Source organism: Micromonospora sp. SL1-18 (assembly GCF_047921505.1).
Lineage (GTDB): Bacteria > Actinomycetota > Actinomycetes > Mycobacteriales > Micromonosporaceae > Micromonospora.
Window position 1 is genome coordinate 1 of the sequence record NZ_JBLROA010000006.1, and the last position, 57,671, is coordinate 57,671.

Annotated in this window: 38 protein-coding genes and 1 pseudogene (1 of these 39 running past the window's edge); 28 read left to right on the forward strand and 11 right to left on the reverse strand. The window is 70.9% G+C overall.

The features are described 5' to 3' along the window. Window positions 1-327: 327 nt before the first annotated feature. Window positions 328-2,526, reverse strand: coding sequence for a catalase/peroxidase HPI (katG, locus tag ACNAW0_RS04080; protein ID WP_416286342.1), 2,199 nt, complete (start codon window positions 2,524-2,526; stop codon window positions 328-330). A gap of 249 nt (window positions 2,527-2,775) precedes the next feature. On the opposite strand from katG, the gene ACNAW0_RS04085 reads away from it, so the two are divergent. Both ACNAW0_RS04085 and ACNAW0_RS04090 read left to right on the forward strand, forming a co-directional pair. Next, window positions 2,776-3,903, forward strand: a complete 1,128-nt coding sequence (locus tag ACNAW0_RS04085) for an SPFH domain-containing protein (RefSeq protein ID WP_416286343.1) — start codon at window positions 2,776-2,778, stop codon at window positions 3,901-3,903. Beyond that, window positions 3,900-4,991 (forward strand): hypothetical protein, encoded by a 1,092-nt coding sequence (locus ACNAW0_RS04090; protein WP_416286344.1) that lies wholly within the window; start codon window positions 3,900-3,902, stop codon window positions 4,989-4,991. The genes ACNAW0_RS04085 and ACNAW0_RS04090 overlap by 4 nt, the downstream gene beginning before the upstream one ends. Here ACNAW0_RS04090 and ACNAW0_RS04095 read toward each other — a convergent pair. Then, complete coding sequence (locus ACNAW0_RS04095) at window positions 4,962-5,891, reverse strand: LysR substrate-binding domain-containing protein (RefSeq protein WP_416286345.1); 930 nt, start codon at window positions 5,889-5,891, stop codon at window positions 4,962-4,964. The two genes, ACNAW0_RS04090 and ACNAW0_RS04095, sit on opposite strands and share 30 nt — an antisense overlap. Window positions 5,892-6,004: 113 nt before the next feature. On the opposite strand from ACNAW0_RS04095, the gene ACNAW0_RS04100 reads away from it, so the two are divergent. The 3 genes from ACNAW0_RS04100 (at window position 6,005) to ACNAW0_RS04110 (ending at window position 9,712) form a co-directional block, all read left to right on the forward strand. Then, window positions 6,005-7,123 carry a diaminopropionate ammonia-lyase gene (locus tag ACNAW0_RS04100; RefSeq protein ID WP_416286346.1) on the forward strand — a complete coding sequence of 373 codons (1,119 nt, stop codon included), beginning with the start codon at window positions 6,005-6,007 and terminating at the stop codon, window positions 7,121-7,123. Window positions 7,124-7,201: 78 nt separating this feature from the next. Beyond that, window positions 7,202-8,476, forward strand: coding sequence for a Zn-dependent hydrolase (locus tag ACNAW0_RS04105; RefSeq protein WP_416286347.1), 1,275 nt, complete (start codon window positions 7,202-7,204; stop codon window positions 8,474-8,476). Window positions 8,477-8,521: 45 nt separating this feature from the next. Further along, complete coding sequence (locus ACNAW0_RS04110; protein WP_416286348.1) at window positions 8,522-9,712, forward strand: ArgE/DapE family deacylase; 1,191 nt, start codon at window positions 8,522-8,524, stop codon at window positions 9,710-9,712. Between the two features lie 109 nt (window positions 9,713-9,821). Here the strand turns inward: ACNAW0_RS04110 and ACNAW0_RS04115 are convergent. Then, window positions 9,822-11,824 (reverse strand): annotated as a pseudogene (locus ACNAW0_RS04115) (ATP-binding cassette domain-containing protein). Between the two features lie 302 nt (window positions 11,825-12,126). Between ACNAW0_RS04115 and ACNAW0_RS04120 the strand changes: the two are divergent. Both ACNAW0_RS04120 and ACNAW0_RS04125 read left to right on the forward strand, forming a co-directional pair. Beyond that, entirely contained in the window at window positions 12,127-17,631 is a 5,505-nt protein-coding gene (locus ACNAW0_RS04120; protein ID WP_416286349.1) for a carboxyl transferase domain-containing protein, read from the forward strand. Between the two features lie 463 nt (window positions 17,632-18,094). Beyond that, window positions 18,095-18,874 (forward strand): IclR family transcriptional regulator, encoded by a 780-nt coding sequence (locus tag ACNAW0_RS04125; protein WP_416286350.1) that lies wholly within the window; start codon window positions 18,095-18,097, stop codon window positions 18,872-18,874. 19 nt (window positions 18,875-18,893) lie between these two features. On the opposite strand, the gene ACNAW0_RS04130 is transcribed toward ACNAW0_RS04125, so the two are convergent. Both ACNAW0_RS04130 and ACNAW0_RS04135 read right to left on the reverse strand, forming a co-directional pair. Beyond that, a complete protein-coding gene (locus tag ACNAW0_RS04130) occupies window positions 18,894-19,667 on the reverse strand; it encodes a creatininase family protein (RefSeq protein ID WP_416286351.1) in 774 nt (257 codons plus the stop codon). Between the two features lie 27 nt (window positions 19,668-19,694). Then, complete coding sequence (locus ACNAW0_RS04135) at window positions 19,695-20,798, reverse strand: mandelate racemase/muconate lactonizing enzyme family protein (protein WP_416286352.1); 1,104 nt, start codon at window positions 20,796-20,798, stop codon at window positions 19,695-19,697. Window positions 20,799-21,088: 290 nt separating this feature from the next. On the opposite strand from ACNAW0_RS04135, the gene ACNAW0_RS04140 reads away from it, so the two are divergent. Genes ACNAW0_RS04140 through ACNAW0_RS04175 form a run of 8 tightly spaced genes read left to right on the forward strand, consistent with a single transcriptional unit; the run spans window position 21,089 to window position 30,438 of the window. Next, window positions 21,089-22,543 (forward strand): ABC transporter substrate-binding protein, encoded by a 1,455-nt coding sequence (locus ACNAW0_RS04140; RefSeq protein ID WP_416286353.1) that lies wholly within the window; start codon window positions 21,089-21,091, stop codon window positions 22,541-22,543. A 4-nt stretch (window positions 22,544-22,547) separates the two neighbouring features. Further along, on the forward strand, window positions 22,548-23,564 hold the full coding sequence (locus ACNAW0_RS04145) for a carbohydrate ABC transporter permease (RefSeq protein WP_416286354.1): 1,017 nt from the start codon (window positions 22,548-22,550) through the stop codon (window positions 23,562-23,564). Beyond that, a complete protein-coding gene (locus ACNAW0_RS04150; RefSeq protein WP_416286355.1) occupies window positions 23,561-24,475 on the forward strand; it encodes a carbohydrate ABC transporter permease in 915 nt (304 codons plus the stop codon). The genes ACNAW0_RS04145 and ACNAW0_RS04150 overlap by 4 nt, the downstream gene beginning before the upstream one ends. 11 nt (window positions 24,476-24,486) lie before the next feature. Further along, window positions 24,487-25,584, forward strand: coding sequence for a mandelate racemase/muconate lactonizing enzyme family protein (locus tag ACNAW0_RS04155; RefSeq protein ID WP_416286356.1), 1,098 nt, complete (start codon window positions 24,487-24,489; stop codon window positions 25,582-25,584). Window positions 25,585-25,589: 5 nt separating this feature from the next. Continuing rightward, window positions 25,590-26,498: an NAD-dependent epimerase/dehydratase family protein gene (locus ACNAW0_RS04160; RefSeq protein WP_416286357.1), complete on the forward strand. Its 909-nt coding sequence runs from the start codon at window positions 25,590-25,592 to the stop codon at window positions 26,496-26,498. After that, window positions 26,495-28,777 carry a glycosyl hydrolase family 28-related protein gene (locus ACNAW0_RS04165; RefSeq protein ID WP_416286358.1) on the forward strand — a complete coding sequence of 761 codons (2,283 nt, stop codon included), beginning with the start codon at window positions 26,495-26,497 and terminating at the stop codon, window positions 28,775-28,777. Before ACNAW0_RS04160 ends, ACNAW0_RS04165 begins: the two co-directional genes overlap by 4 nt. Then, window positions 28,774-29,160 (forward strand): cupin domain-containing protein, encoded by a 387-nt coding sequence (locus tag ACNAW0_RS04170; RefSeq protein ID WP_416286359.1) that lies wholly within the window; start codon window positions 28,774-28,776, stop codon window positions 29,158-29,160. Before ACNAW0_RS04165 ends, ACNAW0_RS04170 begins: the two co-directional genes overlap by 4 nt. Before the next feature lie 9 nt (window positions 29,161-29,169). Next, entirely contained in the window at window positions 29,170-30,438 is a 1,269-nt protein-coding gene (locus ACNAW0_RS04175) for a mandelate racemase/muconate lactonizing enzyme family protein (RefSeq protein ID WP_416286360.1), read from the forward strand. On the opposite strand, the gene ACNAW0_RS04180 is transcribed toward ACNAW0_RS04175, so the two are convergent. From ACNAW0_RS04180 to ACNAW0_RS04200, 5 genes are read right to left on the reverse strand one after another with little or no spacing between them, the layout of a single operon-like run. Next, a complete protein-coding gene (locus ACNAW0_RS04180) occupies window positions 30,435-31,904 on the reverse strand; it encodes a M81 family metallopeptidase (RefSeq protein WP_416286361.1) in 1,470 nt (489 codons plus the stop codon). The two genes, ACNAW0_RS04175 and ACNAW0_RS04180, sit on opposite strands and share 4 nt — an antisense overlap. Window positions 31,905-31,915: 11 nt before the next feature. Continuing rightward, window positions 31,916-32,779 carry an SMP-30/gluconolactonase/LRE family protein gene (locus ACNAW0_RS04185; protein WP_416286362.1) on the reverse strand — a complete coding sequence of 288 codons (864 nt, stop codon included), beginning with the start codon at window positions 32,777-32,779 and terminating at the stop codon, window positions 31,916-31,918. After that, on the reverse strand, window positions 32,776-33,603 hold the full coding sequence (locus ACNAW0_RS04190; RefSeq protein ID WP_416286363.1) for an SMP-30/gluconolactonase/LRE family protein: 828 nt from the start codon (window positions 33,601-33,603) through the stop codon (window positions 32,776-32,778). The genes ACNAW0_RS04185 and ACNAW0_RS04190 overlap by 4 nt, the downstream gene beginning before the upstream one ends. 1 nt (window position 33,604) lies before the next feature. After that, complete coding sequence (locus tag ACNAW0_RS04195) at window positions 33,605-34,945, reverse strand: aspartate aminotransferase family protein (protein ID WP_416286364.1); 1,341 nt, start codon at window positions 34,943-34,945, stop codon at window positions 33,605-33,607. Then, the gene (locus ACNAW0_RS04200) at window positions 34,942-35,331 is read right to left on the reverse strand and encodes a RidA family protein (protein WP_416286365.1); all 390 of its coding nucleotides are present in this window, start codon (window positions 35,329-35,331) and stop codon (window positions 34,942-34,944) included. Before ACNAW0_RS04200 ends, ACNAW0_RS04195 begins: the two co-directional genes overlap by 4 nt. Window positions 35,332-35,460: 129 nt before the next feature. Between ACNAW0_RS04200 and ACNAW0_RS04205 the strand changes: the two genes are divergently transcribed. The 4 genes from ACNAW0_RS04205 to ACNAW0_RS04220 are packed head-to-tail and all read left to right on the forward strand — an operon-like array spanning window position 35,461 to window position 37,757. Then, entirely contained in the window at window positions 35,461-36,378 is a 918-nt protein-coding gene (locus tag ACNAW0_RS04205) for a dihydrodipicolinate synthase family protein (RefSeq protein ID WP_416286366.1), read from the forward strand. Next, window positions 36,378-37,100 (forward strand): NAD-dependent epimerase/dehydratase family protein, encoded by a 723-nt coding sequence (locus tag ACNAW0_RS04210; protein WP_416286368.1) that lies wholly within the window; start codon window positions 36,378-36,380, stop codon window positions 37,098-37,100. The genes ACNAW0_RS04205 and ACNAW0_RS04210 overlap by 1 nt, the downstream gene beginning before the upstream one ends. 8 nt (window positions 37,101-37,108) lie before the next feature. Further along, a complete protein-coding gene (locus ACNAW0_RS04215) occupies window positions 37,109-37,576 on the forward strand; it encodes a RidA family protein (protein WP_416286369.1) in 468 nt (155 codons plus the stop codon). A 31-nt stretch (window positions 37,577-37,607) separates the two neighbouring features. Continuing rightward, window positions 37,608-37,757, forward strand: coding sequence for a hypothetical protein (locus ACNAW0_RS04220; protein ID WP_416286370.1), 150 nt, complete (start codon window positions 37,608-37,610; stop codon window positions 37,755-37,757). A 58-nt stretch (window positions 37,758-37,815) separates the two neighbouring features. On the opposite strand, the gene ACNAW0_RS04225 is transcribed toward ACNAW0_RS04220, so the two are convergent. Next, entirely contained in the window at window positions 37,816-41,058 is a 3,243-nt protein-coding gene (locus ACNAW0_RS04225) for a S8 family peptidase (RefSeq protein WP_416286372.1), read from the reverse strand. A 360-nt stretch (window positions 41,059-41,418) separates the two neighbouring features. Here ACNAW0_RS04225 and ACNAW0_RS04230 point away from each other — a divergent pair, with 360 nt between their 5' ends. The 9 genes from ACNAW0_RS04230 to ACNAW0_RS04270 form a co-directional block, all read left to right on the forward strand. Next, window positions 41,419-48,954: a LamG-like jellyroll fold domain-containing protein gene (locus ACNAW0_RS04230; RefSeq protein WP_416286374.1), complete on the forward strand. Its 7,536-nt coding sequence runs from the start codon at window positions 41,419-41,421 to the stop codon at window positions 48,952-48,954. A 32-nt stretch (window positions 48,955-48,986) separates the two neighbouring features. Next, window positions 48,987-49,424 (forward strand): hypothetical protein, encoded by a 438-nt coding sequence (locus tag ACNAW0_RS04235; RefSeq protein WP_416286375.1) that lies wholly within the window; start codon window positions 48,987-48,989, stop codon window positions 49,422-49,424. 399 nt (window positions 49,425-49,823) lie between these two features. Beyond that, a complete protein-coding gene (locus ACNAW0_RS04240; RefSeq protein WP_416286376.1) occupies window positions 49,824-50,756 on the forward strand; it encodes a hypothetical protein in 933 nt (310 codons plus the stop codon). Between the two features lie 111 nt (window positions 50,757-50,867). Continuing rightward, window positions 50,868-52,169: a hypothetical protein gene (locus tag ACNAW0_RS04245; protein ID WP_416286377.1), complete on the forward strand. Its 1,302-nt coding sequence runs from the start codon at window positions 50,868-50,870 to the stop codon at window positions 52,167-52,169. Then, window positions 52,166-53,134, forward strand: coding sequence for a glutamate ABC transporter substrate-binding protein (locus ACNAW0_RS04250; protein ID WP_416286379.1), 969 nt, complete (start codon window positions 52,166-52,168; stop codon window positions 53,132-53,134). Before ACNAW0_RS04245 ends, ACNAW0_RS04250 begins: the two co-directional genes overlap by 4 nt. Window positions 53,135-53,136: 2 nt before the next feature. Then, complete coding sequence (locus tag ACNAW0_RS04255) at window positions 53,137-54,339, forward strand: hypothetical protein (protein ID WP_416286380.1); 1,203 nt, start codon at window positions 53,137-53,139, stop codon at window positions 54,337-54,339. Beyond that, window positions 54,336-56,591: a tetratricopeptide repeat protein gene (locus ACNAW0_RS04260; protein ID WP_416286381.1), complete on the forward strand. Its 2,256-nt coding sequence runs from the start codon at window positions 54,336-54,338 to the stop codon at window positions 56,589-56,591. Before ACNAW0_RS04255 ends, ACNAW0_RS04260 begins: the two co-directional genes overlap by 4 nt. After that, complete coding sequence (locus ACNAW0_RS04265; protein ID WP_416286382.1) at window positions 56,588-57,568, forward strand: PP2C family protein-serine/threonine phosphatase; 981 nt, start codon at window positions 56,588-56,590, stop codon at window positions 57,566-57,568. Before ACNAW0_RS04260 ends, ACNAW0_RS04265 begins: the two co-directional genes overlap by 4 nt. Next, window positions 57,565-57,671, forward strand: partial view of a VWA domain-containing protein gene (locus tag ACNAW0_RS04270; RefSeq protein WP_416286383.1) — the 5' portion only. Its footprint extends 1,177 nt past the window's final position; the window shows 107 of its 1,284 coding nt (coding positions 1-107); the start codon lies at window positions 57,565-57,567; its stop codon lies beyond the right edge, outside the window. Before ACNAW0_RS04265 ends, ACNAW0_RS04270 begins: the two co-directional genes overlap by 4 nt.

Below are 57,671 nucleotides of genomic sequence, written 5' to 3' on the forward strand. Positions count from 1 at the left end.
GGACCCAGGTGAGCTGGCCGGCTTGCCCACCGTTGGTGGGCAAGCCGGCCGGTTCGGTCGAGGCCGATCGGCACCAGGTGTTCGCCACGGGCAATCAGCTACCGGCCGAACCGTGCGTGCTGGCCGTGAGCGGCCGGCGGATGGGGGTGGGTTGAGTGCGCTGGATCAGTACGACGCAGGCGAGTACGACCAGCCCCGCCCCGATCGGGGCAGTGGTGACGGTCTCTGCGAGCAGTAGCGCGGACCAGAGCAGGGGTGACACCCTCGGCGAAACCCGAAGGTGCCGCCCGGCCCCGGTCAGGTGCCTGGTGGCCGGGCCCCTCCGCGTCAGGCGAGGTCGTACCGGTCCAGGTTCATGACCTTGACCCATGCCGCGACGAAGTCCTGGACGAACTTCTCCTGCCCGTCCTGGCTGGCGTAGACCTCCGCGATGGCGCGGAGTTGAGAGTTCGAACCGAATACGAGGTCAACGGCGGTGGCGGTCCACTTGACCACGCCCGTGGCGCGATCCCGGCCCTCGAACACGTTCTCGGCCGAGGTGGATGCCTTCCACTCCGTGCCGATGTCGAGCAGGTTCACGAAGAAGTCGTTCGTCAACGTCTCGGGCCGGTCGGTGAAGACGCCGTGGCCTGCCTGGCCCACGTTGGCGGTCAGGGCCCGCATGCCGCCGACCAGGACTGTCATCTCGGGAGCGGTCAGCGCCAACAGGTTGGCCCGGTCGAGCAGCAGGGTCTCCGGCGACAACTTCTGTCCAGCTCGCAGGTAGTTGCGGAACCCGTCGGCCGTCGGCTCGAGCACGGCGAACGACTCCACGTCGGTCTGCTCCTGGGAGGCGTCCGTGCGCCCCGGTGAGAACGGGATCGTGATGTCGTGCCCGGCGTCCCTGGCCGCCTGCTCGATGGCCGCGCACCCGCCGAGGACGATCAGGTCAGCGAGCGAGATCTTCTTCCCACCGGGCTGTGAGTTGTTGAACTCCTGCTGGACCTGCTCCAGCGTCCGCAGCACCGCGGTGAGTTGGGCCGGCTCGTTGACCTCCCAGTTCTTCTGCGGCTCGAGCCGGATCCGCGCCCCGTTGGCCCCGCCACGCATGTCGGTGCCGCGGAAGCTCGCCGCCGATGCCCACGCGGTCGCGACCAGTTGGGAGACGAACAGGCCCGATGCGAGGAGCTTGGCCTTGAGGGCGGCGATGTCCTCGTCGGCGATCAGGTCGTGATCGACCGCCGGGACGGGGTCCTGCCAGAGCTGCGGTTCCGGCACCCACGGGCCGAGGTACCGCGAGACGGGTCCCATGTCGCGGTGCAGCAGCTTGTACCACGCCCTGGCGAACGCGTCCGCGAACTGGTCCGGGTTCTCCATGAAGCGCCGCGAGATCGGCTCGTAGGTCGGGTCGACCCGCAGCGCGATGTCCGTCGTGGCCATCATCGGGGCGTACCTGACGGAGGGGTCGTGGGCGCCGGGCACTGCGTCCGCCGCGGCACCGCCCTTCGGTCGCCACTGCTTCGCGCCGGCGGGGCTCTCGGTGACCTCCCACTCGTGGCCGAAAAGGGTCTCGAAGAAGCTGTTGTCCCACGTGGTCGGGGTGGGTGTCCAGGCGCCTTCGAGCCCGCTGGTGATCGTGTCCGCACCCTTGCCGCTGCCGAAGCTGTTCTTCCAGCCGAGGCACTGCTCCTCGAGCGGGGCGCCCTCGGGCTCGGGGCCGACGTACTCGTCAGCCCGGGCGGCACCGTGGGTCTTGCCGAACGTGTGACCGCCGGCGATGAGCGCGACGGTCTCCTCGTCGTTCATCGCCATGCGGCGGAAGGTCTCGCGGATGTCCCGGGCGGCGGCCAGCGGATCCGGAGTGCCGTTGGGCCCCTCCGGGTTCACGTAGATCAGCCCCATCTGCACCGCCCCGAGCGGAGCGGCGAGCTCCCGGTCGCCGCTGTAGCGCTCGTCTCCGAGCCAGGTGTCCTCGGGCCCCCAGAAGATCTCCTCGGGCTCCCAGACGTCCTCGCGCCCGAAGCCGAAGCCGAACGTCTTGAACCCCATCGACTCCAGGGCGCAGTTGCCGGCGAAGACCAGGAGGTCGGCCCAGGAGATCTTCCGTCCGTACTTCTGCTTGACCGGCCAGAGCAGCCGGCGGGCCTTGTCGAGGTTCGCGTTGTCGGGCCAGCTGCTGAGCGGGGCGAAGCGCTGCGCGCCGTCGCCACCACCGCCGCGGCCGTCTTCGATCCGGTACGTGCCGGCGGCGTGCCAGCTCATCCGGACGAAGAGCGGCCCGTAGTGGCCGTAGTCGGCCGGCCACCAGTCCTGCGACGTCGTCATCACCTCGAAGACGTCCCGCTTCAACGCGTCGACGTCGAGCTTCTTGAACTCCTCCGCGTAGTGGTAGGACTCGCCCATCGGGTTGGCGCGGGGTGAGTGCTGATGCAGAACCTGAAGGTTCAGCTGGTTCGGCCACCAGTCCTGGTTGGCCCTCGGCCGACTCGGCTTCGCAGTCGGGGAGGGGATTGCCGGGTTCTCGCTCTCGCTGCCGTGCTCAGGCACGTCGGTCCTTCTCCTGTCTTCTCTCATTCGGCCACGATGCGCAGTATGCCCCATTTTTTAGTGAATGCAGCAAACATCCGGCCCGTGGCGACCGGCAACGTCCGGATGCCGCCACCCGGCCGGCAGCGCGCCACGGTGGCGGGCAACCTGGCTGCTCCCGGCCGCCGCTGCGCGGCGGCCGCGGCTTGTGGGCGGTTGCTATCGTCGCCGCGACGCCGATGTTCTCGGCGGCGAGGGGAGGGGGACGCGATGGGGCTGATGGACAAGCTTCGGGGCGAGTTCGTCGACATCGTGGAGTGGCTGGACGACAGCCGGGACACGATCGTCTGGCGCTTTCCCCGCTACCACAACGAGATCAAGATGGGCGCCCAGCTTATCGTCCGCGAGTCCCAGACGGCGGTGTTCGTCAACGAGGGGCAGATCGCTGACGCGTTCGCGCCCGGCACGTACACGCTGGAGACCCGGAACCTGCCCATCCTGTCCACCCTCAAGGGCTGGAAGTACGGCTTCAACTCGCCGTTCAAGGCCGAGGTGTACTTCGTCAACACCCGGCAGTTCACCGACATGAAGTGGGGCACCCAGAACCCGGTGATCGTGCGGGACGCCGAGTTCGGCGTGGTCCGGCTGCGGGCGTTCGGCGCCTACGCGGCGCGTGTGGTGGACGCGCAGAAGCTGCTGCGGGAGCTGGTCGGCACGGATCCGCAGTTCCGCACCGAGGAGGTGCAGGAGTACCTGCGCCAGCTCATGGTGGGGCGGCTCGGCGGCGCGCTGGCCTCGGCGGGGGTGCCGCTGCTGGACCTGGCGGCGCACCAGGACGCGATCGGCCGGCGGCTGGCCGCCGTGCTGACCGAGGAACTGGCCGAGGTCGGCATCGCGATCCCCAAGTTCGTCATCGAGAACATCTCCGTGCCGCCGGAGGTGGAGCGGGCGCTGGACAAGCGCACCGGCATGGGCGCGGTCGGGGACCTGGACCGGTTCACCCGGTACCAGGCGGCCACCGCGCTGGAGGAGGCGGCGAAGAACCCGGGCGGCGGCGCGAGCGCCGGCATGGGGCTGGGCATGGGCATGGCCGTGGGCCAGCAGGTGGCCAGGTCCATGTCGGGCGGCGCGGGGACGCAGCCGGCGCCGGCACCCGCGCAGCCTGGGGGCGCCGAGCCGCCCCCGCTGCCGAACCAGACGCAGTGGTACATCGGCGTGGCCGGGCAGCGGCAGGGCCCGTACGGCCTTGATGGGCTGGCCGAGCAGGCGAGCGAGGGCGTGCTGGGCCCGGACACGCTGGTCTGGCGGGCCGGCATGGCGCAGTGGCAGCCGGCCGGGCAGGTGCCGGAGGTCGCGTCGGTGCTGGCCAACGTCCCACCGCCGCTGCCGCCGCAATGAGCGACACCGCCGTCTCCCCGTCGTCGTACCAGTGCGGGGGCTGCGGGGCCCGGGTGGAGTACGCGCCGGGCACGGCGGTGCTGCGCTGCCCGTACTGCGGGCACCGGCAGCAGATCGCCGGCCCCCGCCGGGAGGTGCGCGAGCACGCGTACGCCGAACTGGCCACGCTGCCGCACAAGCCGGCGGCCAGCGTCGGCGCGTACACGTTCGTCTGCCCGGGCTGCGGCGCCCGGACCGAGAGCAACGCGCTCGCCCAGCGCTGCCAGTTCTGCGCCACGCCGCTGGTGGTGGACGCGGCGGCGGTCGAGCTGATCGCGCCGGAGGCGGTGCTGCCGTTCGCGGTGGACCAGGCGGGTGTGCGCAGCGCCCTGGGCCAGTGGTGCCGCAGCCGCTGGTTCGCGCCGAACAGCCTGAAGAAGGTCAGTGAGGCGGAGACGCTCAAGGGCACCTACCTGCCGCACTGGACGTTCGACGCGCGGACCGTCTCGGACTACCGGGGCCAGCGCGGGGAGTACTACTACGTCACCGAGACGTACACGGTGACGGTGAACGGCAGGCAGGAGACGCGCACCCGGCAGGTGCGGCACACCCGGTGGTATCCGGCGAGCGGCACCATCCGGCGGGACTTCGACGATGTGCTGGTGCCCGCCACGACGTGCCTGCCGGAGAAGCAGCTGGACCAGCTGGCCCCGTGGCCGCTGGCCGAGGCGGTCGCGTACCACGGGGACTACCTGGCCGGGTATCACGCGCTGCGGTACGACACCGAGCCCGAGGCGGGGCTGGTCGGGGCGAAGGCCCGGATGGCGCCGGTCATCGAGCGGGACTGCCGGTCGGACATCGGCGGCGACGAGCAGCGGGTCACCTCCGTGCACACCACCTACTCGGACGTCACGTACAAGCTGCTCCTGCTGCCGCTGTGGATCGCCGCGTACCTGCATGCGGGCCGGTCGTACCGGGTCCTGGTCAACGCCCGGACCGGCGAGGTCATCGGCGAACGCCCGTACAGCGCCGCCAAGATCACGGCCGCGGTGCTGGCCGCGCTGGCGCTGGTCGCGGCGCTAGTGATCGCGTACGTGATGAGCCGTTAGGGCGACCGCCCGGAGGAGGGCATCCCGGCCGGCCTGGATGGCAGGGTGCTGGCCGCGGCCGCGGCGTACGACGGTGAAGACGCGACGGGTGCCCTGACCGCTGGGGAGTCGTCGCAGTGTGACGGTTGGCGGGTGTCCGCTCCAGACGAGGTCGGGTAGGAAAGCGGCGGCGTGCCCCTGCTCGACGAGGCGGAGGTGGAGCAGGAGGTCGGTGGTCTCGAACCGTACGTCGGGTTCGAAGCCGGCGCCGCGGCACAGGGCCACGGCCCAGTGCCGCGCGGTTGTGCCTTCGGGTTCCATCACCCAGGGGTGGTTCGCGAGTGGGCGCAGCGCCGCCGTCGGGCTCTCGGCGCCCGGGCGGTCGGCCGGTCCGGGCAGTGCGAGGTGCAGTGGGTCGTCGAGTAGGTCTTCCTGTTCGAGATCGGCGGGCCGCGGGTTGGGGTTGCCGGGGTATTCCTCGGCCAGGACCAGGTCGAAGTCGTGGGCCTGCAGCGCGGGCAGGGCCTTTTCCGGTTCCATTTGCGTGACCTGGACGCGCAGCTGCGGGTGCAGGTTACGCAGGAGGCCGAGCGCCGTCGGGACCAGGGCCAGGGCGGCCGTCTGGAACGAGGCGATGCGCAGGGTGCCGGTCAGCTCGGTCAGGGAGGCGGCGATCTCCGCCTCCGCGCGCTCCAGGCGTTCGAGAACCGCTTCGGTGTGGGCGACGAGGATCTCGGCCTGCTCGGTCAGCCGCACCCGCCGCCCGACCGGTTCCAGCAGCCGTACGCCGACCTCCGTTTCCAACTGTGAGAGCTGCTGGGAGACCGAGGAGGGAGCGTAGGACAGGGCGGCGGCGACGGCCGCCAGCGTGCCGCGGTGCTTGAGCTCGCGCAGCAGGCGCAGTCGGCGCAGGTCGAACATCGGCAGTCCGCTCTCCTCACCTCGCCCAGGGACTTGACAGTCGGTTTTTCCGATGAGTATAGGTCGGAAACATTCGCTGGACCGATCGTAGGTCTGCAACGCACCCTGGTCGTGTGCCCGATAACGACTCCTCCCTCCGTACGCTGCCCTGGTTTGTGCGGCCCGCGGCTCGCGCCTGGAGGTGCCCGCCCGCACCCGTCGAGGTGCGGGCGTTCCACACCTCGCTGCCCGACTACTCGCCCACCCGGCTGACCGAACTCCGGCCGCTGGCCGCGGAGTTGGGGGTCGGCCGGGTCTTCGTCAAAGACGAGTCGTGCCGTCTGGGGCTACCCGCCTTCAAGGCGCTGGGCGCGTCCTGGGCGGTCCACCGCACCCTCTCCGAACGGGCCGTGAGCGGCGCGGAACCGGATCCGGTCACGCTGGTGACCGCCACCGACGGCAACCACGGCCGGGCGGTGGCCCGCATGGCACGTCTGCTCGGGCAGCACGCCCACGTGTTCGCTCCGAAAGGTGTTCATCCGCAGGCCATCGCGGCCATCGTCGCCGAGCAGGCGAGGGTCACCGAGGTCATGGGGCCGTACGACGAGGCCGTACGCCTGGCGGCCGAGGCGGCTGCCGCACCGGACGCGGTCCTGGTCCAGGACACCGCCTGGCCGGGTTACGAGCGGATCCCGGGTTGGATCGTCGAGGGCTACTCCACCCTCTGCGCGGAGATCGACGAGCAGCTGACCGCCGAACGAGTCGACGGACCCGACCTGGTCTCGACACCGGTGGGCGTGGGGTCGCTGGCCCAGGCCGTCGTCACGCACTACCGCAGCCGCCCGTCCGGCCGGGCTCCGGCGCTGTTGTCGGTGGAGCCGGAGGCCGCGGCCTGCGTCCTGGAAAGCCTCACTCGCGGTGAGCCGGTCAGCGTCACCACCGGCGAAACCACCATGGCCGGCCTGAACTGCGGCACCCCGTCCAGCATCGCCTGGCCCTACCTGCACAACGGGCTCGACGCCGCGGTCGCCATCCGCGACGCCGACAGCGCCCGCGCGGCCGTCGACCTCGCCGCTCTCGGCGTCTCCTCGGGTCCCTGCGGGGCAGCGGCGCTCGCCGGGCTCCGCGCGGTGCTCACCGGCGTGGGCGCCGAAGAACGCCGAACGGCACTGGGGCTCGACCCGGGTTCGGTGGTCGTACTGCTGAGCACCGAGGGCGCGGCCGCCAACCCGTACTCCACGCTCGATCACTGATCGGCTTCGGTCCGCGGGCGCGACCGCCACCGGTTGATCCGCACGCCACCGTCACCGACATGTCCTGGGAGACAGAGCATGACAAGCCCCACCCCCGGCACGATCACCGTCAACGGCGACCGCCTGTGGCAGTCCCTGATGGACCTCGCCGAGATCGGCGCGTACGACGACGAGCGCACCGGCCTGCGCGGCGTCAACCGCCTCGCCCTGACCGACGCCGACGCGGCCGGCCGCCGCCAGGTCATCGAATGGATGAAACGGGCCGGACTGACCGTCCGCATCGACCAGATGGGCAACGTCTACGGCCGCCGCGAGGGCACCGATCCCGCGGCGGCCCCGGTGCTGACCGGCTCACACATCGACAGCGTCGCCACCGCCGGCGCCTTCGACGGCTGCCTCGGCGTCCTGGGCGGCATCGAAGTCGTCCGCACCCTCAACGAACGCGGCATCACCACCCGCCGCCCCGTCGAGGTCGCCATCTTCACCGAGGAGGAAGGCGTCCGCTTCGGCACCGACATGCTCGGCAGCGCCGTCGCCGCCGGGCGCCTGACCCTGGACTACGCCCACGCCCTGACCGACCGCGACGGACTCACCCTCGGCGGCGAACTCGCCCGCACCGGCTTCGACGGCCCCGCCGACGTACGCCTCGCCCCGCCACACGCCTACGTCGAATGCCACATCGAACAGGGCCCCGTCCTCGCCCAGAACGACGTCGAGATCGGCGTCGTCACCGGCGTTCAGGGCATCTCCTGGCAGGAGATCACCATCCACGGCCGCGCCGCCCACGCCGGCACCACTCCTACCCACCTGCGCGCCGACGCAGGGCTCGCGGCTGCGCAGATCATCGTCCACCTGCGGTCCCTGGTCGACTCCGGCGCCTACGGCGACCTGCGGGCCACCGTCGGCCACCTCATCGTCCATCCGGACCTGACCAACATCGTCCCGGCCCGCGCCGAGATGACCGTCGACCTGCGCAACCCCGACGACGTGCAGATGGCTCGCGCCGAGGAGGCCCTGGCCGCGTTCCTGCGGGACCTGGAGGGCAGTCAGCCGGGCCTGTCGTTGACCACCCGGCGGATGGCCAGGACCGCCCACGTCCCCTTCGACGAGGGGGTGCGGAAGGTCATCGCGCAGGCCGCCGACGACCACGACCTGGAGCACATCTCCCTGCTCTCCGGAGCCGGACACGACGCCCAGGAGATCGCCGCGCTCTGCCCCACCGCCATGATCTTCGTGCGCGGCGAGTACGACGGCATCAGCCACAACCCCCGCGAGTACTCCACCCCCGAGGCCTGCGCCCACGGCGTCGACGTCCTGGCCACCACCCTCCTGCGCCTCGCCAACCACGACTGACCGCTCACGGCCAACAACGCCCCAGGACCCACCGAGGAAGGCCCCATGCTCCCCGAGACTCCCACGACGCCGACGGCCCCCGATGCCCTGGACCCGGATGATGATCCCGGCGGCCTGCTGGCCCGGCTGATCGCTATCGAGTCCGTCAACCCGGACCTCGTGACCGGCGGTGCCGGCGAGACCGCCATCGCCGACTTCTGTGGCGAATGGCTGGCCGCGCGCGGCTTCGAGCTGCACCGACTGGAGAAGCGCCCCGGCCGGCCCTCGATCGTCGCGATCGCCCGCGGCACCGGCGGCGGCCGGTCCCTCATGCTCAACGGCCACCTCGACACGGTCAGCATCGCCGACTACGACGGCGACCCGCTGGACCCGCAGGTCCGCGACGGCAGGATGTACGGCCGCGGCACCTTCGACATGAAAGGCGGCATCGCGGCCATGATGGTCGCCGCCGCCCGCGTCACCGCCCGCGGCCCGCTGCGCGGCGACGTGATCGTCGCCTGCGTCGCCGACGAGGAGCACGGCAGCTCCGGCACCGAGGAAGTGCTGGAGTCCCTTACCGTCGACGCGGCCATCGTCACCGAGCCGAGCCATCTCGAAGTCACCCTCGCCCACAAGGGCTTCGTCTGGTTCGACGTGGAGATCGAGGGCCGAGCGGCCCACGGTTCGCTGCCCGAGCTCGGCATCGACGCCATCGCCAAGGCCGGGCACTTCCTGGTCGCGTTGGAGGAACTCGGACAGCGTCTCGCGCAGGGCCCGGCACACCCGCTCCTGGGCACCGGTACCGTGCACGCCTCCGTCATTCACGGCGGCGAGGAGCCCTCGACCTACCCGGCGCACTGCCGCATCACCCTGGAACGCCGCACCGTCCCGGGGGAGAGCCCCGGCAGCGTCGAGCTGGAACTGACAGCCGTGCTCGACCGCCTTGCCGCCACCGTCCCCGACTTCCGCTACCGGCTGACCCGCGGCCTGCACCGTGAGCCCTTCGAGGCCAACCCCGAGGCCCTGGTCGTGCGCACCCTCACGCGCCACGCGGAACAGGCGCTCGGGCGCCCGCCCGTGGTACGCGCCGAGCCCTTCTGGACCGACTGCGCTCTCCTGGACCGCGCGGGCATCCCCTGCCTGCTCTTCGGCGTCGACGGCGCGGGGGCCCATGCCGCCACCGAGTACGTCGACCTCGCCTCCCTGGGCCGCCTCACCGACATCCTCACCAGCACCATCGCGGACTTCTGCTCCTGAGCCTAGGGGAGCTGCATCTGACGCGCTATGCGCTGCGGGTATGCGGCCGCGGCCGCGTACCCGCCAACCAGCTTCGCCGCCCAGCCGAGTGGGTCGCGGCGGTGATCCGTCAGGCGGCGGTGGCCTGGTGCGGCAGCGGCGCGGTGGCGGTCTGGGTGGCGTCGTAGCCGGCGGCTTGGAGGGCGAACAGCTCGGCGTACCGACCGCCGGCGGCCGTGAGTTCGTCGTGGGTGCCGGCCTCGACGAGCCGGCCGTGGTGCAGGACGTAGATCCGGTCGGCGTGGCGGACGTTGGCGAGCCGGTGGGTGATGAGGATGGTGGTGCCGCGGCCCTGCCGGTCGCGGATGGCCTGGAAGAGTGCGTCCTCGGCGCGCGGGTCGAGGGCGGAGGACGGCTCGTCCATGATGAGCAGGTCGGCGTCGCGGAGGAAGCCGCGGGCGGCGGTGACGCGCTGCCACTGACCGCCGGATAGGTCCTGGCCGTTGGCGAAGGTGCGGTCGAGCAGCGTCTCGTACCCGTGCGGCAGTTCGGCGATCATGTCGTGGGCGACGGCGCGGGCGGCGGCGGCCTCGATGCGTTCCTGGCATGGCTCGGCGGCGATGTCGCCGATGGCGATGTTCGTGGCGGCGGTGAAGGGCCATTTGTGGTATTCCTGCGTGACGACGGCGATGCGGGCGCGCAGCGCGTCGACGTCCCAGTCGGACAGCGGCCGGCCGTTCCAGCGGATGGTTCCCATGGTGGGGGCCCGCAGCGTGGCGATCATCGCGGCGAGGGTCGACTTGCCGGAGCCGTTCTCGCCGACGAACGCCACGGTCTGCCCCGCCTCGATCGTCAACGTCACCTGGTCGACGGCGGGCGTGTCCCGGTCGGGGTAGCGCAGGCTGACGGCGTCGACGTGCATCTCACGCAGTTGGTCGGGTGCCGCGGCTGGGGAGTGGGTGCTCCTGTCGGGCAGGTAGGCGACGGCGCGGGCGATGAATCCGGTGTAGTCGCGGAAGTGTTGGCCCTCGGTGTAGACGCGGTCGATCTGGAACGTGACGGTGGCCAGGGAGCGTTGGGCGGACTGCACCGCGACGACGCAGGTCGCGGCGGCGGCGAGCGGGATCTGCCCGTCGACCAGCAGTAGCCCGAGCAGCACGTAGACCACGGCGGTGGCCACCCCCGCGATCACCGATCCCACTGTCGTGGTCGTGGTGACCCGTCGGGCCAGGGCGAGTTGGATGCCGGTCTCCACGCCCATGACGCGGTCGTACTGGTCGAGCAGGAACCGGCGCAGCCCGTAGGAGCGCAGCTCGGGCGCGGAGTCGCGTTCGGCCATCAGCCGGTGCAGCAGCCACAGCCGGCGCCGGCGCACCGAGCCGGCCGCGTACGTCTGGTAGCGCAGGTGCCCGGCCCGCAGTGCCGCCCAGGCGTTCGGCACGGTGGCCACGAGCAGCGCCACCAGCAGCAGTGGGTGGATCACCAGCACGGCGACCGCTACGGCGAGCAGCCCGGCCAGCCCGGCGAGAAGGTTCATCGACGACTGCACCAGTGAGGTGGTGGAGTCCGCGCCGCGTGAGGCGCGCTCCATGTCGTCGGCGAACGCGTCGGCGTCGAAGGCCTCCAGTCGCACGTCGGTGGTCACCTCGAACAGCCCGCGCTCCACCTCCCGGTCCACCTTCGGGGTCAGGCCGTTCTGGGCGTATCCCATCGTGGTGGCCATGCCGGCCCGCACGGCCGTCACCGCGGCCAGCGTCGCCAGTGCCGGCAGCGCCGCGATCACCTTGTCCGCGGTCGGCCCGCCGGCGAACAGCTCGACGAGCACCCGCTGCGCGGCCAGCAGCCCGAACGCCGCCATCACCCCCGCACCGACCGTGGTCGCCGCCACCAGGAGCGTACGGGTGCGGTCGGCCCGCCAGCTGACCCTGAGGGCGGCCCAGACCAGTCGCGGCAACTCGGCGAACACGGCGAACAGGCCGGCCTGCGCCCGCGCCCGTACCCCCGTCTCCCACGACATCGCCCGCAGCTCCGGCAGCACCGAATCCATCCGTTGTCGGCTCGGCTCTGGCGGGGTTTCTCCCTCGGTTGTGGTCGCGGTCTTCGCCATGGGCGCGCCTCCCAGGGGTAACGGATTCTCTGGGTGCCGGGTCGGTCGGTGACTGGTGACCGGCATACCGGCCTGGCTCGTAGTATCTGTCTCGGTACTGACAGTTGTTGTCGTGGATGTGGCGGCGGGCGGTGGTGCGAGCTTGCCGACAGTGAGGAATTGGTGACAGGTTCACCCGCGCGTTTGGCGGGTGTCCACAAACTTCGCCCTCGCCAGGTGGTGGGTCCGGCATTTCCATACCGGTCGGTAGCGGCGATGGTTGTGACGGGGACCCCTGCCTCAAGGGGTCCTCGTTGTGTTCTGAGGCAGCCTTTGGGAGGGTTAATCGGTGTTCAGCCGCATCGCCATCGTCAACCGGGGAGAGGCCGCCATGCGGCTGATCCACGCCGTTCGCGAGCTCAACGCCGAGGCCGGGGCCCCACCGATCGAGACCATCGCGCTCTACACCGACGCCGAGCGCGCCGCCACCTTCGTCAGGGAGGCGGACCGCAGCTACTGTCTCGGGCCCGCGTCGGCGCGCCCGTACCTGGACCACCGGATCCTCGAGCGTGCGCTGGTCGAGACGCGCGCGGACGCGGCGTGGGTGGGCTGGGGCTTCGTCGCAGAGGACCCGGCCTTCGCCGAACTCTGCGAGAAGACCGGTGTCACCTTCATCGGTCCGAGCGCCGAGGCGATGCGTACGCTCGGCGACAAGATCGGCGCGAAGCTGATCGCCGAGGAGGTCGGCGTCCCGGTGGCGCCGTGGAGCCGCGGCGCGGTGGAGAGCCTGGACGCGGCCAAGCGTGCGGCGGCCGAGATCGGCTATCCGCTGATGCTCAAGGCGACCGCCGGCGGTGGCGGCCGGGGCATCCGCGTCGTGCGTAGCGACGCGGAGCTCACCGAGGCCTACGAGCGCACGAGCCTGGAGGCCGAGCGCGCGTTCGGCAGCGGCGTCGTGTTCCTGGAGCGCCTGGTCACCGGCGCGCGGCACGTCGAGGTGCAGGTGATCGCCGACGGCCAGGGCGCCGCGTGGGCGCTGGGTGTCCGGGACTGTTCGGTGCAGCGGCGCAACCAGAAGGTCATCGAGGAGTCCGCGTCTCCCGTGCTCGCCCCCGAGCAGACCCGCGAGCTGAAGGCCGCGGCCGAGCGGCTCGCGTTGGCCGTGAACTACTGCGGCGCGGGCACGGTGGAGTTCCTCTACCACCCAGGTGAAAAGCTGTTCGCCTTCCTCGAGGTCAACACCCGGCTGCAGGTCGAGCACCCGATCACCGAGGCCACCACCGACTTCGACCTGGTCAAGGCACAGATCCACGTGGCCGCCGGCGGCCGGCTCGGCGACCGGATCCCGGCGGAGGCCGGGCATGCCGTCGAGGCCAGGCTCAACGCCGAGGACCCCGACCGGGACTTCGCGCCGTCGCCCGGCCGGATCGTCCGGCTGGCGCTGCCCAGCGGCCCCGGCATCCGGGTGGACACCGGGGTCAGCGAGGGGGACGTGATCCCGGCCGACTTCGACTCGATGATTGCCAAGATCATCGCCTACGGCCGTACCCGTGACGAAGCGCTCGGCCGGCTGCGCCGCGCGGTCGCCGAGACCACGGTGATCATCGAGGGCGGCGCCACCAACAAGAGTTTCCTGCTCGACCTGCTCGACCAGCCCGAGGTGATCGACGCCAGCGCGGACACCGGCTGGATCGACCGGGTCCGCGCGCAGGGCCGCCTCATCTCCACCAAGCACTCCGGCGTCGCGCTGGCCGCGGCCGCGATCGAGGCGTACGAGGACGAAGCGCTCGTCGAGCGGCAGCGGCTGCTGTCCACGGCGCACGGCGGCCGCCCGCAGGTCCAGCACGAGAGCGGCCGGCCGATCGACCTCAAGCTTCGCGGCGCGAGCTACCGGGTGACCGTCGCGCAGACCGGGCCGCGCCGGTTCCGCGTCGGCATCGGGGACGCGTCGACCGTGGACGCCGAGCTCGAGCGATTCGACGAGCACACCGGCCGGATCCTGGTCAACGGCCGGCGTTTCCGGCTCGTCACCGACACGCACGGGCCCATCCACCTGGTCGAGGTGGACGGCGTCACGCACCGGGTCAGCCGCGACGAGGGCGGCGTGCTGCGTTCCCCCGCGCCCGCGTTGGTCGTCGCGACGCCGCTGGAAGTGGGAGACGAGGTCGAGGCGGGTGCACCCGTGCTCGTCCTGGAAAGCATGAAGATGGAGACCGTGCTGCGCGCGCCGTTCAAGGCGAAGCTGCGGGAATGCCAGGTCTCCGTCGGCAGCCAGGTGGAGACCGGTGCGCCGCTGCTGCGCCTGGAACCGATCGGCGACCAAGCCGCGGGCGAGGCCGTGGAGGCCGAGGCCGTCGACCTGGAGTTGCCGCCCGAGCCGGCCGGCCTGTCCGCCGAGGCCCGGGTCGCGCGCGGTATCGCCGACCTGCGCAGTCTGCTGCTCGGCTACGATCTCGATCCCCGCGATGAGCGTCGAGCGCTGTCGACCTACCTGGCCGCGCGGGCCGAGCTCAGCCATCGTCCGCTCGAAGAAGAGGTCGAGCTGCTGCAGGTGTTCGCCGACCTGTCCGAGCTCAGTCGTAACCGGCCGGTCGGCGAGGAGACCAAGGCCAACACCCAGGTGCACAGCCCGCGCGAGTATTTCCACGCCTACCTGCAGTGCCTGGACGTCGAGCGTGCAGGGCTGCCGGACACCTTCCGCAACCGGCTCGCGCGGGTGCTCGCCCACTACGGCGTCGACGACTTCGAGCGCACACCCGCGCTGGAAGAGGCGGTGTTCCGGATCTTCCTCGCCCAGCGACGGACTTCGGCCGATGTCTCGGTGATCGTCACGTTCCTCCAGCAGTGGCTGACCGAGCCGCTTCCCGGCGACGAACTGCGCGAGCTGGTCGGCCATGCGCTGGAGCACCTGATCTTCGCCACCCAGCTCCGGTTCCCGGTGGTCGGCGACCTGGCCCGCAGCGTCGTGTTCCGCTGGGCCGCCCAGCCGATGCTGCGCCGCAAGCGTGCCGAGGTGTACGCGGGCGTCCGTGGTCACCTGCATCACCTCGACGAGAACCCAGACGCGGCCGACCGCGCCGAGCGGATCGCGAAGATGGTCGCCTCGCCCGAGCCACTGGTCCGGCTGCTCGGCCAGCGGATCGGCAAGCCGGGCGCCGACCACGGCCCGATGCTCGAAGTGCTCAGCCGCCGCTACTACGGCAACCGCGGCGCGAGCGACGCGCGGTCCGTCGAGGTGGCGGGGCAGTCGTTCTTCACCGCCGAGTACGACCGCGGTGGCGAGCGCTTCCGGGTGATCGCGGCGGCCACGGACTTCGGCGACCTGCCCGCGACCCTGACGAAGATCGCCGGGCTGTCGACCGCGGGCTCCGGCGACGGCTCTGGCTCGGCGGGTCTGACGCCGCGCCGCGACCCCGAGCCGTCGGTCGCCGAGGTGTACCTGGCCTGGGCCGACCAGCCCGACGCGGACGCGATGGCCGCCATCCTGGGGGAGGTCCTCGACCGCGCCGGGCTGCTGGACGTGCTCCAGCGGGTGACGATATCGGTGGCCGGGCGCAACGGCACGCCGATGCATCACCAGTTCACGTTCCGGCCTGGCCTGGGCGAGGACCGGGTCATCCGCGGGCTGCACCCGCTGATCGCCGAGCGCCTGCAACTGCCGAGGCTGCGGAACTTCGACCTGACCCGCCTGCCGTCCGCGGACGAAGAGGTCTACCTGTTCCACTGCGTCGCCCCGAACAACCCGGCCGACGAGCGGCTGACGGCGATGGCCCAGGTCCGCGACCTGACCCCGCTGCGCGACGCCGACGGCCGCATCCTCGCGCTGCCCGCGGTCGAAGGCGCGCTCGACGCGTGTCTCGACGCGATCCGTAAGGTCCAGGCGCAGCGGCCTGCGAAGAAGCGGTTCGACACCAATCGGATCACCATCTACGTCTGGCCGCCGAACGAGCTGACCATGGACGAGCTCAACGCCGTCGCCCAGCGCGTGCTGCCGATCACGGCCGGCGCGGGCCTGGAGGAGGTCCTGTTCCTCGGCCGCCAGCGCGACGGGGCCACCGGGAAACTGACCGACATCGCGGTCCGGATCTGCTATCACGCCGGCATGCGGGTGTCGATGACCGAGCCGACGGACGAGCCGATCCAGCCGCTCGACGACTACCGGCAGAAGGTGCTCTCGGCGCGGCGGCGCGGCACGACGTACCCGTACGAGCTGACCGAGATGCTGGCCGGCCAGCGCGGCACCTTCACCGAGTACGACTTGGACGACACCGGTGAGCTGTCCCCGGTCGAGCGGCCGAAGGGGCAGAACCGGGCGGGCATCGTCGCTGGTGTGGTGAGCACGCCGACCGAGCGGTACCCCGAAGGCGTCACGCGGGTGGTGCTGCTCGGCGACCCGATCAAGGCGCTCGGCGCGCTGGCCGAGCCGGAATGCGCGCGAGTGATCGCCGCGCTCGACCTGGCCGAGCGGATGCGCGTACCGATCGACTGGTTCGCGCTGTCGGCGGGCGCACGGATCTCGATGAGTTCGGGCACCGAGAACATGGACTGGGTGGCCGCCGCGCTCAAGCGGATCGTGGAGTTCACCCAGGACGGCGGTGAGATCAACATCGTGGTCGCCGGGATCACCGTGGGTGCCCAGCCGTACTGGAACGCCGAAGCCACGATGCTCATGCACACCAAGGGAATCCTGGTGATGACCCCGGACTCGGCGATGGTGCTGACCGGCAAGCAGTCGCTGGACTTCTCCGGCGGGGTGTCGGCCGAGGACAACTTCGGCATCGGCGGCTACGACCGCGTGATGGGCCCCAACGGCCAGGCCCAGTACTGGGCGCCGGACCTGCGGGCCGCCCGAAACGTGCTGATGGCGCACTACGACCACACCTACATCGCGCCCGGCGAGAGCCGGCCGCGCCGGGCGGTCACGTCCGATCCGGTCGACCGTGACATCTCCGGCTACCCGCATGCGGTGCCGGACAGCGATTTCACGACCGTCGGTGAGATCTTCTCCCGCGAGCACAACCCCGATCGCAAGAAGCCGTTCGACATCCGCACGGTGATGCGGGCCCTGGCCGACCAGGACCACGCGATCCTGGAACGCTGGGCGGGCATGGCCGACGCCGAGACCGCGGTCGTGCAGGACGTGCACCTCGGCGGCATCCCGGTGTGCCTGCTCGGCATCGAGTCCCGGTCGGTGCCGCGGCGCGGATTCCCGCCCACCGACGGCCCGGACACCTACACCGCCGGCACCCTGTTCCCGCGTTCGTCGAAGAAGGCCGCGCGGGCGATCAACGCGGCCAGCGGGAACCGGCCGCTGGTCGTGCTGGCGAACCTGTCCGGGTTCGACGGCTCGCCGGAGTCGATGCGGCTGTTGCAGCTGGAGTACGGCGCGGAAATCGGCCGGGCGATCGTCAACTTCGACGGGCCGATCGTCTTCTGCGTCATCTCGCGGTATCACGGCGGCGCGTTCGTGGTGTTCTCCAAGGCGCTCAACCCGAACATGACCGTGCTCGCCGTGGAGGGCTCGTTCGCGTCCGTCATCGGCGGGGCACCAGCGGCGGCCGTGGTGTTCGCCGGCGACGTCAACGCGCGCACCAGGAAGGACCCGCGAGTGGCCGAACTGGAGGCGGGCGTTCCCGCGGCGACCGGTGGGGAGCGGGCCGCTCTGGTTACGCAGCTCATGGACGTGCGGGCCACGGTCCGGGCGGAGAAGCTGGCGGAGGTGGCCGCCGAGTTCGACGGCGTGCACAGCATCCAGCGTGCGGTCGAGGTCGGCTCCGTGGATGCCATCATCCGGCCCGAGGAACTGCGTCCGCAGATCATCGCGGCCATCGAGCGTGGCCTGGTGGGCGCGTAACCCGGTCAGCCCGTGAAGCCTGCAGCTAGCGGTCCCGGTGCTGCGGCCCGTTTCGCCGTTCGGAGTGCTGGCATGCCATGCGCCGGCCGTGGCCTTTCGATGGGGTCACGGCCGGCGCGTGCCGCCGGTCCTCCGGGATCTCCGGCAGGTGGTGCGGCTCCGGGCGGGGTGGCGCGGCAGCCGACGGCAGGCGTTTCTCTAAGAGAAACATCGGATCCGTATAGAGAAACAGCTGCCACCCTAGCATCGGGCAGTGCTGGCGGTCGCTGGCATGCTGGAACTGCCGGCAGCGACCGGTTGGCCCTGGCGCTTGGCTGCGTCGGCTCAACCGGTGTGCCCGCGTGGCGTTGGGCGGTACGGGCGGGTGGGGTGTGTCTCAGGAGGAAGTGGCTGTTTTGTGCTGGGAAACATGGCTCGGCTAGGCTAGTCTCCAGACCTGGCGTTCGTCTCCCTGGGAGAAACAATGGTTGCGGCTGAGCCGGACTACATCGTCAAGCCCGTGTTCAAGGCGTTGGCGGTGCTGCGGTGCATCGGTGAGGCGGAACGTCCACTGGCGCTCGGCGATGTCTGTCTCCGCGCCGAACTGCCCAAAAGCACTGCCTTCAAGTATCTGCGTACCTTGCGGGACAGCGGGTTCGTAGCGCACGACCCGGACACCGATACTTATCGGATCGGCCTCATGGTCTGGCAGCTGGGTCAGCTGTCCGGCGAGCAGAACCGGATCCGGGAAGTTGCCCTGCCGGCGATGCGCCGCCTACACGGCCGGTTCGACGAGACCGTCAACCTCGGCCTGCCGGACGGCCGCGACATCGTCTACCTGGAGATGATCGAGAGCACCCGAGCCCTGCGCATGCAGGCGCGGCTGGGTTCGCGCGATCCGCTTTACAGCACGGCGCTGGGCAAGGCCTACCTGGCCGCGTTGGACGGCGATGCCTGGCGCAACCTGGTCCCGACCCGGCTGGCTCCGCGCACGGACCACACCGTCGCGTCACTGGCCGCGCTGCGGACCGAGCTCGACCAGGCCCAGGCGCGTGGCTACGCGACCGAGATCGGGGAGAACGAGGAGGGCTCGTCCTGCGTAGCCGCCGCCATCCATGACGCGCGCGGCGTGCCGGTGGCCGCGATCAGCGTCTCGGCCCCCGACAGGCGGATGGACGACGAACTGCGTGCCGAGATCGGCAAGCACGTCGCGGCCGCGGCGGCGGACTGCTCGCAGCGCCTGGGCTACCGGACGGCGTTGTGACCGCGGGCGCCATCCGGTCTTAGCGCAGCGGGGCCACCGGATTCAACGGGTACCCGATGAGCCGGTGGGCGAAGTCGAGCGCGCGGGCCAGCGTCACGTCGACGATCTTCTCGCCGGCCTCCGGGTTGGCGAGCCGTGGATCGCCCAGGGCACCGTTCGGGCTCCACTCGTCCAGCCGGATCGGCACGTCCACGCCGGTGAACGGCGGGCCGGCCAGTGGCTGGAGCTCCGGCTCCGGGGCCGGTCCGGGCACCTGGTCGACTCGCAAGCCGTCCGGGTTCACGATCATCACGACCGAGGTTTCGGCCTCGCACGCGTGCCCCCAGCCGAGATCGCCGACATGCTTGCTGGCCTCGTCGCGCGCGACGTCCGACCACATCATGTGCGCCATCAGCGCACCGGTGTCCCGCCGAACCTCGCGGGAGGCCAGCCGCACCGCGTCGGTGTTGCCGCCATGTCCGTTGACGACCAGGATGCGCGGGACGCCCCAGTGCACCAGGCTCTCCGCGATGTCCTTCAGCAGCGCGATGAGGGTGGCCGGCCGCAGCGTCAGCGAGCCGGGAAAGGCGAAGTGATGCTCGGACAGCCCATAGGGCATCAGTGGGCACAGCAGCGCCTGGTCGCCCAGTTCGGTGGCCAGCCGGCGCGCCAGCCCGCGGGCTACGGCCGCGTCGGTCTCCAGGCTCAGATGCGGGCCGTGCTGCTCGGTGGAGCCGATGGGCACGATGGCCAGCTTCACCGATGGCAGCGCCGCGCGGACGTCGGGCCAGGTCATCGAGGACAGTTCGAACATCGGGTTCCTTAGCATTGGGGCGGATGGTCAGGTGCGGCGCCGTAGCGGACTGGTCAGTGCGGCCAGGCGCGCCGGGTCGACGGTGACACCGAGGCCGGGCCCGTCGGGTACGAGGGCGTGGCCGTCGCGGTACCGGACCGGGTGGGCGGCGACATCGTCGCGGTAGACCATCGGTCCGACGGTGTCGCCGGGGAAGTCGAGGTTGTCCACCGCGGCGGCCAGGTGCAGCGCGGCCGCCGAACCGACGGACAGCTCCTGGGTGCCCCCGATGAGCGTGCCCACTCCGGCATGTCGGGCCAGTGTGAAGACGTCCAGCGCGGCGGTGAACCCGCCGAGCGCGGCGAGCGAGATGTTGAGGACGTCCACAGCGTCCGCGTCCAGCAGCCGCCGGGCCTCGGCATGGCTCCACACGTGCTCGCTGACCGGCACCGGAAGCTGGCGCCGCACCTCGGCCAGCGTCGCCGGGTTGCCCCGCCGTACCGGGCTCTCCACCGACAGCGCGCCGGATCGCGGGAGCAGCCGGCGCAGCAGGCGCAGGGCGGTGGAGGGCGGGAAGCGGGCGGACAGGTCGAGGCACTTGACGGTGAAGGCATCGCCGAACCGCTCCCGTGCCTCGTCGAAGAACCATTCCTCGACCTCGAGGTTCCCGCACACGTACACCTTGAAGAGGGTGAAGCCCTGGTCGATGCGGCGCCGCGCCTCGGCCAGGTTGGCCTGCGCGATCGACCGGTCGTACATGGGGAACATCGGGTATCCGACGGGCATGGCGTCGCGTCGGCGGCCGCCGAGCAGGTCACACACGGAGGTGCCGAGCGCCCGGCCGAGCAGGTCGTAGAGCGCGATCTCGACGGCCCACCGCACCACGGGGTCGGCCGTACCGAACCGGCCGTCGAGCCGGGCGAGCAGGTCGACCCGGTCGGCCGGGTCGGCGCCCACGAGTACGGCGTCCAGTTCGGCGGACAGCACGCCGAGATCCGGCAGCCAGGCCATCTCCTCGGCGTCGGACAGCTCGCCGTATCCGGTGACGTGGTGGTCGGTGCCCAGTTCCACGATCAGGTGCCGGCTCGTGACGCCGGTGTGGCGGGCAGTGGCGATCGGCGTTACGGACACCCGGACGATGCGCAACGCCACCCCTCTCATCCAATCGTTTCCGGGAAAGGCACGCGTGTTTCCCAGGTGGGAGAATGGCAGCGGGCGGCGCGGCTGTCAACGCCGCGCGGGCGCCCTTGACGTGCGAGATTGCCCGGTACGGTTGGACCCCCGGCCGCCGGAGTCCGGGATGCGCCATCCCTTGACAGGAGACAGCTGGTTCTTGACGAGAACCGCTAGTGATCCTAGTCTCGGTCCACGCCACGGAGCGCGCCCGCATCCGCCGCGACCCGGATCCCTGGTGTTCCGCCCGACTTCGCTTGGGAGTAACCATGGACGACTCGACGTCCCGAACACTTTCCCGCCGCAGCGTCCTCAAGCTCGGTGGGGGCGGCATCGCCTTGCTCGCCGGCGGCGGCCTGCTCGCCGCCTGCACGAGCGCCACCTCACCGAAGACCAACCCGGCGTCGGCCGGCCCGGACAGCGGCTCGCTCACCATCGCCGACATCGCCGACGACACCGACAAGCCCAGCGTCGCCGCCGCCGCGGCGGCGGTCACCGCGTTCAAAGTCAAGCAGCCGAACGTCACCGTCGTCACCAAGCTCCAGCCGTCCGGCGCGGACGAGGTGGCGGCGTTCATCGCCAGCCGCAGCGCCCCGACCGCGTACGTGGTCAGCAGCAACGACGTGAGCCCGATGATCGAGGCCAAGCAGGTGCCCGACATGACCGCGATCATCAAGAAATGGGAGCATTTCGACGAGCTGTCGCCTGCCCTGCTGGACACCTTCGGCCTCAACGGCGTCTACTACGGCCTGCCGCAGTACAGCGGCTCGACTGGGCTGGTGATCTCGAAGCCGTTGTTCCAGAGCGCCGGCCTCGACCCGACCGACTGGCAGAAGGGCGGCAAGACCTTCGCCGACTTCCGCGCCGCGGCCAAGGCCATCGCGGACAAGAACCCCGGTGTAGCCGGCTTCCAAGCCACCCTCAAGGGCCCCCGGCAGGGCGGCCTCTCGCTGTTGACGCTCATGTACGCCAACGGCCAGTTGACCTACAGCCAGGACGGCGCGACCAAGAAGTACACCGCGACCTGCAACACCCCGCAGGCGGTCGCCGCGCTGCAGTTGCTGCAGCAGATGCACTGGCAGGACAAGAGCATGGGCAGCAACCCCATCATCGAGTACCTCGACGGCTTCAAGGCGCTCGCCTCCGGCAAGGCCGCGATGTGCATGTCCGCGTTCGACGGCCCCGGTCAGGTCGCCGCCGCCGGCGCGGAGCGCCCCGACGACTTCATCATGGTGCCGTTCCCCGTCAACGACGCGGCAAAGGGCACGCTGATCGGCAGCGGCTCGGGTTACGTGTTCAGCAACTCCGCCAGCCAGTCCGACCTGCAGGCCGCCTTCGACTACACGGTCTTCGAGAACCTCAGCGTTGAGGGTGTCGAGGCGTACTACAAGGCGTGGTTCGAGGCCGGCAAGGCGGACGGATCGGGGGAGACGCCCCAAGCGGTGCCGTTCGCCACGCTGCTGCTGAAGTCGGGCTCCGCGCTGCGCGCCCAGATCGAGGCGGCGGTCAAGCCCTACGTGCCGGGCTACTCGCTGTCCCTGTACGGCGACTACTTCGCCACCACGGCGAAGATGAACCTGGCACCCGAGCCGGTCGTCAAGGGCAAGGAGATCAAGACGGCGCTGCAGACCCCGGTCGAGGTCATCATGACCAAGTCCAATGCCAACCCCCAGACCGAGCTGGACAAGGCCAACGCGGTCATCCAACAGGCCCTGAGCTCCTGAGGCGATGAACGCGACAAGGCAGCAGTCCGTCGAGGCGCGTACGCCGCCTTCGGCTCGCCCGGCCGGGAAGATCCCGGCCGGGCGGGCTCCAACGCACCACCGCGCGGGCCGGGCGGCGGTCGGGCTCCGCCGCCGGACCTTGCGCAATCTGAGCGGGTACGCCTACATCGCGCCGGCCGCACTGCTGTTCGCGCTGTTCGCCTGGTACCCGATCCTGCTCGGCCTCGAGATGAGCCTGCAGCGGGTGACCCTGGCCGAGCCGTCGAGCTGGACCGGCATGCAGAACTTCCAGCTCATCTTCCACGATCCGGTGTTCTGGACGGCCTGGGGCAACACCCTGAAGTTCTCGGCACTGTCGCTGCTGTTCGGCTTCGTGGTACCGGTCGGGCTGGCCATCTGCGTCAACGAGATGCGCCACGGCCAGTGGTACTTCCGGCTGGCCTTCTACCTGCCCGCGATCCTCCCGCCGATCGTCACCGCGTTCATGTGGAACTGGTTCCTGGACCCCGGCCCCGGCGGGTTCGTCAACTCGTTGCTGGGGCACCTCGGCATCGGGCCGCAGCCGTGGCTCAACTCGCAGACCCAGGCGCTGTACGCGATCCTGGCCATCACCATCTGGGCCGGCTCCGGCGCGACCATGCTCATCTACCTGGCCGCCCTGCAGGACATCCCCGCCGAGCTCTACGAGGCGGCCGAGCTGGACGGCGCCAACCTGTGGCAGCGGGTACGCAGCGTGACGCTGCCCCAGATCCGCACCGTCATGGCCGCCATGTTCGTGCTGTCGTTCATCAACTCGATGCAGCTGTTCGTCGAGCCGTACGCGCTGACCGCGGGCGGACCCAACCATGCCACGGAGACCGTCGTGACCGTCATGTACGAGTACGGCTTCCAGGAGCAGCAGTACGGCAAGGCGGCGGCAGTCGGGGTGACCCTGTTCGTCGTCATCGTGCTGCTCACCATCGGCCTGGTCTGGCTGCCTCGCCGGATCGCCGCACGCACCGCGAAGGGGCTGCCCGGATGAGCGCGGCACCCCGCCGCCGCGGCGAGCCGGCCGCCCGTACCCTCGTCTCCGCGCTGGCCGCCCGCCGCCCGTGGGCCCGGGTCGTCTACTGGGCCACCTGGGCCCTGCTGGTGCTCGCCACGCTGTCCACGGTGGTCCCGCTGTGGTGGCTCATCACCGGGGCGTTGAAGACCCCGCACGACCTCAACCAGACGCCGCCGAGCTGGGTCCCGCAGCCGTGGACCCTCGACGGCGTGGTGCTGACCTGGAAGCGGCTGGACCTGCTCCAGTACTTCCGCAACTCGGCCCTGCTGGCGGCCGGCACGCTGGCGCTGCGGCTGATCGCGTCGGTGCTCGCCGCGTACGGACTGTCGAAACTACGCCCGGCCGGGCACCGCCTGTTGCTGGGCGCCTTCCTGACCACGCTGATGATCCCGGCGATCATCTACTTCATCCCGCAGTACGTGACCGTGATCAACCTCCCGCTGGGCGGCATGAGCCTCAAGGGCTCGTGGTGGGGGGTGTGGCTGCCCGGCGCGGTGAGCGGTTTCGCCATCTTCGTCCTCAAGATCTTCTTCGACAAGATACCGCCGGAGCTGACCGAGGCGGCCGTGGTCGACGGCGCCAGCTCGTGGCGGATCCTGACCCAGATCATCCTGCCGCTGTCCAAGGGCCCGATCGCGGTCGTGTCCATCTTCACCATCATCGCGTCGTGGCAGGACTTCCTGTGGCCGAAACTGATCCTCGGCGACGACGCCGCGATGCGCCCGCTGTCGGTGGCGCTCTACCTGGTCAACTCGCCCGGCTCGCGAGCGCCGTTGAACGTGCAGATCGGCTCACTGGCGATCGCGTCGATACCAATGATCATCCTGTTCCTCGTCTTCCAACGGCAGATCATGCGCGGGGTCACCTTCACCGGGTCGAAAGGCTAAAGGAGAAACCCTTGAACATCAGCGGCATCACCCTCCACCCGGTCAAGGCACGCCGGCACAGCGGGGAGACCAGCCAGCACGTCATCGTCAAACTCCACACCGACGCCAGCATCACCGGCCTCGGCGAGATCTCCGACCTGCAGGAACTGAGCTACCTGCCCGATCTGACGGTCCTGAGCGACGAGCTCAACAGGCTCCTGACCGGCCGAGACGTCGTCAACCGCACCGAGATCCTGGGACTGATCGACAAGCGGTACGGCACCGTCGAACCGGCCTTCCGCTGGGGCGTCGAGATCGCCCTCTACGACGCCCTCGGCAAACTGCTGGACCAGCCGATGTACAACCTGCTCGGCGGGCGGGTGCGCGACCGGTTGCGCATCTGCTACCCGTTGTTCCCGATGTACGAGCGCTCCGTCGCCGAAGCCAGCCTCGTCGAGGTCGACAAGCGGCTGGGTCAGGGCTTCGACATGTTCCGCGTGTACATCTGCGGCAACCTCGAGGTCGAGGAGTGGTTCTTCCGGGAGCTGCGCGAGCGCCACGGCGACGTTCCGCAGATCAAGTCGCTGGACTTCTCCGCACGCTTTGACCGCAAGACCGCGCTGCGGGTCGCCGACCGGCTGGTCGACCTGTCCGGTACCGAGATGGTGGAGAGCCCGGTCCGGCGGGCCGACCCGCGGGCGCTGGCCGAGGTGCGGCGCGCACTGCGGGTACCAGTCAGCGAACACGTCTGGAGCTACGCCGAGGCGTTGCGGCTGCTGGACGTCGAGGCGCTGGACATCCTCAACATCTCGCTGGCCGCACTCGGCGGGGTCACCGCCGCAGTCGAACTGTTCGCGCTGGCGAAGCACACCGCCACGCCGACACTTCTCGGCACGACGCAGGAGATGTCCATCGGTACGGCGGCGGTGATGCACGTCGCGATGGCCACGCCGAACATCGACCACCCCGGCGACGCGGTCGGACCCCTGCTGTACCTCGACGACGTCACGACCGAGCCGGTGCCCTACGCCGACGGGCACGCCTGGGCGCCCGACGGGCCGGGCCTGGGCGTGACGCTCGACGAGGACCGGCTCGTCGCCCTGTCCCACCCGCTGTACGCCAGGGACTGACCGCGATGCGTCTACTGATCACCGGCGGGCTGGGCAACGTGGGCCGCGCCGCCGCCGTACACCTGACCGCGGCCGGCCACGACGTGGTGACCTTCGACCGGGTCACCTCGCACGACCTGCCCTGGGAACACGTCACCGGCGACCTGCGCGACGCCCTCGGCGTGCGCCAGGCGATGCGGGGCGTCGACGCGGTCGTGCACGCCGGCACCTACCCGGGCGACGGCGAGCCCGGCGAGGAGGACGCGGTGCTGAGCATCGCCGCAGGCGGCACCTGGAACGTGATGACCGCCGCGGTGGAGGCAGGCGTGTCGCGAGTGGTGTACGTGTCCAGCGTCAACGCGCTGGGCGCCATCAAGAACGAGCACAAGCCCGACTTCCTGCCGCTGACCGACCGGCACCCACGCAACCCGGTCTCCATCTACCAGCTCGGCAAGCACCTGTCCGAGGAGGTCTGCCGCTCCTACACCCGCCGCTGCGGCATCCCCACCATCTGCCTGCGCCCCACGCTGGTCGCCGTCGCGCCGGACACCTACCAGCTGTGGCGCGGCGACGATCCACACCTGCACGAACGGCTGGCCGCCAACTTCGGCGCCTACATCGACCGGCGCGACCTGCTGTCCGCCATCGACCTCGCCCTTGCCGTCGAAGGCATCGACCACGACGGCTCCCTGCTCGCCGCACGGGACATCTCGACCGACCGGCTGACCACCGCCGAGATCATCGAGCAGTACGCGCCGGCGGTGCCGTGGCCGGGCACCAGCCTCGCCGAGTGGACCCGCGACGATCCGTACCGCAGCCCGTTCGACTGCTCACACGCCGCGCAGCGGCTCGGCTGGACGCCGAAGCACAGCTGGCGCGACACGCCCTCGGCTGACGACGCCGCACCCCTCACCCCCCACGGAGACCTCAGATGAACCGTCGTCAGGGTGTCCTCGCCTACGTCTGCGCGGCCCTGCTCGCCGCCGCATCCCTGGTGGCAACCGGCCGCCCCGCCGATGCCGCCCCGTCGACCGTCGTGGCCTATCCCAAGCTCGCCACCGACGTAGACGACCCCAACTACCAGGTCAGCGTCAACGGCACGCCGATCTACGTGCACGGCCTGCACTGGCACTACACGGACGGCGAGACCAGCGACTTCCCGATGAACGACAACGGCTGGGCCTACGCTCATTTCGCCTTCTCCGGTACCGCCCACGTGGTGGTCACCTACAAGGAGCGGGTCCAGTCCTTCGACATCAGTCCGGCCAGCTACGGGATCGCCGCACAGGCGAGCGGCAACCAGATCAGCTTCGACCTCACCGAGCCGCTCAAGATCGAGCTGCACAACGTGAACTCGGTCGACAGCAACGTGATCGGCAGCAACGACCAGGCCGGCACTCACTTCGGCAAGAACGACGACCCGGACAACCTGCTGATCTGGGCCGATCCGCTGGAGACGGACCCCGCTTCGCCGCACGGCCGTGGCGTGGTCAGCGCGCTGGCCAGCGGCGCCGACAACACCGGGCACGCCGACGCCTCCGCCGCCATCAACGCCGCCATCGCCCGGGTGCCGGCCGGCGGCACCCTCTACCTCGACCCGGGCAGCTATCTCATCACGCACTCGGTCAACCTGAAGAGCAACATGCGCTTCTACCTGGCACCCGGCTCCGAGCTGGTGCAGGCCAAGCAGTACTACGTCAACGGCGAGCCACAACTGACCTCGGCCAACAACATGGTCAACGTCATCAACGCCGACCACGTGACCATCGACGGCCGGGGACGGCTCAACGGTCAGGGCCAACACAACCGCTGGCACGACTTCGGTTGGTGGACGATGATCCTGATGCACAACGCCAATGACGTCGCCGTCAACGACATCGTCTCATTCAACGCCGCCGGTGGCAACGTGTGGCAGGAGAACGGCAGCAACGTCCGGTTCACCAACTTCAAGGAAGACACCAACAGCGGCGCCGCCGAGTCGGATCTGGTCAACTTCTGGAACTGCTGGCACTGCGGGGTGGACAACTCGTTCGGCAAGACCACCGACGACTCCAGCAACTTCGGCTCCGGCCCGACCACGTCCGGCGCGATCAGCGGCTTCGACGGCGCACCCGACCCGGCCAACGACGCCCGCTACCCCAGCGGCGACTACTGGTTCACCAACAGCGTCATCATCAACAACGGCACGGGCGCCGGATACGCCGCGGGCACCTCGGCCGGGGCGGACATCAACGGCGCCCGGTGGGAGAACAACGTCATCATCTCCGCGCCCCAGGTGTGGCGGGCACTGGCGGTGTTCGGCGGGGTGTACCGCAACTTCCAGGTCAACAACCTCATTGTCGAGCAGGTCGTGCCGGACATGAACAACTTCAATCCGTACATCACCGGCTCCACCAGCAACCCGTCGCTGGGCGTACCGATCACGCTCAAGTCGAAGATCCCCTACTGGAACTACCAGGCATGGCAGGCTGCGGGCGGCCGCGTGGGCGGCATCGACGGGGTCAGCTTCAGCAACGTACGCATCGGCACGCCGACCGACTGCGCGCACATCGCACCCAACGAGTTGGTCAGCCACAGCGGCTACCAGGGCGCGGGCCAGACCGTCCGCAACGTCACCTTCAACGACGTGACCTTCGCCGGGCAACTGCTGTCCGGGATAGCGCACCCCGCCGACAACCACAGCCCGTACCGCTACCAGGGCCAGTGCAAGGCCAACCCGGACTTCCCCGACCCGAACGCGTTGAACGCGGCCGATCCCGGCGCCGGATGGAAGACCATCGACTGGGCCGACGGAGGAAACGTCGACCGCAACGGCAACCTGCCCTCGCTGTTGGACCAGCCGAAGGTGGCCGGGCAGTATCCGGTGAACCCGGCGTACGACCCGGCACACGTACCGGACTGGACCGACTGGTCGACGGTCCACTTCTCGAACACCGCGGTACAACTGGTCAACCTGGCCGCGCACGGCACCACGGTGACCTTCACCCGCTCCTCCAGCCATGGGGGACCGGTGGACATTGACACGTCCCTGACCGTCGCGTACGTCGCGGGCGGCCGCACCGCCCAGCTCACCATCCCGGCCGGGGCCAGCTCCGCCAGTGTGCGTGTGCCGCCGCGCGGGGCGACGCCGGTGTTGGTCGAGCTCCGACCAGGCGACGGGTACCAGATGGACCATGCGTTCCTCGCCGCCGTCACGCCCTGGGGGCTTACATGACCGATCAGCGACTCACCGCCTGGAGCATCGACCGCCGGCTCGAGGGACACCCCGCCCGCACCAACATCAACGTCGCCTTTGTCGACGGTGCCTACGCCATGCGCGTCGCCCAGCTCCGCGAGACCTTTCCGCCGCACCGGCACGACAGCGACGAATCCTGGTTCGTCTATCAGGGGCGGATGCGGGTCGACTCGGAGATCGGATCGGTGGAGGTCGGCGCGGGTGAGGGCGTGGTCATCCCCGCCGGTGTGCGACACAGCCCGACCTGCCTGGAGCCGGGCACCATCGTGCTCATCGTCAACCGCAGGGGCCAGCGCACGCTGCCCGACGACCACGCCGAATTCGTCGCCGCGGGCGCGACCGACATCGACGATCCGGCCTGAGGTGGAACGATGACGTCGACGCGCGGGCTGACCGTCACGGGGGTCGAGCGGATCCTGCTGGACGTGCCGTTCAGCCCGCGTGCCCGGCCATGGAACGAACTGCTCATCGGGCAGTGGCGGCTCATCGAGCTGATCCGGGTCACCACCAACGACCCGGACGTGGTCGGTTGGGGCGAGACCATCCTGGACTACTGCTACGCGCCCGTGCCGGACGAGGCGATCGCCTACGTACGTGGCCGCAACCCGGCCGAGTGCCTGTCCCGCGACGACTTCGGCCCGGGCCTGCAGATGGCGCTCTACGACGCGGTCGGCAAGGCGCTCGGCGTACCGGTGCGGTCCCTGCTGCCGCTGGCCCAGGTGCGCGACGAGTGCCCGATCTCGTGGTGGAACACCAAGATGCCGCCCGCGGTGCTGGCGCATGAGGCGCGCGACGCGGTGGCCGCCGGGTACCGCACGCACAAGTTCAAGGCCCGGCCCTGGTTCGACGTCTACGAGCAGGTCGCCGCGGTGTCCGCGGTGACCCCGCCGGACTTCCTGCTGGACCTGGACTGGAACGAGATGCTCCGCGATGCCGCCACCGCCGCCCCGGTGCTGATCGCACTGGAGCGCACCGGACGGGTCGGTATCTTCGAGACCCCGCTGCCGCACCACGACCTCGCCGGATACCGCGCGCTACGCGGCAAGCTGACCCGTCCGGTCGCCGACCACTTCCTGGACACGCCGTTCGCGGCGAACGTCGCGCTGGAGGCGTTCGACGGCTACGTGGTGACCTGGCAGGGCATCGGCGGACTGCTGGCCTCGGGTACCCAGGCAGCCGGCGTACACCGGCCGTTCTTCCTGCAGATGTGCGGCACCGGCCTGACCACCGCGCTGGCGCTGCAGTTGGGTGCGGTGCTCAGCCACGCCGTGTGGCCACACGTCACCGCGATGAACACGTGGTCGGAGGACCTGCTGCGCGCGCCGATCGAGATCCGCAACGGGTACGCGCGGGTGCCGGACGGCCCCGGCCTGGGCGTGTCGGTGGACGAGGAAGCGGTGCACCGGCTCTCGACGCCCGACGCGACGCCCATCGCGTATCCCCGGCGGATCCTGACCATCTCGTGGCCGGGCGGCCGACGCCGAAGTTATGCCAGCGCGGAACAGATGTGGACGGACTGCCGCGCCGGCAACGTGCCCGCCCAGCAGCCCGGCGCGGACCTCGAGGTGCGCGAGGACGACGGGAGCACGGACTTCGCGGACCTGTACCGGCGCTGCGCCCGCGCACCAATCTCGCCCTAGAGAGCGGGATCCAGCGGCCAGAGCGGGTGGCGTCGGTGCCGGTACGGCAGGCTGAACAGGTCGGCGGTGGCCTGGCCCGGGGTGTCCACCCGCAGCACCCGGGCCACGGCCGGGCCGTAGCCTGCCAGCGGCGACTGTACCCCTTTGGCGGTGATCGCCCGGAAGGCGGCGGGAACGAGGTCCAGGCAGCGCAGCTGTTGCCGGCTGGATTGCATGATGGCGTGGCTGACCAGGATGAGTGTGGTGCCGCCGGCCAGGTCCAGCACGGCGGTAGGGCCGACGTTGAAATGGCGGTACCCGGCGTGTGTCGGCGTCGGATCCTCGAAGACGCCGTCGTGCAGCCGCCGTACGGTGCCGACCACGGTCACCACTGGGCCGGTAGCCGCCTCGCCGAGTGTCACCTCGACCTCGGCGCCCGGCCCGGCATCCGTGTAGGCCAGCGCGCACCGCGACACCATCTCGGGCGCGACGATCAGGCTCAGCAGCCCGGTGAAGTCACGCTCCAGTGCGGCGGCGAGGATCGCGGCGCTGCGGCCGGTCGTACCAGCGCCGATGTTGTCGCCGACGTCGAGCAGCAGTACGGGCGTCGGCCCGTCGGTGACGGCGTCGAGGGCCGCGGCGATCGGCAGGGCGTCGCCCCGCATGTGCTCGCGTCGGCGCCAGACCTCGTCGGCCAGCTCGTCCGCGTACGACCCGGCCAGCGCGTCGTCGCCGTCGGTGGCGACGACGACGGACATGCCCACGTGCGGCACGTCGGCGTAGGGAAAGCCCTGCAGCACCGAGGCGCTCAGCACGCCGGGGCGTCGCCGGATCTGCTCCGCGGCGTCGAGGATCGACCGCATCGGCTCGTCACTCGTGTTCTGCCGGAGGATGTTCAGCAGAATCGGCACCGGCCGCCACGCCTGGCGCGGCCGGACCTCGCCCCGGGCCGCGCGGGCCACCAGGCCGGCCAGTTCCCGGGCGCGGTCGCGGGCGTCCACGTGGGGGTTGGTCCGGTAGCTGACGATGACGTCGACGGCGCCAGCGAGCCGGGAGCTGACGTTGCCGTGCAGGTCGCACGCGACCCCGATGGGTACGTCCTGGCCCACCACCGCCCGCACCCGCGAGGCGATTTCTCCGTCGGCGTCCGGATACCCGTCGGCGACCGCTGCGCCATGCAGGGCGAGCAGCACCCCGTCCCAGCTGTCCGCAGCCAGCGCCGCGACCATCTCGTCGACGATGCTGTCGAACGCCTCCGCGGTGACCGGTCCCGCCGGCTGGGGGCCGCAGTACACCAGCGGCACCACCGCGACGTCCGGGCCGGCCCCCGCGAGCAGCCCCGCCATCGTGCTGTCCGAGTCGCCGTGCACCGCCCGGATCTGCTCGCCGCGCAGGATCCCGATCAGCTCGCAGGCCGAACGGTCGGTCGGGGTGGGGGAGAACGAGTTGGACTCGTGGAACAGGCCCAGCGCCGCCAGTCGAAGCATGTCGTCTCCCCTCAACCCGCGAACATCGGCTCGGGACGCCCCGGGGTGTCCACCGCCACCGCGAGCAGCGCGCCCGCGGCCGGGTCGGCCGCAAGTTCCGCCGCGCCCAGGCCGATGCTCGCCGTGGTGATGAACAGCGTGCGCAGGTCCGACCCGCCGAGTGCGACGCTCGTGACCAACGGGGTCGGCACCGGGATCGTGCCCACCATCCGGCCCGTCGGGTCGTAGCGGACGACCTGGCCGCCGCCCCACTGGGCACTGTAAACGCAGCCCTCCGCGTCGACGCACAGCCCGTCGGGATCGGCCGGCGGGGTCACCGAGGCGAACACCCGTTCGTTGCCGATCCGGCCCGACTCCACGTCGAAGTCGAAGGCGAAGATGGTGTGCCGGCGGGAGTCGGTGAAGTACATGACCCGCGCGTCCGGGCTCCAGCCCAGCCCGTTCGGGCAGATCACCCCGCGCCGCATGGGCTGGCAGCCGTGGTCGGCGTCCAGGCGCCACAGGGTACCGGTGGCGGTCGGTGGCCCGTCGTTGAGCGTACCGGCCCAGAAACGCCCTGCCGGATCGACCTTGCCGTCATTGAAGTAGTGCTGGGGGAGATCCGGCTCCGGATCGCATATTCCGGACAGCTCACCGGTGTCCGGTCGCAGGGCCGCAAAGCCGTTCCGGGTGGCGGCGACAAGCCCGCCAGCCGCCCGCACCCCGATGCTGCCGACGACGTCTGACAGCGGTCGGCTGGCGGTCGCACCGCTCGTCGGGTCGAACCGCCACAGCCGCTGCTCGGGAATGTCCAACCAGTACAGCAATCCGTCGCGCACCGACCACAGCGGGCCTTCGCCGACCACGCACCGGTGCGCCACCACGATCTCCGTCATGCCGCGTTGCCCACCATTGCGTGGCTACGGCCGGCGGTCGCGACCCGTGTCGCCTCGATGCAGCCGGTATCGGCGACGGTCACATACAGCGTGCGCCCTTCCGGGCCGCCGAAGACGACGTTGGTGCAGTCCCGACCGTGCAGCCGCACGTCCCTGCCCAGGCGGCCGTCCGGGCGCACCCTGGCCACCACGCCGGCACCGGTGCGGGTCACATACAGCACGCCGTCCGCGTCGGCACGCATGCCGTCGAGCAGGTGGTCGTCGAATCGCACCAGCAGTCGTTTGCCAGACGGCCGATGCCCGGCGTCCAGGTCATACACCCAGATGCGCCGCTGTACTGTCTCGTTGACGTACAGCCGCCGCTCGTCCGGGGACACCTCGATTCCGTTGGTCGTACCCATGTCGGACTCGACCAGCGTGCTGGTGCCGTCCGGATCGATCCGCCACAGCTGGCCGGTGCCGTTCGCCCAGTCCGGATCGCTGGCGAACAGTGTGCCGTCGGACAGCACCGCGAGGTCGTTGGGCTGGTGCATCGCCGGATCGTGGGCGTGCACCCGCCGCTCACCGGTTGCCGGATCGATGGCGAAGATCGTGTGGGTACGCCAGTCGGCAACGTAGAGCCGCCCGTCGGGTCCGCACACCGCGCCGCAGCCGGCGCTGCCCTCGGGCAGCTCGTGCCAGCACGCCACGGAGCCGTCCGGGTCGAGCCGTCCGATGGTGCCTTCGCGGCCGAAGTTCATCGCGTACACCCGGCCGGCCCGGTCGACGACCGGCCCTTCGATGGCGTCGGTGAAGCCGCACGCGACCACCGTGGTATCCGGCACGTCAGCTCTCCGTGACCGGTACCGGCAGGCGACCGGCACGGCCGAGCTCGGCGAGCGCGTCGTCCAGGGCGGCCACGGTCTGCGCGACGTCGGCCGCGGAGTGCTCGGTCGACAGGTACCACCGGCCGCCCGGGAGCAGGAACAGTCCCCGTCGCAGCGCTTCCACGATCAGCTCGTTGTAGAAGGCCCAGTCCGCGGCGAGCACGTCGCGGGCGGTGCGCACCTTGGTGATCCCCGGGCTGAGCTGCAGGACCGGGCCGACATGGTGCACGTGGGCGGTCACCCCGTGCCGCGCGAGGACCGTGCGTAGCCCGTCGGCCAGCTGCGCACTCACGGCCTCCAGGTGCGGGTACACGTCGGGCCCGGCGAGCAGATCCAGCGTGGCCGCCGCGGCCGCCAACGCGATGGGGTTGCCGTTGTAGGTGCCGGCGTGCACCACCCCGGATGTCACCTGTTCGATGATGTCGGCGCGTCCGGTGACCGCACTGAGGCTGAACCCGCCAGCCAACGCCTTGGCCAGCACGGTGAGGTCGGGCGTGACGGCGTACCGTTCGGCCGCGCCACCGGCCGCGATCCGCAGTCCGGTGATGACCTCGTCGAAGACCAGGACTGCGCCGCTACGGTCGCAGGCGGCCCGCAGCTCCTCCAGGAATCCTGGGGCCGGCGGCAGTACGCCGGTGTTGCACAACACCGGCTCGACCAGCACCGCGGCGATGTCGCTGCCCGGCTGGGACAACAGCTCGGCCACGGCGGCGGAGTCGTTGAACGGCAACACCGACACGTCCGCCAGCACGCCGGGGTGCTGTCCGGCGCTGCTGAGCACCGGCCGCCCGTCCTCGGCGAGGTTGCGGTAGCTGACGAGCATCGGATCGGTCCAGCCGTGGTAGTGCCCCTCGAACTTGACGAAGCGGCGCCGGCCGGTGTGCGCCCGGGCCAACCGCAACGCGACCTGCACGGCCTCCGAACCGGTGTTGCTCCAGAGCACCCGTTCAGCGCCGGGGATCCGGCTACACAGCCGCTCGGCCACCTCGTACTCCAGCACGTGTCCGGAGCCGAAGGTCTGCCCGCGGTGCAACTGCTCGCCGACCGCGGCCACCACCGCCGGGTGGGAGTGGCCCACGATGACTGGTCCCCACCCGAGCACGTAGTCCAGGTAGTCGTTGCCGTCGACATCCCACAGCCGGCTGCCGGCACCGCGATGGAAGAACAACGGGTGCGGCGGCATCGACGCGCGCAGCCCGGTACTCACCCCGCCGGCGAGGCTGGCCTGGGCCCGGTGCCAGGCGGTGTGCGAGCCCGGCCAGGCTGTGATCTTTCCGGCCACGCTGTCGCCCGCGGTCATGCGACGGTCCGGCGCAGCGCGACGAAGTCGATCTCGACCAGGATCCCGGTCAGGTCGGCGCCGACGGTCGTCCGTGCGGGCCATGGCGCGGGCATCAGCTCTGCGTATGCCTGGTTGAACTCGTCGTAGTCGCGCTCAAGATCCTGAAGGTACACGGTGGCCTTGACGACGTCGGCCAGGTCGAGCCCGTCGGCAGCCAGCAGAGCGCGGAGGTTGGCGAGCGTGAGCCTGGTCTGGTCGGTGACCGTGCCTCCGGCGATCCGGCCGCTCTTCGCGTCGATCGGGCCGCAGCCCGAAGTGAGCAGGAAGGGCCCCGCGATTCTGGCCTGCGAATACGCCGCGCCCGGAGCGGGCGCGTCTGGGGTGTGAATGACCGTCGACTTCAACGGGAACTCCTTCTGCGCTATGCTGCGTGTCTCTAGGAGAGAGACCGCCGTTTCTCCAGACGATATAGCAGGCGTTGGTGATGTCAACCCGCGACGCCCACCGCCATCGGCCGCGAGGAGTGAGACCCCATGCTCGACCGACCACTGCACGGGATCCTGCCGGTGATGGCGACCGCCTTCACCGCCGACGACTCGCTCGATGAAGCCGCCTGCCGCCGGGTCGTCGCGTACAACGTCGACGCCGGTGCCGCAGCGATCGTCACGCTCGGCGTCGCCAGCGAGTTCTGGTCGCTGACCGAGACCGAACGGGACGAACTGGCCCGGCTCACCGTCGACCAGGTCGCCGGCGCGGTGCCGGTCATCGTGGGTGCCTCCGGTACCAGCGCCGCCACGGCCGCAGTAGCCGCCCGAAGCGCTACCGCCGCCGGCGCCGACGCGCTGATGGTGATGCCGCCGTACCTGCACCGTGCCCGGCCGGACCTGCTCGACGACTACTTCCGTGCGGTCACTCGCGTCACCGATCTGCCCATCGTGCTGCAGAACTCCTCGCCCCCGTTCGGCCACGACCTGGACGTGTCCGCGATCGAGACGCTGGTACGCCGGTACCCGACGATCCGATACGTGAAGGAGGAGACTCGGACCAGCACCCACCTGACCAGTGCACTGCTGGATCGGCTCGGCGACTCGATCGACGGAGTGATCGGCGGGGAGGGCGGTCGGTACATGGTTCAGCAGCATGCACGCGGCGCCTGCGCCATCATGCCCACCTCGATCGCCACCGAACGCTACGTACAGGTCTGGCGTGCCCTGGAGCGGGGAGAGCACGCCGAGGCCAGGCGGGTGCACGCGAGCCTGCTGCCGCTGATCAACTTCTTCGGGCTGCATGGCATCGAGGCGTACAAGGAGGTACTGGCAATGCGCGGAGTGGTGGACTGGACGCGGACCCGGGGCACCCCGTTCCTCGCCCTCGACGATCTCGACCTGGCCGAACTCCGCCGGCTGGTGACCGACGCCGGCCTGGCCCCGATCACGGTCGCGGCAGCCTGATGCGGCTCCTCGTGATCGGTGGCGCCGGAGCCGTCGGCACGATGACGCTGCCGCACCTGGCCGCCCAGCATGCCGTCACCGTCCTGGACCCCAGGACTCCCGCGCCCGGGCCGTGGTTGCACCGTCCGGGCAGCGCCCTGGACATGGCCGCGGTCGTTGACGCCGCGCGCGAGACGGACGCGTTGGTGTACATGGCGATGGGGCCGATCGACGGCTGGGGGAGCCCGCAGAACGTACGCAGCCACTTCGACATCACCGTGACCGGCGCGCACATGGCGCTCTGGGCGGCCGCATCGGTTGGCGTACGCCGGGCCGTGCTGACCAGCTCGATGTCGGTGTACCGCGACCCCGACCGCGCGCCCTACCCGGACGAGTCGGTGCCGCCGAATGCGTCGGACTTCTACGCCGTCACCAAGCGCTGCGCTGAGCTCGTCGCCTCCGCCGCCGCTGCCCAGTGGAGTATGGACATCGTCGCGCTGCGGCTCTGCCTCCCCACGCCCGACGCCGAGTACCCGCTACAGGACTGCAGCGCGGCCGACCGGACCATCGCCACCTCGGCCCGCGACACCGCACGGGCGATCCTGGCCGCCCTGCACTACCCGGGCACGGGCTTCGACGTGTTCACCATCAGCGGCGACTACCGCCAGCGCATTGCGCCCATCGACAAGGCTCGACGACTGCTCGGCTGGGAACCACTCGACCACTCGCCCGAACCCGAATGAGGAACGCCATGACATCGCCGCTCTCCGAACTCACGAACGCGGGACCGTCACCGCTCGGTGCACCGCGGCCCGGCATCCTTCCCATCCGCGACGACAACGGAGTTTTGACCGTGTCCGGGCAGATCGCGGCGGCGGACGGAGTGCTGCTCCACAGTGGGCAGGTCGGTGGTCCGGTGACCCTGATCCAGGCCCGCGACTGCGCATGGCAATGTGCGCTCAACGTGCTGACCGTCGTCGAGCGGGAGCTGGGCAGCCTGGACCGTGTCGTCCAGGTCGACCGGGTCACCGTCTACGTCGCCAGCACACCAGACTTCACCGACCAGCACCTCGTCGCCGATGCCGCCACGGAGGCGTTCATCCGGGTGCTTGGTGAACGAGGCCGACACGCCCGCGCCGCATTGGGCGTTGCCGCCCTACCGGCCGGCTCGCCGACCGAGATCGACGCGATCATCCGGGTCAGGCCCCCACGACGCTGATCTGACAGGTTTGGGAGAAGCATTGCAACTCATGCGCATCGGCCCAGTCGGAAAGGAGAAGCACGCCATTCGGCTGGACGACACGACGTACATCGAGGTCTCTGACATCGCATCCGACTTCGACGAGCGGTTCTTCGCGCGCCTCGGCACACAACGCCAAATGGTCGCGGCGGCGCTCTGACATGACGGGAATGGGGCCCCGGCGACCGCGGTCGCCGAGGCCCCTTTTCGTACGGTGATCAGCGCAGCTCGTACGCCCGGATGACGGTCTGGTCGAAGGTGTTGCCCTTCGCGTCCGCGCCCGATGCCTTGAGCGACACGAAGCCGCCCGCCTTCGGGTGCGTCACCTGCACCTGCCACGAGCCACCGTGGCTCGACACCGGCACCTTCTGCCAGGTCTTCCCGTCGTCGTACGACGCCTGCACGGTCAGCTCGACCACCCGTCCCGAGCCCTCGCTCTGGGTGATCGTCACCGGGTAGACGCCCACGCCGCCGGCCTTGCCGACGTTGTGATCGTCCAGCGGCGGCGCGAAGCTGACCGCGGTCAGCGGCAGCGCCCGGAGCGTGTCCGTGTGCGCCGAACGGAACGTCCAGCTCACCGACAGCTTGGTGGTCAGGCGCGAGTCGCGCTCCAGGCTGCCGTCGAAGCGGAACGTCGCCCCGGCCGGGTCCACGTCCTCGGCGTACACGCCCGGACCCCAGTCGGACTCGGCAACCAGCTTGCCGTCACGGTAGAGCGCACCGGACCCGGAGGTGATCTGCCCGAAGCCGGCCCGGCCCTGGCCGTCGCCGAGCAGGCCGGGGGAGATGTACATGAAGTCGCCCTCACGCAGCGCCGGCACGTCGCCGGGGAAGAACGGCGCCACGCTCGGCCCGAACACACCCTTGTTCCACTGCTCCTCGTAGGTACGCCCGGCCCGGTAGGTGGTGGGCAGCGCGCCGTGGTCGGACAGCATCTCCGGCCAGTCGTCGCCCTCGGCCGGCAGCTCCACGATCAACTCGTTCTGCCATGGCGCGTCACCCGCGTAGAACTCGGTACGGGTGAACGGGAGCGGAGTCTCCCAGCCGACCGCCCAGCCGCCGCCACCGTTCGGCGGTGCGAGGAAGGCCAGCTTCACGCCCATGCTGCCCTCCACCACCGCCGCGTGCGAGGCCCGCACCGTGGCGAAGTCCTTCGACCGCAGGTGCTTGACCAACCCGCCGAGCAGGCCGTTCTTGTCGTGCCAGCCGACGTTGTAGACGTACGAGCCGGCCACAGAGCCCTGCTCGTCCACCTCGGCCAGCGTGCCGCTGAGCTGCGAGCTCAGGCCCTTCCCCGGCTTGGGCCCCACCAGCTTCGTGAACATCGAGGCGAAGTCGCCGCCCCCGATCCCGACGCCCATGCTGAAGCCGTCGCCCTCGGCGTAGCTCGCGTCGTACGACGCCAGCAGCGGCACCACGCTCGGATCGGGCACCGTGACGTCGAAGCCCTTCGCACCGCGGGCGTCCATCGACACCGTCGTCGGCCCAGTGACGGACAGCTTCGGATACACCAGCTGCGAGACGCTGTAGTCGTCCCCGTTCTCCTCGTCGACCCAGCTGAACGCGAAGTACTCGCCCGGAGGCAGGCGCAGGTTGTTGCTCGCGCCGAAGACCAGGAACTCCCGGTAATCGCTCTTACGCAGGAACACCGTGAACGCGTTCTCCGCCGGGTCGCCGTCGCGCTCGGTCGCGGTGACCTTCACCGGGTACTTGAGCTCCTCCCGTACCACGCCGAAGGGCGTCTGCACCGAGACGCCCGCCGCGGTCGCGGTGACCTGGCCGCCGAGGCCGCCGATCACGTCGCCGCCCTGCCGGGTATCGGCGGTGACCGTCACCGAGGCCTGCCCGCCGGCCGGCACGGTCACCGTGTCGGCGCTGAGCGAGAAGATCCCGTCCGGCGCGGCCGTGGTCAGCGCCAGCCGCAGGGTCACCTCGGCGCTGCCGCTGTTGTGGTACGTGACGACATCGCTGCGCACCTCGTCGTCGTCGTGGGGCCACTCCTGCAACCCGAACGTCACTGACGTCGGCGTGGTCGTGACCTGTTGCGTGATCGCTCGGGCCACGTCCACCCGACCCGCGCCCTGCGCGAACACGCCAACGTCACTGGACGGCTTGGCCGAGGCCATGAGCGTCGCCTTGAGCTGCGCCGGGGTCCACTTCGGGTGCGCCTGGCTCAGCAGCGCGGCCGCGCCCGCGACGTGTGGGGTCGCCATCGACGTGCCGCTCAGCGGCATGTAGAGCTGACCCGGTTCGCCGAGGAACCCGTCCTTGCCGCGGGCCGCGACGATGTCGACGCCGGGCGCGGCGATCTCGGGCTTGACCGCCCAGCCGTCGGCGCTGGGGCCCCGGCTGGAGAACTCGGCCAGCTCGTCGGACTTGGTGAACGCCGCGACGGCCAGCGCCGCCTCGGCGGTCGCCGGGGAGCTGACGGTGTCGTCCGCGCCGTCGTTGCCGGCCGCGATGACGAACAGCGTGCCGTGCTGCGCGGTCAGGCTGTTGACGGCCTGCTCGAGCGGGTCGACCTCGGGGCTGTTCGGTCCGCCGAGGCTCATGTTGACGACGCTCGCCCCGGACTCGGCGGCCCACTGCATGCCGGCCACGATCCATGACTCCAGGCAGCCGAACTGGACGCAGACCTTGCCGTCGAGCAGGGACGCGCCGGGGGCGGCGCCCCGGTACTTCCCGCCGGAGCCGGCCCCGCTGCCCGCGATGGTGGAGGCGACGTGGGTGCCGTGACCGACGCGGTCGCGGTCGTCCTCCTCGCCCTCGGTGAAGTTCTGCCGCACCGAGATCTTCCCGGCCAGGTCAGGATGAGTGGCATCGATGCCCGTGTCGAGCACCGCGACGCGCACCCCGGTGCCGTCGAAGCCGGCCGACCAGGCCGCGGGCGCGCCGATCAGCGGGACGCTCTGGTCCAGCGCCGGCTTGCGTACGGCGTCGAGCCAGATCTTGCCCGCGGTCAGGCCCTTGCGGGTCGCCTGCCAGCGGGGGGCGAGCGACTCGGTGGGCGCCTCGGCGGCGAAGCCCCGCACCGCGGGCAGTCGCCGCTGCGGGGACAGGCCGGGCGCGGCGGCGGCGCCGGAGACGATCAGCCGCATCGACGACGGGCGCGCGGCCTGCGCCGCGAGCAGTTCGGTCAGGTCGAACAGCCGCCGGTCGAGCCGGTCCGCCCGCAGCAGCGGCACCGCGTCAGACGGAATGACGTACTGGTGCTCCCCGGCACGGTAGCTGTGGAACGCGACGCCCTTGCGCGGCGTGACGCTGAGGCGGCCGTTGCCGAGCACGGTCACCCGGTCACCGGTGATCAGCGTCACCGTCTGGGCCTCGCCAGTAGCGGCCGTCGGCTTGACTGCCGGCGTTGCGGTTGCCTGCTTGGCGCCCGCGATGCCGGGCGCGCCCGTCAGCAGCGCAACGACGATCCCCCCGGCCAGCAACGCTCTTCTGCTTCTGCTGGATCGCATGTGCCTCCCCGTCCATTCGACCGGTCCGCCATGGACCGTCCGTTGTAGAAACGTCCTGACCGATCGAAAAGTTGCACGGAGAGCTGATCATTTTCATGTGCCTCCAATAGTGGGGTGTGGCCGCCTCGTCGTACTTCCGCCGGGTCGAGCGGAAGGCGCTAGCTTCCCCACCGCCTGGGAGGGCGGGCCGCGCCCGCCGCGCCGACGCCCGGCACCCGCCCTGCCACTGCTTACGGAAAGTTATCGCTGGCTATACGGATCTGTAACAAGGTTTCGGTGCCACGAACTGGCCGCGGCGTCTATGGTGCCCTGATCCAGTCCATAGGGGAGGATCGAATGCGGTCGTGCGTGTTCGGGTGGATGAGGGCCGGCCGCGTGCCGGCGTGGTGGCGGTGGACGGCGTACGTGGTGCTGCTCGCACTCGTCGCCGGCCTGCTGGAGGCGCCCGCCGCGCCCGCGCGAGCGGCGGCGGCCGCCCCGCAGCGGCAGGCGCCGGCGGCGGGCAAGTCGCCGTGCCCGCCCGATCGGGCGGACGAGGCGTCCGCGGCGCTCGCGGCGAAGCTGTGTGGGGCTCGGGTGGAGGTTTTGAGCCGGCGCAGCGAGACGACCCAGGTGTTCGCGAACCCGGATGGCACCTTCACGGAGGAACGGTCGCTGGCGCCGGTGCGGTTCAAAGACGGCGGCGAGTGGCGCCCCGTGGACCTGGACCTGGTGGCGCAGCCGGATGGCTCAGTGGCGCCGAAGGGGCATCCGAGCGGGCTGCGGTTCGCCGGCGCGGCGGCGGATGCGGGCGAGCACGAGGTGGTCTCGCTGGGAGAGGGCGACGCGCGGACGAGCGTGTCGTGGCACGGTGCGTTGCCGCGGCCGGTCCTGTCCGGGCGGACGGTGACCTACCCGGAGGTGATGCCGGGTGTGGATCTGGTGTTCGAGGCGCACTCGACCGGCTATCAGCAGCTGGTCGTGGCGAAGGATCGGGCGGCGCTGGCCCGGGTGCGGCAGCTGTCGCTGCCAATGCGAACGGGGAAGCTGGCCGCTGCGGGCGACGGTATGGGCGGGCTGCTGTTCAAGGACCGGTTGGGCCGCGCGGTGGCCCGGGCGCAGACGCCGGAGATGTGGGACGCGGAGGTGTCGCCGCAGTCGTTGGAGCATGTGCGCCGGGGGCGGGTCGCGTTGCGAACGGTGCCGAAGGGCGCCGGCCGGTCGGTGCTGGAGTTGACGCCGGACGCCGGCTTCCTGGCGCGGGAGGACCTGCGGTTCCCGGTGACGATCGACCCGCCGACGTCGCTGTCGCCGGCGTTCGACGCCTTCGTGCAGAACACCTACACCACTGACCAGTCCGGTTCGACCGACCTGAAGCTGGGCTACCACAACGAGGGCGGCAGCAACACCGCCCGGTCGTACCTGCGGCTGACCACGAGCGGCATCTATGACGCCCAGATCACCAGCGCGAAGCTCAAGCTGTGGAACTACCACTCGTGGTCCTGCACGGCCTCACAATGGGAGGCCTGGCAGACGGACTACGTGGACGCCTCGGTGCGCTGGACCAACCAGCCGACCGCGCGGGTGAAGCTCGGCACGTCCACCGAGACCAAGGGCTACAGCTCCTCCTGCGCCGGAGGCTGGGTCTACGTGGACGTCACCAAGGCGCTGCAGTCGGCCGCTACCTCGCACTGGCCCACCACCAGCCTGATGCTGCGGGCGACGTCGGAGACGCTCGGCTCGTGGAAGCGGTTCTACTCGGCCGAGGGCCTGAACCCGCCGCTGGTCTCCATCACCTACAACACCCCGCCCAGTACGCCGACCGGCCTGGCCGTCGCGCCGTGCTACACGCTTTGCGGGACGGGTGCGCGTACCGCGTCGATCCGGCCGACCCTGTCGGCGAAGCTGGCCGACGCGAACACCACGCAGACCCTGCAGGCGGAGTTCGAGGTGCGGGACAAGGCCACCTCGGCCACCGTGGTCACCTCCGGGTTGCGCTCGGGTAGTCCCGCGTGGACGAACGGGGCCATCGCGTCCTGGCAGGTCTCGGCGGACCTGGCGAACAACACCACGTACCAGTGGCGGGTACGCGCCAAGGACCCGTACAGCTACAGCGCCTGGACGGCGTGGAGCGACGTAACGATCGACACCGACAAGCCGGGGGTGCCGTTCGTCTCGGCGGCGATCTACCTCAACGACGGCCAGCCGCACGGCGGCGCGGAGCAGCCGGACACATTTACCTTCACCCCGGCGTCCGGCACCACCGATCTGGCCGCGTTCGTCTACAAGCTTGACTACGAGTCCTCGGCGACCACCGTGGCGGCGACCGGCACCACGAAGGTGACAATTGCCCCGCGCGACGGGCGGCGGACGCTCACCGTGCAGGCCAAGGACGCGGCGGGTAACCTGTCGAACGCCAACAACTACGTGTTCGATGCCGGTAACGCGGCGCTCGTCCAGCCGCTGCCCGGGGCGAACGTGGTGCGGCGGACCAAGGTGCAGGTGACCACCCCGGTGGCGGGGTACACCAAGGCGTACTTCGAATACCGGCGCGGCCCTGGCGGGGCGGTCCTGCCGGTGCCCTCGGCGAACCTCACCAACGCGGTCGGCGCGCCGATCACCGCGACCGCGGCCAGCCCGGTGACGCTGTCCAGCCTCGGCGGGCACGCGGTCTGGAACGCCACCGACACCCTCGGCCTGGTTGGCGGGGTGGTCGAGCTGCGGGCGCAGATCTACACCAACACGTCCACGTCGTCGGTCTACACCACGCCCTGGGTCCGGATCACCGTGGACTCCTCCGGCGGCGGCGGCGAGTCCGAGCCGATCGGGCCGGGCGAGGTGAACCTGCTCACCGGTGACTTCTCGCTGGACGAGACCGACGTCAACGTGCTGGGCCTGAGCGTGTCGCGCACCTCGGCCTCCCGCGACGCGGGCGCCGGCTGGCAGCGGATGCCGGAGCGGCTCACCCCGAACCAGCAGCAGGTCTCCACCGACCTGACCGGCTTCACCGTGCCGAGCACCAGCTCGGCCGCCCGCTCCACCGCTTACGGCCAGGGCGAGACCACGCCGGTGGCCTCGCTCGAGATCACCCCGGTGACGACGACCAGCAACGACACGTACGTGGCGGTCGGAGGCGACAGCGGCGGGCTGCGGCTCGGCATGGAGGCCGGCAAGACGTACCGGATGACGGGCTGGATCTTCGTGCCGTCGAGCACCGGCCTGGCCCCTGGGCACGCCAGCCGTGGGCTGCGCATCGTCGGCCTCTACAAGGTCGGCGCGAACTACTCCGAGGTCGCCTCGCCGATGGCCGGCTTCACCGAGGGCTGGCAAGAGCTGTCGGTGGACATGACGGTGCCCGCCGGGGCCACCGAGGCGTTCTTCCGGCTCTACAACGGCATGCAGGGCGGATCCGGCAAGAAGGTCTACTGGGACAACCTTTCCGCCACCGAGCTGGTGGCCCCGTTCGGCCCCGCCTGGTCCGGCGGCGTCAGCAGCGGCGGCGACGAAGCCGACGTCGACTACACGACGCTGACCTTCCCGCAGCCGTCCGTGGCCCAGGTCAACACGGTCGACGGCGGCTGGATCACCTTCTCCAAGAACGCAGACGGCGTCTCGTACACCCCGGAGCCGGGGGCCGAGGGGCTGGTCCTGACGAAGTACAGCGCCACCGCCTACCGGCTCACCGATATCGAGGGCACGGTCAGCGAGTTCACCCAGCAGGGCGGGGTGTGGGCGCTCGACTCGTCGTGGACTCCGGACTCGTCGAGCACCACCCGCTACATCTACGACACCAGCGGCGGCCGGGCCCTGCTGAAAAAGGTGATCAACCCGATCGAGCCGGGCGTGGACGACGCGAACCGGTGTACCGGTAGTACCCCCGTACGCGGTTGCGAGGTGCTGGAGTACGTCTACGCCACCGGCACCACCCCCGGGCTCAGCCAGACCGTCTTCGGCGACTACACCGACCGGGTGTCGGCCGTCAAGCTGTGGAGCTGGGACTCGACGGCGTCCGCGGTCACCGCCGTGGAGGTTGCCCGGTACGCGTACGACAACCTGGGTCAGCTCCGCCAGGTCTGGGACCCGCGGACCAGCCCGGCGCTGAAGACGGCGTACGGCTACGACGCCGCCGGCCGGGTGAAGAGTACGACGCCCCCGGGCGAGCTGCCCTGGACGGCCGACTACGGCAACCCGGACGTCGACTCGGCGGCGCTGCGCTGGGACCTGGACGCAGTCTCGGGCACCACCGTCGCCGATTCCTCCGGTTCCGGCCGGACCGGCACCATGGCCTCCGGGGTGAGCTGGACCCAGGGCAACGATCCGAACAACCCGGCCGACCGCGCCGCGAACTTCACCGGCGTCAGCGGGCAGCAGATCTCGGTGGCCGGCACCGCCCTGTCCAACACCGCCTCCTACACGGTCTCTGCGTGGGTGCGGCTGACCGACAAGTCCATCAACCGGACCGTGGTGTCCAAGGACGGCGCGTACACCTCGGCGTTCCTGCTCAACTACGTGCAGACGGAAGACCGGTGGGCGTTCGGCCGGATCAGCTCGGACAGCAGCACGGGCACCCCGATCCGGGCCTACTCCGACACGGCGCCCGTGCTCGGGCAGTGGACCCACCTGGCCGGCGTCTACAACACCGCACTCGGGAAGATGACCTTGTACGTCAACGGGGTGGCCCAGTCCGCCCCCGCCGCGACCGGTGGCTGGGACGGCTCCGGCAACTACGCGATCGGCCGGTCCCTGTGGAACGCGCTGCCGACCAACGCGTGGGCGGGGGGCATCGACGACGTACGGATCTACGGCAAGGCGCTTACCGCCGCCCAGGTTGCCACCCTCGCCGGGGACGAGCACCCCGGACGACTGCTGCGGGTACGCCGCGCTGCGCTGAAGGCCGGCACGAAGAGCACCACCGACGGCGAGGTGGCCAGCAACGTCGTCTACGGCGTGCCGCTGACCAGGGCGGCCGGCGGCCCGTACGACCTCAGCGCCGCCGCGGCCGCGACCTGGGGCCAGATCGACGTGCCCACCGACGCGACCGCCGTGTTCGACCCGGAGGACAACCCCGGGCGTAACAACGCCACACCCTCCGCGCCCGGCCCGTCCGGATACCCCTATGCCACCGTGCACTACCTCAACGCCAACGGCCAGGAGGTGAACACCGCCAACCCCGGCGGGCACATCGACACCGAGGAGTACGACCGCTTCGGCAACGTGATCCGGACGCTCTCGGCCACCGACCGGGCGCTTGCGCTGGGCACGTTGCCGAACGCGGCGGCCTACCTCGACGAGCTGGGCCTCTCCGGCTCGGACACCGCGTCGCGGGCCCAGGCGCTGTCCACCGTGAACCGCTACAGCAGCGACGGGCTGACCCTGCTCGACACGCTCGGCCCCACCATGACGATGGTGACCGAGGACGGGCTGGCCGATCCGGACGGCCCCGGCCCGCTCACCGCGGTGCCCGCCGGGTCGACCGTCATCGGCCGCACGCACACCGTAAGCCGGTACGACGAGGGTAAGCCGGACGGGGCAAGCTACCACCTGCTCACCACGGAGATCGAGGGCGCGCAGGTGGTCGGCTACCCGGACGCCGACCAGCGCACCACCCGCTACGGGTACGACGCGCACCACGGCGGTGTGTCCGGGTGGACGCTGAAGAAGTACACGTCAATGACGGCCGACGCCGGATCCGGCGGCACCCCACTGACCGCGTACGGCGTCTTCGATTCCGCCGGGCGTGCCGCCTCCTCCTGGGGGCTGGGCTCCAGCGGCAGTGACGTCCGGGCCCGCGAGACGATCTACTACACCGCGGGCGCGAACCCGCGCGACGCCGCGTGCGGCAACCGGCCGGAGTGGGCCGGGCAGGCCTGCATCCACCAGCCCGTAGGCGCGGTCACCGGCCACGACCCGGCCCGGATGACCGGCACGTTGCCCCAGCGGAGGGTCACCCGCTACGACCGGTACGGCGAGGCGGCCGAGACCGTCGAGATGGTGGCCGGCAAGAGCCGGACGACCGTCACCACCTTCGACGCGGCGGGCCGCAGCACCGGGGTGAGCATCACCTCGACGGAGGGCACCGCGATCGAGGAGGTGACCACCACCTACGACCCGACGAACGGGACGATCGCCACGACCCGTACGGGCAACGCGACGATCACCCGGGAGTACGACCAGCTCGGCCGGCTGATGAAGTACACCGACGCCGCCGGGGCCAGCACCATCACCGAGTTCGACCGGTTCGACAAGCCGACGAAGGTCACCGACCCGACCGGCTGGATGACCTTCACCTACAACCGGGCCGCCGAGCCGCGGGGGCTGCTCACCAGCGTCACCGACAGCGTCGCGGGCACCTTCATGGGCAAGTACGCCCCAGACGGGCAACTGGTCGAGATGACCTATCCGGGCGGAGTCACCCGGCGTGACCGGCTCGACGCGAACCAGGAGCCGGTGGAACGCACCTACACCCGCGACTCCGACGCTATGGTGCTCTACTCCGAGTCCATCGTGGAGAACAGCGCCGGGAAGGTCGTCAACCACGACTACACCGGCGGTAGCAAGGTCTACTCCTACGACCGGCAGGGCCGGCTGAGCCGGGTCCAGCACGACTCGGCGATAGCCAACGGCTGCGTGACCCGCGCCTACACCTACGACAGCCGGACCAACCGGACCGACAAGCGCAGCTACGACCCGGCCGAGGGTGGCGAGTGCCAGGAGAGCACCGTCGCGGCACAGGAGGGGCACACCTACGACAGCGCCGACCGGATCACCGACGCGGGCTACACCTACGACGCCTTCGGTCGCATCACCGCCCTGCCGGGCGGGCTGACCAACACGTACTACGTCAACGACCTGGTCGCCGGCCAACAAATCGGCGACGCCAAGCAGACGTGGACCCTCGATCCCGCCCACCGCTTCCTCGGGGTGACCGGGCAGACGCTGGTGGACGACGCATGGGCGACGTCGACCTCCCGCCTCAACCACTACGCCGACGACTCCGACGAAGTGAGCTGGGTGGTCGAGGACACCGCGACGGGCGCGGTCACCCGCAACGTCTCCGGCCTGGACGACGACCTGGTGGCGACCACGTCCGGCGACGGCGACGTGATGCTGCACCTGACCAACCTGCACGGCGACGTCGCCGTAACAGTCGACCGGGACCTCACCGAGCCGCAGGTGTACGACTACGACGAGTTCGGGGTGCCGGCCGAAGGCCAGGCCAGCCAGCGCTACGGCTGGCTGGGCGGCAAGCAACGCTCCGGTGACACGCTGGGCGGGCTGATCCTGATGGGGGTACGCCTCTACAGCCCGGTGCTGGGTCACTTCCTACAGGTCGACCCGGTCGACGGCGGCAGCGCCGGCCCGTACGACTACTGCTCCGCGGACCCGGTCAACTGCACCGACCTGGACGGCAAGTCCCTGTGGGGCAGGATCAAGAGCGGGTTCAAGAAGACCGTAAGGTTCGTCCGGAAGAACCCGGCGTTCGTCTGCGCGACGATTTCCATGTTCACCCCGCCGCCGTTCAACGTCGTGTTCGGCGCCGCCGCAATCGGCTTCTCCGCCTACTCCGCGTACAAGAACGCCAGGCGCGGCCGGTACTGGGCCGCCGCCTTCGACGTCGTCGGGGCGATTCCCGGCGGAGGTAGTGTGTTCCGCGGCGTCGGCGCGATGCGCAAGGCGGCGCAGGCCCGCAAGATCGCGAAGGGAATCCGCAAGGCGAAGGGTTTCCGCGGCGCCAAGAAGGCAAAACGGAAGATCATCAAAGCCCGGAACAAGAAGATTCACCAGCAGAAGCACCTGCAACGCAAGGAGAAGTGGTGGGGCAGGTTGGACAAGCGGGTCGCCTGGCGGGCCGCCGGTCTCTACACCGCCTGCGGCTACCACAGGGGCTGCAGCCGGCGGAGCCGGTGGATCAGATAGCTGGCGGGTAGGTGGTGGACCTGGGTGCCTCGGTGACCAGGGCGCTGGCCGGCCTGCTGGCCAGCGCCCTGCCCGGCGACGGACAGACCCGGCAGGAGCGGCAGGCGGAGCTGCTGGCCGAGGCGACGTCGCCCGTCGAGGACTTCATCGACCTGACCCTGCGCCACATGGTGCGCGGGGCGGCCTGGCTGCTGCTCGGCTGCCTGGCCTTCCCGGTCGCCATCGCACTGGGGGTGGCGACGCGGGCGGTCACCGGGCAATGGGCCGGCCCGGTACCGTTCGCCGGCGCGTTCGCCGTCGCCTTTTGCCTGGTGCTGGCGCTGGTGCACTTCCTCAAGGGAAGCGTCACGCACTATCTACCCGAGCGGTGGTGGGGCCGGGCGTGGCGGCCGGTGCTGCTCGACCAGCTACCCGATCTGATCGTCGCCGCGGCCGTCGCGGCCGCGCTCTCGCTGTCAGTCACCCGGTAGCAGAACCCGGACAGCCGGCGGCAGGCGCTCGGCGTCATCGGCACCGGGGCTGACCGGGACCGCTGGGCCGCCAGGCAGCGGCCCAGCGGAACTACCCGCGACCCGGTCCGACTCCCCGGTGTGGACGCCGTCCACACCGGGGAGAGGTCGTGATCGGTCGCGGTAGCGTCTCTCCTCGGCGCAAGGTGCAAGACGCATGCGGACGGAGTCGGCGGTGCGGCCGAAGGGAGGCGACGAGAGGTGGCGGGGCACGACGAGTCGTACCTTGGGTGGGCGGGGGTCGCTGTCACCGTTCTGGTCGGGGCGTTCGTTCCAGGGCAGGCGGCGGCGAGCCCGTCCCCTTCCACCCCGCCCACCGGGTCACGGGGAACGCCCGTGTGCCAGGTGCGGGACGACCGGTTGACCGAGATTTCGGGGATGGCCGCCACCGAGACCGGCTTCGTCGTGGTCAACGACAGCGCGGACGAGGAGCCGCGTCGCAGGATCTTCTTTCTTGACGCCGACTGTGCGGTGGTGCGCACCGTGCGCTACCCGACGCGGCCGAGAGACACCGAGGACCTGGCTGTCGACGCCCAGGGAGCGCTCTGGGTCGCGGACATCGGTGACAACAATCGCTCCCGGCAAACCGTCGCGTTGTGGAAACTGCCGCCGGGCGGCCGCCGGCCCGTGCTGCACCGCATGACGTACCCGGACGGCCCGCATGACGCCGAAGCACTCCTCATGGCCGGCGACGGCCGGCCGATCATCGTGACGAAGCAGGGCGGCGCCGCTGGCCTGTACGCCCCCACCGGCGACCTGAAGCCGGGCCTGACGGTGCCCCTGGAACGGGTCGGACAGGTGAGTCTGCCAGGCACCACGACCAGCAACCCGTTCTCTTTTCTCGGCCGAGCCGTGGTCACCGGCGCCGCCATGGCACCGGATGGGGGTCGGGTGGTGCTGCGCACCTACGCCGACGCGTTCGAATTCGACGTCGTCAACGGCGACGTGATCACGGCCCTGACCCGCGGGACACCGCGGATCACGCCGCTGCCCGACGAACCTCAGGGCGAGTCGATCACCTACAGCCGTGACGGACGCTTCCTGCTCACGGTTTCCGAGACCGCCGATCAACCGCCGGGCACGAAACCCACGATCCTGCGTTATCCCGTGCCGGCGGTCGCCCCGGCGAGCCAACCTCCGACCACGGGCGCTCCCACCGCCGCTGCCGCAGGCGGGCCACGCGCGGAGCGGGAAAGGACCTCGTTACTCGGTGTGGTGGGAGTTGTCGGCCTGGGGCTGTTCATCGCGGGCCTGCTTGGCATGGCGCGGTCACGCCGAAATGGTCAGCGATAGCAACGTCGAGGACGGCGACCTGACACGGGACGTCTCGGCCGAAACAGTGCCCGAGAAGCTGATCTTTAAGTCTTGAAGTCGTCCACTACCTTGAGTCCCGGGGTGGTAGGCGTGACTCTCGTTCGTGGACCGGCCGCCGTTGCGACACGTCTTCCAGGCGTCCGGCGGCGCCTTCGTCGCACGCCTGGGCGGCTGGCGCTCGCCACCGCCGTACTCGTCGTGCTCGGGCTCGCGACGGGCGTGGCCGGCGCGGTCGGCGTACGCCAGCGGATCGACCTCCTCGACGGTGCCACCGCCCGCAGCGGTGACCTGACGGTTGCCGTGCAGCGGCTCTACCGTGCGCTGTCCGACGCCGACGCCACCGCGGCGGGCGCCTTCCTCGCCGGCGGCGTCGAGCCCGCAGCCCTACGCGAGCGCTACCAGTCCGACATCGCCGATGCGGCCGCGGCGCTGGCCGTGGTGTCCGCGGGGCGCGCCGGCGGCGACCGGGGTGATGCCGCGGTCGCCCGGATCACCACCGAGTTGCCGGTCTACACGGGACTCGTCGAGACGGCCCGCGTGTACAACCGGCAGGGGGTGCCGATCGGTGGCGCCTACCTGCGCGAGGCGTCGGGTCTGATGCGCGAGCGCCTGCTGCCCGCGGTCCAGGAAGTTTATGAAGCGACCTCTCGGGAGCTCGACGACGCGCGCGACCGGGCTGCCTCGTTTCCGTGGTTCGCGGTGCTGCTCGGGCTGCTGACGATCGCCGCGCTCGTGGCGGTGCAGCGCTATCTGGCTCGGCTCACCAACCGGTTGTTCAACCTCGGGTTGGTGGCCGCCACCGCTGCGGCGGCCGTCCTGATCCTGTGGCTCGGGGTGTCGGCGGTGCTGGCCGGCGGGCGGCTCGACGCGAGCCGTGAGCAGGGCTCGAAACCGGTCGCGCAGTTGGTCGGGGTACGCGTCGCGGCGTTGCAGGCACGCGCCGACGAGGCGCACACGCTGATCGCCCGCGGTAACGGCGCGAGGTTCGAGGAGGACTACGCCCGGGCCATGGAGAGCGTGACCGGGCATGGACTGGCGACCATCTCGGACCCGGACCCGACCACCAGGAGCGCGGTGGGGGCGGCGACGGGCGAGGCGCAGAAGTGGCTCGCGGCCCACCGGGACCTCCGGGCGCTCGACGACGCCGGACAGTACGCCCAGGCGGTTGCCGCAGCCGTCGGTACCGGCCCGGAGTCGACGGCCAGCATCTTCAACCAGCTCGACGAGCACCTGGCGTCCGCCATCGAACACCACGGGCAGCGGTTCGACCGGGACGTGGGCCGGGCCGCCGGGGCGCTCGCCGGTGCGGACCTCGGCGTCGCCGTGCTGGCGGCGCTGCTGATCGTCGGCGCGGCGCTCGGTATCCAGCGGCGATTGGCGGAATACCGATGAGACGACATGCCCTCGCGTTGCTGACCGTCCTCTGCCTGGCCGGCTGCACGGCGAGCCGGCCGCTGCCCGACGCGCGGGTCGACGCGGCCGCGCCCCGCCCGGTCGGCGCGCAGGACCCGGCGGCCATCCCGAGCGCGGCGGCGGCCGCTCCCGCGTCGTGTGATCCGCGCGCCAGCCTCCGGCCGTCCGGCGCGCTGCCCGCGCCGGGGCGGATGCCGGCCGGCTCGACGATGGCGCAGATCGCCGCGCGGGGACGGCTCGTCGTCGGCGTCGACCAGAACAACTACCGCTTCGGATACCGCGACCCGGGTACCGGGGACCTGGTGGGCTTCGAGATCGACCTGGCGCACGACATCGCCCGAGCGATCTTCGGCGACCCCAACAAGGTGCTGTTCCGGGCGGTCACCACCGCCGAACGGGAGCAGGCGGTCCAGTCGGGCGCCGTCGACATCGTCATCCGCAGCATGACGATGACCTGCGACCGGTGGCAGCGGGTGTCGTTCTCCACCGAATACGTCAGTGCCGGCCAGGCCATCCTGGTCGCCAAGGGATCACCGATCAAGAACCTCCAGGGTCTTGCCGGCAAGAAGGTCTGCGCGGCCACCGGCAGCACGTCGATCCGGAACATCGTGGCCAAGGCCCCGCAGGCGCTGCCGGTGTCGGCGGCCGACGCGCTGGACTGCCTGGTGATGCTGCAGCAGAACCAGGTCGACGCGGTCTCCACCGACGACACGATCCTGGCCGGCTTCGCGGCACAGGACCCGGGCACCACGGTCCTGCCCGACCGGTTCACCGAAGAGCCGTACGGCATGGCGATGAAGAAGGAGTCACCCGACCTGGTGCGGTTCGTCAACGCGGTGCTCGAGCGGCTGCGCGCGGACGGTACCTGGGTCCGGCTCTACAACAAGTGGCTCACCGCGCTGGGCAGCACTCCGCAGCCACCGGCCGCCCGCTACCGGGACTGACCGTGACCGCACCGGCACCGATGAGCCGTAACCAGGTCGACGCCGCCATCGTCGGGCTCGTCGCGGCGCACGACCGCATCTCCGCCGCCATGTACGCGCTGGACGCCCACCCCGGCCTCGTCGTGCTCCGCGGCGACGACCTGCGAGGCAAGACGCGCCGGGTCGCCACCGAGACGCTCCCGCGGCTGGACGTCCTGTGGTCGCAGTTCGCCGCGCTCGGGTCCGTGCTGGACCGGGTGAAGACGGTACGCGGGACGCGGTCGAAGCCCGGCGACGACGAGCTGTCCGAACTGACCTTGCTGCTGCGCGGTCCCGTCCTGCCGCTCGCGCCCGACGGCATGGTGGTCGACGACCCGCTGGCCGGCCCGCCGCCGAACTGGGTGACCGCGATGGGGCTGGCCCAGGAACTGGAGCGGGGCAGCGCCGAGGTCACCGGGACCCTGGACGGCGTCCAGTCGGCGTACGCACAGGCCGCCAGCCGGTTCGAGCCGCTGACCAAGGCGCTCGACCGGGTCCGGACGGCCGCCGAGGCGTTGGGCTATGCCGCCACGGGAGCCGAGGTGGAGCGTCTCGACGCACGCCTCGCCGAGGCGACCTTCGACGCGATGTGCGACCTGTTGGAAACAGCTGGACCACCGCCGGCGCTGGCCGCCGAGATCGACGCCCTCGCTACCCGGCTGGCCGACCTGAGCCGGCTGCGCGACGCCTACCCCGATCGGGTGCGGCGGCTGCGCGCGGCCGTGGACGAGGTGGCCGAGATGGAGGCCGAGACCGGCCGGGCGTACGCCGTCGCGGCCGCGAAGATCGCCGACCCCGGCCTGCCGCCGGCACCCGACACGGTCCCGGCGCTGCGGGCGCACCTGGCGCAGCTAGACCAACTGCATCGCGAGCAGCGCTGGCCCCGGCTCGCCGACGAGCTGACCACTGTCGAGCGATCGGTGGCACAGGCGCGGGAGCGCGCGACGCAGCTGCGCGAGGCGGCCGAAGGGCTGCTCCAGCGGCGAGCCGAGTTGCGCGGCCGGCTCGACGCCTATCGCGCGCGAGCCGGGCGACTCGGCCTCGCCGAGCACGCCGCACTCGCCCAGCTGCACCGGGCCGCACAGGACCTGCTCTACACCAGCCCCTGTGACTTGCCGGCGGCCACCCGGGCCACGGTCGCCTACCAGCGATACCTCTACGAGCTCACCGAGAGGGGGCACCCATGAGGTGTGTCCGGTCCGGATGTACCGGCTCCTACGGCGCCGAGGGCTACTGCGACGAGTGCGGGCGCCGAGCGCCGGCGCGTACCGCGGTGGCGGCGTCGGGCGCCAGCGTGGCGACCGCCGCGGCCACCCTGCCCTCCGTCGCGACGGTCAGCGCCGGCTCGGTGCGGACCGGATCCGGGCGCAGCCGGCCCTCGGCGCGCGGCGGACTCGGCGCCGGGCTGGTCGACGTCCCGCGGGTGCCGCTGCGCGACCCGGCGACGGCAGTCATGAGCGACCCGAAGGTGGCCGAGGCGCGGCGTTTCTGCACCCAGTGCGACGCGAAGGTGGGCCGCGAACGGGACGGCCAGCCGGGCCGGGCCGAGGGTTTCTGCCCCCACTGCGGCCACCCGTTCTCGTTCCTGCCGCGGCTGCGCGCCGGCGACCTGATCAACGACCGGTACGAGGTGCTCGGCGCGCTCGCATACGGGGGGCTGGGCTGGATCTACCTCGCCCGGGACCGCAATGTGAGCGACTCGGTCAGCGACCGCTGGGTCGTCCTCAAAGGGTTGATCAACACCGGCGACGCCGACGCCATGGCGGCAGCGGTGACCGAGCGACGCTTCCTGGTCGAGATCGACCATCCCAACATTGTCAAGATCCACGATTTTGTGCAGCACCCCGATCCGAAGACGGGCGAGCTGGTCGGCTACATCGTCATGGAGTACGTCGGCGGCCAGTCGCTGCGGGACATGCTGATGGCCCGCCGCGCCGAGGGCGCGCGGGTCCTACCGCTGCCGGAGGTGATCGCGTACGGGATCGAGATCCTGCCCGCGTTGGGATACCTGCACGACCGCGGCCTGATCTTCTGCGACTTCAAGCCGGACAACGTCATCCACGCCGAGGAGCAGCTGAAGCTCATCGACCTGGGCGGCGTCCGGCGGGCCGACGACGACATCAGCGCGATCTACGGCACGCCCGGATACCAGGCACCGGAGATGGCCACCGTGGGCCCTTCGGTCACCTCCGACCTCTACACCGTCGGGCGGTCGCTCGCCGTGCTCAGCTTCGAGTTTCGCGAGTTCTCCAGCACCTACGCCGCCCGGCTGCCCGACCAGGCGCAAGTGCCGCTGCTGGCCGAGGAGGAGTCGTACCACCGGCTGCTGCGCCGGGCCACGCACCGGGAGCCGGCCCGGCGATTCCAGTCCGCGGCCGAGATGAGCGAGCAACTGCTCGGCGTGCTCCGGGAGGTGGTGTCGGCCGTCGACGGCGTGCCCCGGCCGACCCTGTCCCGGAGGTTCACCCCGGAGCGGCGGGCGTTCGGCACCGGCGCCGGCGAAATCGGCGACCCGGTGGTCGCCGACCTCCGCCCGGCGAGCGTCGCCGCCGCGCTGCCGCTGCCGCAGGTCGACGTCCTCGATCCCGGCGCCGGCTTCCTGGCCACGTTTAACGTCACCGACCCGGACGAGGTGATCCAGCAGCTGACCTCCGGCCCGGTGCGGAGTGCCGAGGTGACGCTCCGACTGATCCGGGCCCGCATCGAGCAGGGCGACCTCGCCGGCGCGCACACCGGCCTCGACGAGTTGGCGGCGGCCGACCCGTTCGACTGGCGGATCGACTGGTACCGCGGCCTCGCCGCACTGACCGGGAACAACCCGGGTGAGGCGAGAATCGCGTTCGACGCGGTCTACGACGAACTGCCGGGCGAGCCGGCCGCCCGGCTGGCGCTCGCCGCCACGATGGAGTGCACCGGCGACCCGACCGCGGCCGAGCGGCTGTACGACCGGGTATGGCGGGTCGACCACGGCTACCTCAGCGCGGCCTTCGGGCTGGCCCGGATCCGGCTGGCCGCCGACGACCGAGCCGGCGCGCTGGCCGTACTCGACCAGGTGGCGGACAGCTCCAGCCTGCACGTCAGCGCCCAGGTGGCCGCCGTGCGCGCCAACCTGCACGCCACGGCGCACCACCCGATCGAGCCCGACGACCTGCTGCACGCGTCCGTCCGGCTGGAACGGCTCAGCCTCGACGTCGAGCGCCGCGCCCGACTGGCCGCCGAGGTGCTGGAGGCGGCCCTTGCCTGGATCACCGCGGCCCGGTCGCCCGGGCACCGCCCGCCGTCCGGCGTCCGGGTGCTCGGCCACGAGCTGACCGAGCGAGGGCTGCGCTTCGGGTTGGAGAAGGCGTACCGGGCGATGGCGCAGCTGGCCCGCGACACCGACACCCGCATCGCACTCGTCGACCGGGCCAACACGGTCCGGCCCAGGACGCTGGTATGAACGCCTGCCCCGACCACGGCCCACCGAGCGAGCCGGAGCACCGGTTCTGCGAGGTGTGCGGGCGCAACCTGATGACCGGCGAGCCGGCACCACTCTCGGTGGCCACCACCTGGCTGTCGTCGCGAGCCACCGACCCGGCCTGCGCCGGCTGCGGCACCGCCTACGCAGGCGACGAGGACTACTGCGACCACTGCGGACGACGACGGCCCGTCGGGCGCGATCACGCCGAGCTGGACCTGGGCACCGTCGCCGGCGTAACCGATCGTGGCCGGCGCCGACACCGCAACGAGGACGCGATCGCGGTCGGCCGGACCGGCGGCATCAACGCCGCCGTCGTATGCGACGGGGTGTCCACCTCAACCCACCCGGACACCGCGGCGTACGCCGCCGCCGAGGCCGGCCTCGCCGCACTCCTGGCGGCGCTGGCCCACGGCACCGACCCGACCAAGGCCACCATCGAAGGCGCGCGGGCGGCCGCGTCGGCGGCGCGCGCCGCCGCCGGCCCGGACGCCGGGGACTCGCCGCCGAGCTGCACGTACGTCTCCGGAATCGCCACCGCCGACACAGTGACCGTTGGCTGGATCGGCGACAGCCGGGCGTACTGGCTGGGACCGGACCCCGCCTGCCTCACCGTCGACGACTCGGTGGCCGGCCAACTCGCCGCCGGCCTTCCGGTCCCGCCGTCCCTCGACGCCGACCCCGAATCCCGGGCCCTCATCCGCTGGCTCGGCGCCGACACGGACGACACGGAGGCACAGGTCGTCTCGCTGCGACCGGCCGGCCCCGGACGGCTGCTGCTCTGCTCCGACGGACTGCACAACTACCTGTCCGACCCGTCCGCCCTGGCAGCGGCATCCTCCGGCCCACCGATCGAGGCCGCGCGTCACCTCACGACCATCGCGCTGAACGGCGGAGGCCACGACAACATCGGCGTCGCCGTACTCTCCTACCCACCCGCAGGAGGATCTGCATCATGACCGCCCAGTTCTCCGCCGAGGTCGACCAGAACGAATATCTGCCCGAAGGCGGGCGGGTCGTCGACGCCATCATCACCGTGACCGCTCGGGGCGACGACCTGCG

Excerpts from the sequence above, each read along its gene's own strand:
- ACNAW0_RS04085 (WP_416286343.1), top strand. The coding sequence starts at position 2,776 with ATGGGGCTGATGGACAAGCTTCGGGGCGAGTTCGTCGACATCGTGGAG.
- ACNAW0_RS04090 (WP_416286344.1), top strand. The coding sequence starts at position 3,900 with ATGAGCGACACCGCCGTCTCCCCGTCGTCGTACCAGTGCGGGGGCTGC.
- ACNAW0_RS04095 (WP_416286345.1), bottom strand. The coding sequence starts at position 5,891 with ATGTTCGACCTGCGCCGACTGCGCCTGCTGCGCGAGCTCAAGCACCGC.
- ACNAW0_RS04105 (WP_416286347.1), top strand. The coding sequence starts at position 7,202 with ATGACAAGCCCCACCCCCGGCACGATCACCGTCAACGGCGACCGCCTG.
- ACNAW0_RS04110 (WP_416286348.1), top strand. The coding sequence starts at position 8,522 with ATGCTCCCCGAGACTCCCACGACGCCGACGGCCCCCGATGCCCTGGAC.
- ACNAW0_RS04125 (WP_416286350.1), top strand. The coding sequence starts at position 18,095 with ATGGTTGCGGCTGAGCCGGACTACATCGTCAAGCCCGTGTTCAAGGCG.
- ACNAW0_RS04130 (WP_416286351.1), bottom strand. The coding sequence starts at position 19,667 with ATGTTCGAACTGTCCTCGATGACCTGGCCCGACGTCCGCGCGGCGCTG.
- ACNAW0_RS04140 (WP_416286353.1), top strand. The coding sequence starts at position 21,089 with ATGGACGACTCGACGTCCCGAACACTTTCCCGCCGCAGCGTCCTCAAG.
- ACNAW0_RS04145 (WP_416286354.1), top strand. The coding sequence starts at position 22,548 with ATGAACGCGACAAGGCAGCAGTCCGTCGAGGCGCGTACGCCGCCTTCG.
- ACNAW0_RS04150 (WP_416286355.1), top strand. The coding sequence starts at position 23,561 with ATGAGCGCGGCACCCCGCCGCCGCGGCGAGCCGGCCGCCCGTACCCTC.
- ACNAW0_RS04160 (WP_416286357.1), top strand. The coding sequence starts at position 25,590 with ATGCGTCTACTGATCACCGGCGGGCTGGGCAACGTGGGCCGCGCCGCC.
- ACNAW0_RS04165 (WP_416286358.1), top strand. The coding sequence starts at position 26,495 with ATGAACCGTCGTCAGGGTGTCCTCGCCTACGTCTGCGCGGCCCTGCTC.
- ACNAW0_RS04170 (WP_416286359.1), top strand. The coding sequence starts at position 28,774 with ATGACCGATCAGCGACTCACCGCCTGGAGCATCGACCGCCGGCTCGAG.
- ACNAW0_RS04175 (WP_416286360.1), top strand. The coding sequence starts at position 29,170 with ATGACGTCGACGCGCGGGCTGACCGTCACGGGGGTCGAGCGGATCCTG.
- ACNAW0_RS04180 (WP_416286361.1), bottom strand. The coding sequence starts at position 31,904 with ATGCTTCGACTGGCGGCGCTGGGCCTGTTCCACGAGTCCAACTCGTTC.
- ACNAW0_RS04185 (WP_416286362.1), bottom strand. The coding sequence starts at position 32,779 with ATGACGGAGATCGTGGTGGCGCACCGGTGCGTGGTCGGCGAAGGCCCG.
- ACNAW0_RS04195 (WP_416286364.1), bottom strand. The coding sequence starts at position 34,945 with ATGACCGCGGGCGACAGCGTGGCCGGAAAGATCACAGCCTGGCCGGGC.
- ACNAW0_RS04205 (WP_416286366.1), top strand. The coding sequence starts at position 35,461 with ATGCTCGACCGACCACTGCACGGGATCCTGCCGGTGATGGCGACCGCC.
- ACNAW0_RS04210 (WP_416286368.1), top strand. The coding sequence starts at position 36,378 with ATGCGGCTCCTCGTGATCGGTGGCGCCGGAGCCGTCGGCACGATGACG.
- ACNAW0_RS04215 (WP_416286369.1), top strand. The coding sequence starts at position 37,109 with ATGACATCGCCGCTCTCCGAACTCACGAACGCGGGACCGTCACCGCTC.
- ACNAW0_RS04220 (WP_416286370.1), top strand. The coding sequence starts at position 37,608 with ATGCGCATCGGCCCAGTCGGAAAGGAGAAGCACGCCATTCGGCTGGAC.
- ACNAW0_RS04225 (WP_416286372.1), bottom strand. The coding sequence starts at position 41,058 with ATGCGATCCAGCAGAAGCAGAAGAGCGTTGCTGGCCGGGGGGATCGTC.
- ACNAW0_RS04230 (WP_416286374.1), top strand. The coding sequence starts at position 41,419 with ATGAGGGCCGGCCGCGTGCCGGCGTGGTGGCGGTGGACGGCGTACGTG.
- ACNAW0_RS04250 (WP_416286379.1), top strand. The coding sequence starts at position 52,166 with ATGAGACGACATGCCCTCGCGTTGCTGACCGTCCTCTGCCTGGCCGGC.
- ACNAW0_RS04260 (WP_416286381.1), top strand. The coding sequence starts at position 54,336 with ATGAGGTGTGTCCGGTCCGGATGTACCGGCTCCTACGGCGCCGAGGGC.
- ACNAW0_RS04265 (WP_416286382.1), top strand. The coding sequence starts at position 56,588 with ATGAACGCCTGCCCCGACCACGGCCCACCGAGCGAGCCGGAGCACCGG.